Annotated in this window: 43 protein-coding genes and 2 pseudogenes (1 of these 45 running past the window's edge); 31 read left to right on the top strand and 14 right to left on the bottom strand. The window is 63.5% G+C overall.

What is annotated here, in order from left to right; all coding sequences use genetic code 11:
- The 4 genes from AC19YR_RS06450 to edd form a co-directional block, all read right to left on the bottom strand.
- Window positions 1-978, bottom strand: the 5' portion of a protein-coding gene (locus tag AC19YR_RS06450) for an ATP-binding protein (RefSeq protein ID WP_218192044.1). The gene continues 450 nt to the left of window position 1, outside the view; 978 of the gene's 1428 nt are visible here — the first part of the coding sequence; its start codon is at window positions 976-978; its stop codon lies beyond the left edge, outside the window.
- Between the two features lie 31 nt (window positions 979-1009).
- Window positions 1010-1741, bottom strand: a complete 732-nt coding sequence (locus AC19YR_RS06455; RefSeq protein ID WP_095106729.1) for a response regulator — start codon at window positions 1739-1741, stop codon at window positions 1010-1012.
- A gap of 147 nt (window positions 1742-1888) precedes the next feature.
- Entirely contained in the window at window positions 1889-2842 is a 954-nt protein-coding gene (locus AC19YR_RS06460) for a glucokinase (protein WP_500597615.1), read from the bottom strand.
- Window positions 2839-4665: a phosphogluconate dehydratase gene (gene edd / locus AC19YR_RS06465; RefSeq protein WP_095106723.1), complete on the bottom strand. Its 1827-nt coding sequence runs from the start codon at window positions 4663-4665 to the stop codon at window positions 2839-2841. The genes AC19YR_RS06460 and edd overlap by 4 nt, the downstream gene beginning before the upstream one ends.
- 224 nt (window positions 4666-4889) lie before the next feature.
- On the opposite strand from edd, the gene gap reads away from it, so the two are divergent.
- The 7 genes from gap to AC19YR_RS06500 all read left to right on the top strand — a co-directional run bounded on the left by gap (window position 4890) and on the right by AC19YR_RS06500 (window position 12241).
- Entirely contained in the window at window positions 4890-5891 is a 1002-nt protein-coding gene (gene gap, locus AC19YR_RS06470) for a type I glyceraldehyde-3-phosphate dehydrogenase (protein ID WP_095106719.1), read from the top strand.
- Window positions 5892-5908: 17 nt separating this feature from the next.
- Window positions 5909-6373, top strand: a complete 465-nt coding sequence (locus tag AC19YR_RS06475) for a methylglyoxal synthase (RefSeq protein ID WP_500597617.1) — start codon at window positions 5909-5911, stop codon at window positions 6371-6373.
- 298 nt (window positions 6374-6671) lie between these two features.
- On the top strand, window positions 6672-7187 hold the full coding sequence (locus tag AC19YR_RS06480; RefSeq protein ID WP_095106715.1) for an RNA polymerase sigma factor: 516 nt from the start codon (window positions 6672-6674) through the stop codon (window positions 7185-7187).
- A 125-nt stretch (window positions 7188-7312) separates the two neighbouring features.
- A complete protein-coding gene (locus tag AC19YR_RS06485; RefSeq protein WP_500597620.1) occupies window positions 7313-8269 on the top strand; it encodes a FecR family protein in 957 nt (318 codons plus the stop codon).
- A gap of 121 nt (window positions 8270-8390) precedes the next feature.
- A complete protein-coding gene (locus AC19YR_RS06490; protein WP_500597622.1) occupies window positions 8391-10952 on the top strand; it encodes a TonB-dependent receptor in 2562 nt (853 codons plus the stop codon).
- 166 nt (window positions 10953-11118) lie between these two features.
- The gene (locus AC19YR_RS06495) at window positions 11119-11727 is read left to right on the top strand and encodes a biliverdin-producing heme oxygenase (protein ID WP_500597623.1); all 609 of its coding nucleotides are present in this window, start codon (window positions 11119-11121) and stop codon (window positions 11725-11727) included.
- Between the two features lie 127 nt (window positions 11728-11854).
- The gene (locus AC19YR_RS06500) at window positions 11855-12241 is read left to right on the top strand and encodes a YbaN family protein (protein ID WP_095106707.1); all 387 of its coding nucleotides are present in this window, start codon (window positions 11855-11857) and stop codon (window positions 12239-12241) included.
- A 125-nt stretch (window positions 12242-12366) separates the two neighbouring features.
- Here AC19YR_RS06500 and arcD (AC19YR_RS06505) read toward each other — a convergent pair whose 3' ends face one another.
- Window positions 12367-13794, bottom strand: coding sequence for an arginine-ornithine antiporter (arcD, locus tag AC19YR_RS06505; protein ID WP_095106705.1), 1428 nt, complete (start codon window positions 13792-13794; stop codon window positions 12367-12369).
- Between the two features lie 442 nt (window positions 13795-14236).
- On the opposite strand from arcD (AC19YR_RS06505), the gene arcD (AC19YR_RS06510) reads away from it, so the two are divergent.
- From arcD (AC19YR_RS06510) to AC19YR_RS06565, 12 genes are all read left to right on the top strand, one after another.
- A complete protein-coding gene (arcD, locus tag AC19YR_RS06510; protein ID WP_095106703.1) occupies window positions 14237-15664 on the top strand; it encodes an arginine-ornithine antiporter in 1428 nt (475 codons plus the stop codon).
- Between the two features lie 33 nt (window positions 15665-15697).
- Complete coding sequence (gene arcA, locus AC19YR_RS06515; protein ID WP_095106701.1) at window positions 15698-16954, top strand: arginine deiminase; 1257 nt, start codon at window positions 15698-15700, stop codon at window positions 16952-16954.
- 82 nt (window positions 16955-17036) lie between these two features.
- Complete coding sequence (locus AC19YR_RS06520) at window positions 17037-18047, top strand: ornithine carbamoyltransferase (protein WP_095106699.1); 1011 nt, start codon at window positions 17037-17039, stop codon at window positions 18045-18047.
- 160 nt (window positions 18048-18207) lie between these two features.
- Complete coding sequence (gene arcC / locus AC19YR_RS06525; protein WP_095106698.1) at window positions 18208-19137, top strand: carbamate kinase; 930 nt, start codon at window positions 18208-18210, stop codon at window positions 19135-19137.
- Window positions 19138-19193: 56 nt separating this feature from the next.
- A complete protein-coding gene (locus tag AC19YR_RS06530; protein ID WP_095106697.1) occupies window positions 19194-19568 on the top strand; it encodes a DUF5064 family protein in 375 nt (124 codons plus the stop codon).
- Window positions 19569-19734: 166 nt separating this feature from the next.
- On the top strand, window positions 19735-21243 hold the full coding sequence (gcsR, locus tag AC19YR_RS06535) for a transcriptional regulator GcsR (RefSeq protein WP_500597625.1): 1509 nt from the start codon (window positions 19735-19737) through the stop codon (window positions 21241-21243).
- 322 nt (window positions 21244-21565) lie between these two features.
- Window positions 21566-21949, top strand: coding sequence for a glycine cleavage system protein GcvH (gene gcvH, locus AC19YR_RS06540; RefSeq protein WP_095106694.1), 384 nt, complete (start codon window positions 21566-21568; stop codon window positions 21947-21949).
- 11 nt (window positions 21950-21960) lie between these two features.
- On the top strand, window positions 21961-24813 hold the full coding sequence (gcvP, locus tag AC19YR_RS06545) for an aminomethyl-transferring glycine dehydrogenase (RefSeq protein ID WP_500597627.1): 2853 nt from the start codon (window positions 21961-21963) through the stop codon (window positions 24811-24813).
- 103 nt (window positions 24814-24916) lie between these two features.
- The gene (locus AC19YR_RS06550; RefSeq protein WP_095106691.1) at window positions 24917-26293 is read left to right on the top strand and encodes an L-serine ammonia-lyase; all 1377 of its coding nucleotides are present in this window, start codon (window positions 24917-24919) and stop codon (window positions 26291-26293) included.
- Between the two features lie 40 nt (window positions 26294-26333).
- Complete coding sequence (gene gcvT, locus AC19YR_RS06555) at window positions 26334-27458, top strand: glycine cleavage system aminomethyltransferase GcvT (RefSeq protein ID WP_500597629.1); 1125 nt, start codon at window positions 26334-26336, stop codon at window positions 27456-27458.
- A gap of 398 nt (window positions 27459-27856) precedes the next feature.
- Window positions 27857-28069, top strand: coding sequence for a cold-shock protein (locus AC19YR_RS06560; protein ID WP_003175786.1), 213 nt, complete (start codon window positions 27857-27859; stop codon window positions 28067-28069).
- Between the two features lie 96 nt (window positions 28070-28165).
- The gene (locus tag AC19YR_RS06565) at window positions 28166-28654 is read left to right on the top strand and encodes an RDD family protein (RefSeq protein ID WP_095106688.1); all 489 of its coding nucleotides are present in this window, start codon (window positions 28166-28168) and stop codon (window positions 28652-28654) included.
- Between the two features lie 59 nt (window positions 28655-28713).
- Here AC19YR_RS06565 and nadA read toward each other — a convergent pair whose 3' ends face one another.
- Window positions 28714-29772 (bottom strand): quinolinate synthase NadA, encoded by a 1059-nt coding sequence (gene nadA, locus AC19YR_RS06570; RefSeq protein WP_095106686.1) that lies wholly within the window; start codon window positions 29770-29772, stop codon window positions 28714-28716.
- 249 nt (window positions 29773-30021) lie between these two features.
- Between nadA and alkB the strand changes: the two genes are divergently transcribed.
- The 3 genes from alkB (at window position 30022) to AC19YR_RS06585 (ending at window position 34986) form a co-directional block, all read left to right on the top strand.
- A complete protein-coding gene (gene alkB / locus AC19YR_RS06575; RefSeq protein WP_500597631.1) occupies window positions 30022-30693 on the top strand; it encodes a DNA oxidative demethylase AlkB in 672 nt (223 codons plus the stop codon).
- A gap of 4 nt (window positions 30694-30697) precedes the next feature.
- A complete protein-coding gene (locus AC19YR_RS06580; RefSeq protein ID WP_500597633.1) occupies window positions 30698-31309 on the top strand; it encodes a DNA-3-methyladenine glycosylase family protein in 612 nt (203 codons plus the stop codon).
- A 161-nt stretch (window positions 31310-31470) separates the two neighbouring features.
- The gene (locus tag AC19YR_RS06585) at window positions 31471-34986 is read left to right on the top strand and encodes a hypothetical protein (protein ID WP_500597635.1); all 3516 of its coding nucleotides are present in this window, start codon (window positions 31471-31473) and stop codon (window positions 34984-34986) included.
- Here AC19YR_RS06585 and AC19YR_RS06590 read toward each other — a convergent pair.
- The 3 genes from AC19YR_RS06590 to AC19YR_RS06600 are packed head-to-tail and all read right to left on the bottom strand — an operon-like array spanning window position 34983 to window position 40290.
- Complete coding sequence (locus AC19YR_RS06590; RefSeq protein WP_500597636.1) at window positions 34983-37808, bottom strand: AAA family ATPase; 2826 nt, start codon at window positions 37806-37808, stop codon at window positions 34983-34985. The genes AC19YR_RS06585 and AC19YR_RS06590 overlap by 4 nt on opposite strands.
- The gene (locus tag AC19YR_RS06595; RefSeq protein ID WP_095106678.1) at window positions 37805-39385 is read right to left on the bottom strand and encodes a hypothetical protein; all 1581 of its coding nucleotides are present in this window, start codon (window positions 39383-39385) and stop codon (window positions 37805-37807) included. Before AC19YR_RS06595 ends, AC19YR_RS06590 begins: the two co-directional genes overlap by 4 nt.
- Window positions 39382-40290: a helix-turn-helix transcriptional regulator gene (locus tag AC19YR_RS06600; RefSeq protein ID WP_500597638.1), complete on the bottom strand. Its 909-nt coding sequence runs from the start codon at window positions 40288-40290 to the stop codon at window positions 39382-39384. Before AC19YR_RS06600 ends, AC19YR_RS06595 begins: the two co-directional genes overlap by 4 nt.
- 425 nt (window positions 40291-40715) lie before the next feature.
- Between AC19YR_RS06600 and AC19YR_RS06605 the strand changes: the two genes are divergently transcribed.
- The 3 genes from AC19YR_RS06605 (at window position 40716) to AC19YR_RS06615 (ending at window position 44688) form a co-directional block, all read left to right on the top strand.
- Window positions 40716-41216, top strand: coding sequence for a sigma-70 family RNA polymerase sigma factor (locus AC19YR_RS06605; RefSeq protein WP_095106674.1), 501 nt, complete (start codon window positions 40716-40718; stop codon window positions 41214-41216).
- Window positions 41216-42154 carry a FecR domain-containing protein gene (locus tag AC19YR_RS06610; protein ID WP_500597641.1) on the top strand — a complete coding sequence of 313 codons (939 nt, stop codon included), beginning with the start codon at window positions 41216-41218 and terminating at the stop codon, window positions 42152-42154. Before AC19YR_RS06605 ends, AC19YR_RS06610 begins: the two co-directional genes overlap by 1 nt.
- 101 nt (window positions 42155-42255) lie before the next feature.
- On the top strand, window positions 42256-44688 hold the full coding sequence (locus AC19YR_RS06615; RefSeq protein WP_500597642.1) for a TonB-dependent siderophore receptor: 2433 nt from the start codon (window positions 42256-42258) through the stop codon (window positions 44686-44688).
- On the opposite strand, the gene AC19YR_RS06620 is transcribed toward AC19YR_RS06615, so the two are convergent.
- Window positions 44682-45266, bottom strand: a complete 585-nt coding sequence (locus AC19YR_RS06620; protein ID WP_500597643.1) for a TetR/AcrR family transcriptional regulator — start codon at window positions 45264-45266, stop codon at window positions 44682-44684. The two genes, AC19YR_RS06615 and AC19YR_RS06620, sit on opposite strands and share 7 nt — an antisense overlap.
- Before the next feature lie 134 nt (window positions 45267-45400).
- Between AC19YR_RS06620 and AC19YR_RS06625 the strand changes: the two genes are divergently transcribed.
- Window positions 45401-46198: a crotonase/enoyl-CoA hydratase family protein gene (locus tag AC19YR_RS06625; RefSeq protein ID WP_500597644.1), complete on the top strand. Its 798-nt coding sequence runs from the start codon at window positions 45401-45403 to the stop codon at window positions 46196-46198.
- 34 nt (window positions 46199-46232) lie between these two features.
- Window positions 46233-47141, top strand: a complete 909-nt coding sequence (locus tag AC19YR_RS06630; protein WP_500597646.1) for an alpha/beta hydrolase family protein — start codon at window positions 46233-46235, stop codon at window positions 47139-47141.
- Here AC19YR_RS06630 and AC19YR_RS06635 read toward each other — a convergent pair.
- On the bottom strand, window positions 47131-48114 hold the full coding sequence (locus AC19YR_RS06635; protein WP_500597648.1) for a hypothetical protein: 984 nt from the start codon (window positions 48112-48114) through the stop codon (window positions 47131-47133). The genes AC19YR_RS06630 and AC19YR_RS06635 overlap by 11 nt on opposite strands.
- 167 nt (window positions 48115-48281) lie before the next feature.
- On the opposite strand from AC19YR_RS06635, the gene AC19YR_RS06640 reads away from it, so the two are divergent.
- Entirely contained in the window at window positions 48282-48662 is a 381-nt protein-coding gene (locus AC19YR_RS06640; protein WP_095106663.1) for a RidA family protein, read from the top strand.
- Here AC19YR_RS06640 and AC19YR_RS06645 read toward each other — a convergent pair.
- The 3 genes and pseudogenes from AC19YR_RS06645 to AC19YR_RS06655 all read right to left on the bottom strand — a co-directional run.
- Complete coding sequence (locus tag AC19YR_RS06645; RefSeq protein WP_500597658.1) at window positions 48637-49032, bottom strand: acyl carrier protein; 396 nt, start codon at window positions 49030-49032, stop codon at window positions 48637-48639. The genes AC19YR_RS06640 and AC19YR_RS06645 overlap by 26 nt on opposite strands.
- A gap of 127 nt (window positions 49033-49159) precedes the next feature.
- On the bottom strand, window positions 49160-49759 hold the full coding sequence (locus AC19YR_RS06650) for an AMP-binding protein (protein WP_500597649.1): 600 nt from the start codon (window positions 49757-49759) through the stop codon (window positions 49160-49162).
- Window positions 49760-50156: 397 nt separating this feature from the next.
- Window positions 50157-50366, bottom strand: a pseudogene (locus AC19YR_RS06655) (ATP-binding protein); the annotation flags it as partial.
- 73 nt (window positions 50367-50439) lie between these two features.
- On the opposite strand from AC19YR_RS06655, the gene AC19YR_RS06660 reads away from it, so the two are divergent.
- From AC19YR_RS06660 to AC19YR_RS06670, 3 genes and pseudogenes are all read left to right on the top strand, one after another.
- Window positions 50440-50943, top strand: coding sequence for a ClbS/DfsB family four-helix bundle protein (locus AC19YR_RS06660; protein WP_500597650.1), 504 nt, complete (start codon window positions 50440-50442; stop codon window positions 50941-50943).
- Between the two features lie 263 nt (window positions 50944-51206).
- Window positions 51207-52178: a hypothetical protein gene (locus tag AC19YR_RS06665; protein ID WP_500597651.1), complete on the top strand. Its 972-nt coding sequence runs from the start codon at window positions 51207-51209 to the stop codon at window positions 52176-52178.
- Window positions 52179-52302: 124 nt separating this feature from the next.
- Window positions 52303-53027, top strand: a pseudogene (locus tag AC19YR_RS06670) (hypothetical protein); the annotation flags it as partial.

A 53027-nucleotide genomic window follows, 5' to 3' on the forward strand; every position in this document is an offset into this window, starting at 1 on the left:
GGTGTCCTTGACGCACTGCAAGGCGCCCTTGACCAAAAGCTCCAGCTCATCCAGGTCGCGGCCGAACTTGGCTTGCAGTTGCTCGTCTTCGAGCAGCTCCACCCGCAGGCGCAGGCGCGTGATGGGGGTGCGCAGGTCATGGGAAATGGCGCTGAACAACTGGCTGCGTTCGGTCAGGTAGCGGCTGATGCGTTCGCGCATCGCATTGAAAGCGCGGCTGACCTCCACCACCTCGCTGCCACCGCCCTCCACCACCGGTTCCACTTCGGCGCCCAGGGACATGTCCCGCGCGGTGCGCGCCAGGCGCTTGAGGGGGCGGCTCTGCCAGTGCACCAGCAGGCCGATGAACAACAGCAAAAAACCGCTGGTGAGCAGGATGAACCACACCTGCTGGGACGGCAGGCCCTGTTCTTCGAGGCTGGTGTAGGGCTCGGGCAGCAAAGAGGCGATGTACAGCCACTCCCCCGGTGCCAACTGGATCTGCGTCACCAGCACCGGCGGGTTCACCGGTTCCAGGGTCAGCGCGTAGTGGGCCCAGGAACGCGGCAATTCATCGAGCTTGAGGCCACCGTTGAAAATACGCAGGTCGTTGGGGCTGACGAATTGCACGGACATATCGGTGTCGTTGCCCAGGGATTGGCGCAGCACCGCGTCCACTGCCGCAAGCACTGCGCGCTTGCGCGGCGTGGCGGGCAGCACCTGCATGTCCAAGGGTTTGTCGTTGAGGGTCACGACAAACCGCGTGCCACCCATGCTGCGCAACTGGTCCAGCACCAACGGTCGGTAGGCCACCGGCAACGAGCGGAAATAGCTGACGCTAGCGGTCATCGAATGGGCCAGGCTGCGGGCGCTGGTGACCAGGCCTTCGAGCTGGGTGGCGCGCAGTTGCGACACCCAGATCACACTCGACAACCCCTGGGCGAACAGCACCGCCAGCAGGGTCAGCAGGAGCATGCGCCCCAGCAGCGAACGCGGCACCGGCAGGCGCCTGGCCAAGCGGGCCAACCCCTCAGAGGCCATTGCCGGGCACCACGTTAGCCGCCAATTGGTAGCCGCTGCCGCGCACGGTGCGGATCAGCCGGGGCGGTTTGTCGGTGTCGCGCAGGCGCTGGCGCAAGCGGCTGACGGCCATGTCGACGATGCGGTCCAGGGGCATCAGCTCGCGGCCCCGGGTGGCATTGCCGATGGTGTCGCGGTCGAGGATCTGCTGCGGGTGGTCGAGAAACAGCTTGAGCAGGGCGAAGTCGGCGCCGGAGAGCAGCACTTCTTCGCCGTCGGCGTGAAACAGGCGATGGCTGACCATGTCCAGGCGCCAGTCGTCGAAGCGCAGCACCTCGCCGCCGGGGCGTTCCTGGCCGAACTGGGCGCGGCGCAGCAGGGCCTTGATCCGCGCCTGCAACTCGCGGGGGCTGAAGGGTTTGCCCAGGTAGTCGTCGGCGCCCAGCTCCAGGCCGATCACCCGGTCGGCTTCGTCGGAACTGGCGGTGAGCATGATGATCGGCACCTGGGCCTGGCGCGGGTGCTGGCGTACCCAGCGGCACAGGCTGAAACCGTCTTCGTCGGGCAGCATCACGTCGAGGATCACCAGGTCGCAACTGGCCTCGTTCAAGGCCTGGCGAAACCCGGCACCGTCCGCCGTGGTGCGCACCTGGAACCCGGCGCGGGTCAGGTAGGTGTCGAGCAGTTCGCGGATTTCCTGGTCGTCATCGACCAGCAGGATGGATTTGTTGATGAGGGTCACTGAGTGGTCCTTCTTATTGTTATTGCCAACGCTGTGGGAGCGGGCCGGGCCGCGCTCCGCTTGCCCGCGATAGCGGTGGTTCAGCCACCGACCCTATCGACTGACAAACGGCCATCGCGAGCCGGCTCGCTCCCACAAGCGCCACGCCTACACCGTTTGTTGCAACGCCACACCCGCGCCCATCAACCCCGGGTAGGGCGCGGTCACCAGCCATACCGGGATGCCGGTGAAATAGTCACTCATGCAGCCTTTGTCGGCGAAGCAACGGGCAAAGCCGCTGCGCAGGAAGAACTCGGCAAAGCGCGGGATCACGCCGCCGACGATGTACACCCCGCCGCGCGCGCCGCTGGTGAGCACGTTGTTGCCCGCCACGCGGCCGAGCCAGCAGCAGAATTGTTCGAGGGTTTGCAGGGCCACCGGGTCGCCGGCCAGGGCCGCGGCGGTGACCGCTTCGGGGGTCTCGAACTGCGGGACGTGGCCGTCCACGGCGCAGATCGCCCGGTACACCCGGGGCAAGCCGCTGCCACTCAACGCGGTCTCGGCGCTGACGTGGCCGATTTGTTCGTGGATGTGCTGCCACAGGCGCGTCTCGCGCACGCTGCTCAATGGCAGGTCGACATGCCCGCCCTCTCCCGGCAGCGCCGCCCAGCGCCCGCCGCCCAGGTCGAGCAAGGTGCCCACCCCCAGGCCGGTGCCGGGGCCGATCACCACCGCCGGGCGCAGCGCTTCGGGCGTACCGGGGCAGACCACGCGGCAGTCTTCGGGCTGCAAGCGGGTCATGCCCAGGGCCATCGCCGAAAAGTCATTGACCAGCAGCAGTTGCGCCACCTGCAAGGTGTCGCAGAACGCCCGGCGGCTCAGGCGCCAGTGGTTGTTGGTGAAGCGAAACTCATCGCCGCCCACCGGCCCGGCCACTGCCAGGCACACGGCGCCGAGGCTGCCGGGGGCCAGGCCGAGGCTGTGCAGGTAGGCGCCGATGGCCGCTTCAGGGCTCAAGAAATCTGCCGTGGCCAGCACCTGCACCGAGGCCAGTTGGCCGTCCTGCCACAGGGCGAAACGCGCGTTGGTGCCGCCGATATCACCGACCAGCGCGCGCTTCATTCAAGGCGCTCCAGGGCCGAGGTGAAGGTGCTGGCGCCCTGCTCCGCCGAGCTGAACGCCTGGCGCATAAAGGCAAAAAGTTCGCGGCCGCTGCCCACGTTGTTGCCCAACAGGCCGGTGGCCGGTTCGCGGGCGGCAAACTCGGCGGCATCGACCTTCAGCTCCAGGGTGCCGAGTTGGCCATCGACGCGGATGATGTCGCCGTCGCGCACCCGGGCCAGCGCCCCGCCCACCTGGGCTTCGGGGCTGACGTGGATGGCCGCGGGGATTTTCCCCGAGGCACCGGACATGCGCCCGTCGGTCACCAGCGCCACCTTGAAGCCACGGTCCTGCAACACACCCAGGAACGGCGTCATTTTGTGCAGCTCCGGCATACCGTTGGAGCGCGGGCCCTGGAAGCGCATCACCGCGACGAAGTCTTTCTCCAGCAACCCGGCCTTGAAGGCATCGGCCAGGTCCTGCTGGTCCTGAAACACCACGGCCGGGGCTTCGACCACTTGGTGTTCCAGGGCCACGGCCGAGACTTTCATCACGCCACGGCCGAGGTTGCCTTCCATCACCCGCAAGCCGCCCTCGGGGGAGAACGCACGGGCCACGGGGCGCAGGATGTGTTCGTCGAGGCTGGCCAGCGGGCCTTCGCGCCACACCAGTTCGCCGTTGTCGAGGAAGGGTTCCAGGGTGTAGCGGCTCAGGCCATGGCCCATCACGGTGTTGACGTTTTCGTGGAGCAGGCCGGCGCCGAGCAGTTCGCGGATCAGGAACGACATGCCGCCCGCGGCCTGGAAGTGGTTAATGTCGGCCTTGCCGTTGGGGTAGACGTGGGACAGGGTCGGCACCACTTCGGAGAGGTCGGCCATGTCCTGCCAGGTCAACTGGATGCCCGCCGCCATGGCGATGGCCGGCATGTGCAGGGTGTGGTTGGTGGAGCCGCCGGTGGCGTGCAGGGCGACGATGGAATTGACCAACGAGCGCTCATCGACGATTTCGCCAATGGGCAGGAACTGGCCGTTCTGCCGGGTCAGGCGCGTCACCTGGTGCGCCGCCTCGCGGGTCAGGGCATCGCGCAGCGGCGTGTTGGGGTTGATAAAGGACGCGCCGGGCAAGTGCAGGCCCATCACTTCCATCAGCAACTGGTTGGTGTTGGCGGTGCCGTAGAAGGTGCAGGTGCCGGGGCTGTGGTAAGACTTCATCTCCGACTCCAGCAGCTCTTCGCGGCTGGCCTTGCCCTCGGCGTAGCGTTGGCGTACGTCGGCTTTTTCCTTGTTGGAAATGCCCGAAACCATCGGCCCGCCGGGGACGAAAATCGTCGGCAAGTGGCCAAAGCGCAGAGCACCGATCATCAGGCCTGGCACGATCTTGTCGCAGATGCCCAGCATCAGTGCCGCATCGAACATGTTGTGGGACAGCGCCACAGCGGTGGACAACGCGATCACTTCGCGGCTGAGCAGGCTCAGTTCCATGCCCGGCTCGCCCTGGGTCACGCCGTCGCACATGGCGGGCGTGCCGCCGGCGAACTGGCCCACCGAACCGATCTCGCGCAGGGCCTGCTTGATCTGCTGGGGAAAGGTTTCGTAGGGCTGGTGGGCCGAGAGCATGTCGTTATAAGACGACACGATGGCCACGTTGGCGGCGTTCATCAGGCGCAGGCTGTTTTTGTCCTCGGTGCCGCAACCGGCCACGCCGTGGGCGAAGTTCGCGCATTGCAGCTTGCCGCGCACCGGCCCGTCGCTGGCGGCACCGCGGATCAGGGCCAGGTAAGCCTGGCGAGTGGCGCGACTGCGGGCGATAAGCCGTTCGGTGACCTCAAGAACGCGGGGATGCATGTGTAGAACTCCAGGCTAACGGATGTGGCGACCTGTGTGTCTATGCTGGGCAATAACACCGCGCGGCGTGGCCGGGCGCGGCATTGGTTGACCATTGGGACCAGTTGATTCAGGTCACTCGTTGTAGATAAAACAAAATATTGCCACTAAAAAGGCTTGTTTTCTATTTTTTTGCGAATAATCTTGTAATTCCAACAACAAATTTCAGAGCAGGTGCCCTTCCCATGACTTTACGCATCGCCATCAACGGTTTTGGCCGCATCGGCCGCAACGTCCTGCGCGCACTGTATACCCAAGGTTATCGCCAAGACCTGCAGATCGTCGCCATCAACGATCTGGGAGACAGCGCTATCAACGCGCACCTGCTCAAGTACGACACCGTCCACGGCACCTTCGATGCCGAAGTTGCCCACGACCAGGAAAGCCTCACCGTCAACGGCGACCGCATCGCCGTCAGCGCCATCCGCGACCCGGCCAACCTGCCCTGGGCCGCCGAGAAAATCGACGTGGTGTTCGAGTGCACCGGGCTGTTCACCGACCGCGCCAAGGCGGCCGCCCATCTTAGCGCCGGCGCGCGCAAAGTGATTATCTCGGCCCCGGCCAAGGGCGCCGATGCCACGGTGGTGTACGGGGTCAACCACGACATCCTGCGCCAATCGCACCAGATCATCTCCAGCGCCTCCTGCACCACCAACTGCCTGGCCCCGGTGGCCCAGGTGCTGCACCGCGAACTGGGCATCGAAAGCGGCCTGATGACCACCATCCACGCCTACACCAACGACCAGAACCTCACCGACGTCTACCACAGCGACCCGTACCGCGCCCGCTCCGCCACCCAGAACATGATCCCCAGCAAAACCGGCGCCGCCGAAGCCGTGGGCCTGGTGCTGCCGGAGCTGGCGGGCAAACTCACCGGCATGGCCGTGCGGGTGCCGGTCATCAACGTGTCGCTGGTGGACCTCACCGTGCAGCTCAAGCGCGAAACCAGCCGCGAGGAAGTCAACGCCCTGTTCCAGGCCGCCAGCCTGCATTCCAAGGTGCTGGGCTACAACACCCTGCCGCTGGTTTCCAGCGACTTCAACCACAACCCGCTGTCGTCGATCTTCGACGCCAACCACACCAAGGTCAGCGGCAAGCTGCTCAAGGTACTGGCCTGGTATGACAACGAATGGGGCTTCTCCAACCGCATGCTCGATAACTGCCTGGCGCTGTGCCACGCCGAATAGGCCGGGAGCTGCACCCTATGATCGGCATCGGTTTCACCCACGCCACCCTGGCCGCGCGCAAGCGCATCGCCCTGGTGGCCCACGACCACTGCAAGGTGTTTTTGCTCGGCTGGGCGCAGCGCCAACGCGAACGCCTGGCGCGCCATGAACTGGTGGCCACCGGCACCACCGGCCTGCTGCTGAGCAAGCACCTGGACCTGCCCGTGGAAAGCATGATTAGCGGCCCCCTGGGCGGCGACCAACAACTGGGCGCGCGCATCGCCGAGCAACGGGTAGACATGCTCATCTTCTTCTGGGACCCCTTCGAGCCCCAGCCCCACGACCCGGACATCAAGGCCCTGCTGCGGGTCGCCGCCGTGTGGAACATCCCCGTGGCCTGTAACGAATCCAGCGCCGACTACCTGCTCAGTAGCCCGTTGATGGACCAGGCCCACGACTACCGCGTTCCGGATTACCCGGCGTACCTGCAACAGCGCACCTGAGGCGCCGGGCACCACGCCTGCCCTGTGGGAGTGGGCCGGGTTGGCGGTAATGCCGTGGCTGTATTGGCTCCATCGCGGGCAGCGCCCGCTCCCACAATTGAGCGGTGGTGTGGATGGGATTTTCATCTTTCCTAGGTGGGAGCGAGCCTGCTCGCGATGGCGGCACGCAGTGGTTGTGACGAAGGGTAGGGGTAAGACAGTTGATCCCACAGGGGGCGTGGCGGCAGACCACAGTTCACCCTTGCCAATTTCGCTTTTGATAAGCATTATCATTCGCAAATTTTCACTGGGTAGCGCTGTGAGTCAGTCTCGTTTCAACCAGGTGTTCCTCACCCAGCGGGTTTCGCTGCTGCGCACACTGGAGCGCATGGTCAACAACCACAGCACCGCCGAGGACCTGCTCCAGGAAACCTACCTGCGGGTCACCCGTGCCCTGGGCGAGCGGGCCATCGATCACTTGGAGCCCTTTGTGTTCCAGACTGCCCGTAACCTGGCGCTCGATCACTTGCGGGCGCGGCGCATTCAGTCGCGCACCCTGCTCGAAGACGTGCCACAAGCGGTGCTGCAAAGTGTCGCCGCGCCCCTGAGCAGCGCCGAGGATGGCGCCCATGCCCAGCAACTGCTCGAGCGCCTGAACGTGAGCCTCAACCAACTGAGCCTGCGCCAACAACAGATCTTCATCCTCAGCCGCCTGCACGGCCACAGTTACCAGCAGATCGCCGAACACCTGGGCGTGTCCCTGAGCACGGTGCAAAAGGAACTCAAGCTCATCATGGCCATTTGCGTCGGCGTGGCGGATCGCTTGAACCACTGATCCTTACCCCCTGGCTGAGGGGGCACGGCCGCCCTCTGTGCCCGCCAATACATTTTGTTACCCTAGGCGCCGTTGCCTCGCTTCAGCCAAAAACCAGCCGTGCGCAGACACTGCCAAGGACCCCCGTGATGGACACCAACCAATCGCCCCCCGCGCCGGACACTGCCAGCGCAAGCGCCATGGACCAGGCCCTGGACTGGCTGATCGTGATGCAAAGCCCCAGCGCGGCACAAACCCGCCAGTTCCACGCCTGGCTCGCCGTCCCCGCCAACGCCCAGGCCTTCGCCCGCGCGCAGGCAATCTGGGACGGCCCGCAGGTGGCGCACTGCGCGCAAACCTTAAGCGCCAAACAAAAAGTCACCGGCCTGCGGCGCCTGCGCCCGCACTGGAAACCCCTGGCCACCGCCGCCGTGTTGCTGGTCGGCCTGCTCAGTTTCAGCAACCTGCCCCTGCGCCTGCAGGCCGATCACCTGACCGTAGTCGGCGAGCGCCAGCGCGTGCAATTGGCGGACGGTTCCCAGGTGCTGCTCAACACCAATTCGGCGTTCTCCAGCACCATCGACGAGCGTCAGCGCGTCGCCCGCCTCTATCAGGGCGAAGCCTTTTTCGAGATCGCCGCCAACCGAGCCCAACCCCTGGAAATCAGTGCCGGCCCGGTGCGCGCCAGCGTGCGCGACACTGCGTTCGCCGTGCGTTACCTGGACGGCGAAGCCCAGGTGCGGGTGCAGCGCGGCGACGTTGACCTGCGCAACGACTACAACGACGCGCGCATCCGCCTCAGTGCCGGGCAAAGCATCCGTATCGGCCCCAAGGGCTTCGACGCCCCCGCCATGCTCGACCAGGACAAAGACCTGGCCTGGGTCCAAGGCCGGTTGGTGTTCGAGAACTGCCCGATGAGCCAGGTGTTGGCCGAACTGCGCCGCTATTACCCCGGTTTTATCGTCAACAACAACCCGCGGCTGGCCGACGTCGCCGTGACCGGCAACTACCGCCTCGACCAGCCCCTGGATGTGGTGCGTTCCCTGGCCCACATCACCTCTGCGCGCCTGCGCGAGTTCCCGGCGCTGGTCATCATCAACTGATCGGCAATTATTTTTACGCGATCGCGCGCGGTGATACGTCTCGTTATAGCCAATGCAATTGATTCGCATTTTGCGTGTGAATTTGCCACCTATAAGATTCGTGCGACACGGAGCGCTTTCGATGTCCTCTTCACCTTCACGCCTACACAACTGCACCCTGTCCCTGCTCACCGCCGCCCTCCTGCTGGCCGGCGCCCAGGCCACCCCCGTGCTGGCCGCCACTGCGGCGCAACCGCCGGCGCGCAACCTGGGCGACTACAGCTTCGCCATCGCCCAGCAACCGCTGGTCTCGGCCCTTAACGCCTTCACTGCGGTCACCGGGTGGCAAGTCGGCCTGCCGGCGGAACTGGGCGCCGGCGTCGCCTCCCCCGGCGTGCGCGGTTCCCTGCCCCCGGAAAAGGCCCTGGAACGCCTGCTGGCTGGCACCAACCTGGCGTACCGCAAACTAGGCAACAACAGCATCGTCCTGGAGCGGCGCACCGGCAGCACCCTGACCCTGCAACAGATGACCATCAGCGCCACCCGCCAGGAACAGAGCATCGACAGCGTGCCCAGCACCGTCACTGTGCATGAGCGCCAGGACCTGGACCGCCAGAACGTCAATACCATCAAGGAACTGGTGCGCTACGAGCCGGGCGTCTCGGTGGGCGGTGCGGGCCAGCGCGGCGGCATCAGCGGCTACAACATCCGTGGCATCGACGGCGACCGCGTCCTGACCCAGGTGGACGGGGTCGAAGTGCCGGACGGTTTCTTCAACGGCCCCTACGCCAAGACCCAACGCAACTACGTCGACCCGGAAATCGTCAAGCGCGTGGAGATCCTGCGCGGCCCGGCCTCGGTGCTGCACGGCAGCAGCGCCATTGGCGGTGTGGTCAGCTACTTCACCCTCGACCCGGACGACATCATCAAGCCCGGCAAAGATGTCGGCGCCCGCCTCAAGACCGGCTACAGCTCGGCCGACGAGAGCTGGCTCAAATCCGGCACCGTGGCCGGGCGCGCCGAGCAGTTCGACGCCCTGCTGCACTTCAGCCAGCGCGACGGCCACGAGACTGACTCCTACGGCACGAACAACGGCACCGGCCTGGACCGCACCGCCGCCAACCCCGAAGACGCCCGCACCACCAACGTGCTGGCCAAGCTGGGCTGGAACTACGCCGATGACGCACGCCTGGGCCTGACCTACGAAAAATACAAGGACGACCGCGACACCAACCAAAAGAGCGCGGTCGGCGGGCCGTTCGACAAAGGCAACGGGCAGAACATGTACCGCTCACGTGTGGGCAACGACACCGTCAGCCGCGAGCGTTTCGGCCTGGAGAACAGCTTCGCCCTCGACAGCCTGGTGGCCGACCACGTCAAGTGGAGCCTCAACTATCAGGTCGCCAAGACCGGCCAGACCACCCTGGAACATTACGTGCCCTTCGTGCGGGACGTGATGCGCGAGCGCGAAACCCGCTACGAGCAAAAGCAGTGGGTGATCGACGCCCAGGCCGACAAGGCCTTCAGCCTGGGTGAAACCGACCACCTGCTGACCTACGGCGCCACCCTCAAGCAGGAAAAAGTCACCGGTTCGCGGCGCGGCTCGGGCACCTGCCTCAAGGCCGGCATGCGCTGCACCGGGCCGGGTGCCGACAGCCCCGCCGATCGCCTGAAAAAGGCCAGCGACTTCCCGGACCCAACCATCAACAGCTATGCCCTGTTCGCCCAGGACGAAATCACCTGGAACCGCTGGAGCTTCCTGCCCGGCCTGCGCTATGACTACACCCAGCTCAAACCGCACCTGACCCAGGCCTTCATCGACACCGTCAATGCCGACGGCAAAGGCACTGTCAATGGCGACAACAAGACCTGGGAACGCCTGTCGCCCAAGTTCGGCCTGACCTACGCCCTGAGCGACCAATACACCTGGTACGGCCAGTACGCCGAAGGCTTCCGCACCCCCTCGGCCAAAGCCTTGTACGGGCGCTTCCAGAACACCGCCGAAGGCTATGTGGTCGAGCCCAACCCGGACCTGGAACCGGAAAAAAGCCGTGGCCTGGAAACCGGCCTGCGCGGGCGCTTCGACGCCGGCACCTTCGACGTGGCGGTGTTCTATAACAAGTACCGCGACTTCATCAACGAAGACGCGATCAAGCCCGGCTACACCGAGCAGACCTTCAAGGCCAACAACATCAAGCACGCCACCATCAAGGGCATCGAAGCCAAGGGCCGCCTGCAACTGGACACCTTCGGCGCGCCGCAGGGCCTCTACACCCAGGGTTCGGTGACCTACCTGTACGGGCGCAACAACGACAACGGCCAACCGCTCAACAGCATCAACCCGCTGACCGGTGTCTTCGGCCTGGGCTACGACCAGGACAACTACGGCGCCGTGCTCAACTGGACGGTGGTACGGGCAAAAAACCGCGTGGACGACGAGTCGTTCAAATCCCCGGACGGCATCAACCAGCAGTTCAAGACCCCGGGCTTCGGCATCCTCGACCTGAGCGGGTTCTACAAGGTCACCGACGACCTCACCGTCAGCGCCGGCCTGTACAACCTCACCGACAAGAAATACTGGCTGTGGGATGACGTGCGCGGCTTCGACGCCAGTGGCGAAGCCGAGGTACTGGCCCCGGCCAACCTCGATCGCCTGAGCCAACCGGGCCGCAACTTCGCCATCAACCTGGCGTGGGATATCTGATTACCTGACGGCCTGTAGGGGGGAGCCTGCTTTCACAGGCAATGCCACAGGATGTGGCATTGCGCCTCCTGCCTGTTTTTTTACCGGCCACAGTGAGGATTTTTTACTGTGTTCCGTCTTCTGGTACGTCTAGTTAGATAGTGCATCTCATTCTCAAGGATTCCCCATGACTGCCCCGCACAATGCCTCGCGTCCCACCCTGCGTTCCCAGCGCCTGAACCAGATCACCCACGAGCCCCATTCCAAGCTCGATGCCCTGGTCAAGGCCCACGCACCGTTCGAGACCCCGGCCAATTTCGCCCGTTTCGTCGTTGCTCAGTACCTGTTCCAGTCCGAACTGGTGGCGCTGTACAACGACCCGCAACTGATCGCCATCGTCCCGGACCTGGCCGCCCGCTGCCGCGCCGAAGAGGCCAAGGCCGACCTCGCCGACCTCAACACCGACGTGCCCGCCCCCGTGGCCGGTGCCGTGCACAACCCAAGCAAGGCCGAAGCCCTGGGCTGGATCTTCGTTTCCGAAGGTTCCAAGCTCGGCGCCGCGTTCCTTATCAAGCGCGCCGTGGCCCTGGGCATGAGCGAAACCTTCGGCGCCCGCCACCTGGGCGAGCCGGCCGGTGGCCGTGCCGAGGGCTGGAAGAGCTTCACCCACATCCTCGATGAGCTGGAGCTGAGCCCGGAAGAAGAAGCCCTGGCCGACAAAGGTGCGCTGGCCGCCTTCAACCGTTTCACCGTGCTGCTGGAACAGGCTTACGCCAGCGCCCCTGAACTGGCCTGATGCCCACTGTGGTAACGGGCCCGCCCGCGATAGCGACTCATCTGCCAGCCGCCCTGTTGGCTGGGCCACCGCCATCGCGGGCACGCCGGCGCCCACAGGGGAATCAGGACGCACCCTGCGCTTATTTATGACCCCACCCACCTCAAAACTCGCCCGCCTCCTGTTCGGGGTACTGGCCTATGTCAGCCTGGGCATCGGCCTACTCGCCATTGTCGTGCCCGGCCTGCCGACCACCGAGTTCATCCTGCTGGCAGCCTGGGCCGCGACCAAAAGCTCGCCGCGTCTAAGTGCCTGGCTGGAAAACCATCGCCTGTTCGGCCCGATCCTGAGCAACTGGCGCAACGGTAGGATCGTCGCGCGCCGGGCCAAGGTCAGCGCCACCCTGAGCATGCTGCTGTGCGCGGTATTGATGCTGGTGATGCTCGACCACGGCTGGCCGATCTACCTGGCCATCGCGGGCATGGGCCTGGGCAACCTGTGGATCTGGTCGCGGCCTGAATCGGTGGCGTGTTGAGTCAGATAGGCAGCTATCGCGAGCAGGCTCGCTCCCACAAGGGAAAAATGAACATTGCACCCGCACCACCGTTCAACTCTGGGAGCGGGCCCTGCCCGCGATGCCCCCCACCCGGCACCACTGCCTCACAACGACAACACGCCGCTATAAAGCCCATACGCCGCCAACCCCGCCCCGGCCAGCACGCAGGCAAAAATCCCCTTCTCTACCGTGGTAAACAGCGGCTCGCCCTGTTCGCGCTTGGCCTTGGCGAACAGGATCACCCCAGGGGCATACAGCAGGGCTGAGAGCAGCAGGTACTTCACCCCACCGGCGTACAACAGCCACACCGCGTAGCTCAAGGCCACGCCACCGACGAACAGGTCCTTGAGGCGCTGGCCCGAGGCTTCTTCGTAGGTTTCGCCGCGCCCGCTGAGCAGCACCGCGTAGGCCGCCGACCACAGGTAGGGCACCAGGATCATCGACGACGCCAAGTAGATCAGGCTGGTGTAGGTGCCCGCCGAGACCAGGGTAATCACCAGGAAAATCTGGATCATCGCGTTGGTCAGCCACAACGCGTTGGCCGGTACGTGGTTGGCGTTTTCCTTTTTCAGGAACGCCGGCATGGTGTTGTCGCGGGCGGTGGCGAAGAGAATCTCGGCGCACAACAGCGCCCAGGACAACAGCGCGCCCAGCAGCGACACCGCCAGGCCAATGCTTATAAGCAGCGCCCCCCAGGGCCCGACGATGTGTTCCAGCACCGCCGCCAGGGACGGGTTTTGCAGGTTGGCCAGTTCCGGCTGGCTCATGATCCCCAACGACAGCACGTTGACCAGCACCAGCAGCGCCAGCACCCCGACAAAACCGATGACCGTGGCGCGGCCCACGTCCGAGCGTTTTTCGGCGCGGGCCGAGTACACGCTGGCACCTTCGATGCCGATGAACACGAACACCGTGACCAGCATCATGTTGCGCACCTGGTCCATCACGCTGCCGAAATTGGGGTTGCTGGTGCCCCAGATGTCACGGGTGAAAATCTCGGCCTTGAACGCCACGGCGGCGATCACGATGAACATCACCAGGGGCACGATCTTGGCCACGGTGGTCAGTTGGTTGATGAACGCCGCCTCCTTGATCCCCCGCAGCACCAGAAAATGCACGGCCCACAGCAGCACCGAGGCGCAGCCGATGGCGATCGGCGTGTTGCCCTGGCCGAACACCGGAAAGAAGTAGCCCAGGGTGCTGAACAGCAAAACGAAGTAGCCGACGTTGCCCATCCAGGCACTGATCCAGTAGCCCCAGGCCGAGGAAAAGCCCATGTAATCGCCAAAACCGGCCTTGGCATAGGCGTAAACCCCGGAGTCAAGTTCAGGCTTGCGGTTGGCCAGGGTCTGGAATACGAAGGCCAGGGTGAGCATGCCCACGGCAGTGATCGCCCAGCCGATCAGCACCGCCCCGGCGTCCGCCCGGGCCGCCATGTTCTGGGGCAATGAAAAGATCCCGCCGCCAATCATCGAACCCACTACCAGTGCAATCAGCGCACTGAGTCGAAGCTTTTGTGCCGGTTGGGACATCCTGACCTCTGTCTGAAAATGGCTGAAGGCGAAAATACCTTAGCAGCCTTCATGAACTAAATATCGTCACACTAATAGCGTTTATTAGATAACGCCGACTGCCACCGCTTATTTAGAACAAAAGGGTCTATGAATTGTTCTACAGTTTTCAAAAATGTGGGCTACTCGCGATAAATGACGGACAAAAGAAAAAGCCTCTGGAAAAGTTTGCACATTAGGAAAAAGGGTCTAAGTTCAACTCGCACGGCAATAGGATCCATTCCTGTTTTATCGTTGCCGAGGCCTCTGCAAAAGGCTTCTCGGGTACGCGATGGTATACCCGCAAAAGCACCTAACTCCCTAATTCACAATGGAATGTACCAATGCACTGATCTAAGTCAGTTGTTTGAAATAGCGCTGGATCTACGCTGTAGCCTCTCTTCTCCCGCATTGGAGTCATGCAATGTCAGAATCTCCCGGAAAACTTCGATTAGGCGCCTTAGTGGCACTTGTAGTCGGCTCGATGATTGGCGGCGGGATCTTTTCACTGCCCCAGAACATGGCCGCCAGTGCCGATGTGGGCGCAGTACTAATTGGCTGGGTTATTACCGCCATCGGTATGTTGACCCTGGCCTTCGTGTTCCAGACCCTGGCCAACCGCAAACCCGACCTCGATGGCGGCGTATACGCCTACGCCAAGGCCGGTTTTGGCGACTACATGGGCTTCTCCTCGGCTTGGGGCTACTGGATCAGCGCATGGCTGGGCAACGTCGGCTACTTCGTCCTCTTGTTCAGCACCCTGGGCTACTTCTTCCCGATATTTGGCGAGGGCAACACCCCGGCGGCGGTCATCGGCGCTTCGGTATTGCTGTGGGCCGTGCACTTTCTGGTGCTGCGCGGCATCCGCGAGGCGGCGTTCATCAACCTGGTGACCACCGTCGCCAAGATCGTGCCGCTGGTGCTGTTCGTGTTGATCGCGGTGTTCGCGTTCAAGCTGGAAATCTTCACCGCTGACATCTGGGGCGTGAAAAACCCGGACCTGGGCAGCGTGATGAACCAGGTGCGCAACATGATGCTGGTCACCGTGTGGGTGTTCATCGGCATCGAAGGCGCGAGCATCTTCTCATCGCGGGCGGAAAAACGTTCGGACGTGGGCAAGGCCACTGTGATCGGCTTCATCACCGTGCTGCTGTTCCTGATGCTGGTGAACGTGCTGTCGCTGGGCATCATGACCCAACCGGAGCTGGCCAAGCTGCAGAACCCGTCGATGGCCGCCGTGCTGGAGCACGTGGTCGGGCATTGGGGTGCGGTACTGATTAGCGTGGGCCTGATCGTCTCGCTGCTCGGTGCACTGCTGTCCTGGGTGCTGTTGTGTGCAGAGATCATGTTCTCCGCCGCCAAAGACCACACCATGCCGGAGTTCCTGCGCCGCGAGAACGCCAACCACGTGCCGGCCAACGCCCTGTGGCTGACCAACGCCATGGTGCAGATCTTCCTGGTCATCACCCTGTTCTCGGCCAGTACCTACCTGTCGCTGATCTACCTCGCCACTTCGATGATCCTGGTGCCTTACCTGTGGTCGGCGGCCTATGCGGTGTTGCTGGCGGTACGCGGCGAGACCTATGAAAAAGCCCTGGCCGAGCGCAAGAAAGACCTGATTATCGGCTCCATCGCCCTGATCTACGCGGTCTGGCTGCTGTATGCCGGCGGCGTGAAATACCTGCTGCTCTCCGCCCTGCTGTATGCCCCTGGCGTGATCCTGTTCGCCAAGGCCAAGCATGAGCTGGGCAAACCGATTTTCACCTCTGTCGAGAAGCTGATTTTCGCCGCAGTGGTCATTGGCGCCCTGGTGGCGGCCTATGGGCTCTACGACGGCTTCCTGACTTTGTAAGTAAGTAATCTCTTGTTAACTGGAGGATCTGTAATGACCACGGAAAAAGTTAAGTACGGCGTACATTCCGAAGCCGGCAAACTGCGCAAAGTCATGGTGTGTTCCCCAGGTTTGGCCCACCAACGCCTGACCCCCAACAACTGCGACGAACTGCTGTTCGACGACGTGCTGTGGGTGGCCCAGGCCAAGCGCGACCACTTCGATTTCGTCACCAAGATGCGTGAACGCGATATCGACGTGCTGGAAATGCACAACCTATTGACCGACATCGTCGCCATCCCCGAAGCCCTGGACTGGATCCTGGAGCGCAAGATCACCGCCAACCAGGTTGGCCTGGGCCTGGTCAACGAAGTCAGCTCCTGGCTGCGCAGCCTGGAGCCGCGCAAAGTCGCCGAGTTCCTGATCGGCGGCGTATCGGCCGATGACCTGCCCAACAGCTTCGGTGGCAAAACCATCGAGATGTTCCGCGACTTCCTCGGCCACACCAGCTTCATCCTGCCGCCGCTGCCCAACACCCAGTTCACCCGCGACACCACGTGCTGGATCTACGGCGGGGTGACCCTCAACCCGATGTACTGGCCGGCCCGCCGCCAGGAAACCCTGCTGGCCAGCGCCATCTACAAGTTCCACCCGGAATTCACCAACGCCGACTTCCAGATCTGGTACGGCGACCCGGACCAGGAACACGGCAACGCCACGCTCGAAGGCGGCGACGTGATGCCCATTGGCAACGGCGTGGTCCTGATCGGCATGGGCGAGCGCTCTTCGCGCCAGGCCATCGGCCAACTGGCGCTGAACCTGTTCAAGAACAAAGCCGTGGAACGGGTGATCGTCGCCGGCCTGCCAAAATCGCGCGCCGCGATGCACCTGGACACCGTGTTCAGCTTCTGCGACCGCGACCTGGTCACCATCTTCCCCGAAGTGGTCAGCCAGATCGTCGCCTTCAGCCTGCGCCCCGATGAAAGCAAACCCGGTGGCATCGACGTGCGACGTGAAGACGCAAGCTTCCTCGACACCGTGGCCCAAGCCCTGAACCTCAAGGCCCTGCGCGTGGTCGAGACCGGTGGCAACAGCTTCGCCGCCGAACGCGAACAGTGGGATGACGGCAACAACGTGGTGGCCCTGGAGCCAGGCGTGGTGATCGGCTATGACCGCAACACCTACACCAACACCCTGCTGCGCAAAGCGGGCGTAGAAGTCATCACCATCAGCGCCGGCGAACTGGGCCGTGGCCGTGGCGGCGGCCACTGCATGACCTGCCCGATCATCCGCGACCCGATTGACTATTAATTAACCACTGACTCTGCCTGCTTGCCGCTGCCCCCACGAAGGGCCTCGGCAAGTGGATGACCTAAACCCAAGGAGAATCCTCATGGCGTTCAACATTCATAACCGCAACCTGCTGAGCCTGGAACACCACACCCCTCGCGAGTTGCGCTACCTGCTGGACCTGTCCCGCGACCTCAAACGCGCCAAGTACACCGGCACCGAGCAACAACACCTCAAAGGCAACAACATCGCGCTGATCTTCGAGAAAACCTCGACCCGCACCCGATGTGCCTTCGAAGTGGCCGCCTATGACCAAGGCGCCAACGTCACCTACATCGACCCGAACTCCTCGCAGATCGGCCACAAAGAAAGCATGAAGGACACCGCCCGCGTACTGGGGCGCATGTACGACGCCATCGAATACCGTGGCTTCAAGCAAGAAATCGTCGAAGAACTGGCCAAGTTCGCCGGCGTTCCCGTGTTCAACGGCCTGACCGACGAATACCACCCCACCCAAATGATCGCCGACGTGCTGACCATGCGGGAGCACGCCGACAAGCCGATCCACGACATCAGCTACGCCTACCTGGGCGACGCCCGCAACAACATGGGCAACTCGCTGCTGCTGGTGGGTTCCAAACTGGGCATGGACGTGCGCATCTGCGCGCCAAAAGCCCTGTGGCCGGCCGAAGACCTGGTGGAACGCTGCAAAAAATACGCAGAAGAAAGCGGTGCCCGCATCACCCTGACTGAAGACCCGAAAGCCGCGGTCAAGGGCGTGGACTTCATCCACACCGACGTCTGGGTCTCCATGGGCGAGCCTGTTGAAGCCTGGGCCGAGCGCATCGAGCAACTGCTGCCCTACCAGGTCAACGCTGATCTGATGAAAGCCACCGGCAACCCACGCACCAAGTTCATGCACTGCCTGCCGGCCTTCCACAACAGCGACACCAAAATCGGCAAGCAGATCGCCGAACAGTACCCGCACCTGGCCAACGGCATCGAAGTCACCGACGACGTGTTCGAATCGCCCGCCTGCATCGCCTTCGAGCAAGCGGAAAACCGCATGCACACCATCAAGGCGATCCTGGTTTCGACGTTGGCTGATCTGTAAACGGCTCGTTCGGCCCACCCTGGCGCAACACCGCCAGGGTGGGAGCGAGCCCGCTCGCGATGGGGCCATGCCAGCCTTAATCCCGGTTGAATGCTCCCGCCCTATCGCGAGCAGGCTCACTCCCACACCAGCCTCGCTCCTACCTACAAGGACAACTCCCATGCGTATCGTCGTAGCCCTGGGCGGCAACGCCCTCTTGCGTCGTGGTGAACCCATGACCGCAGACAATCAACGCGCCAACATCCGCATCGCCACCGAACAAATCGCCAAGATCCACCCCGGCAACCAACTGGTAATTGCCCACGGCAACGGCCCACAAGTGGGCCTGCTGTCGTTGCAGGCTGCGGCTTACACCCAGGTTTCGCCCTACCCGCTGGACGTGCTCGGCGCCGAGACCGAAGGCATGATCGGTTACATCATCGAACAGGAACTGGGCAACCTGTTGGACTTTGAAGTGCCGTTCGCCACCCTGCTCACCCAGGTGGAAGTCGACGCCAAAGACCCGGCCTTCCAGAACCCGACCAAGCCCATCGGCCCGGTCTACAGCAAGGCCGAAGCCGAGGCCCTGGCCGCGGAAAAAGGCTGGGCCATCGCCCCCGACGGCGACAAGTTCCGCCGCGTGGTGGCCAGCCCAAAACCCAAGCGCATCTTCGAGATCCGCCCGATCAAGTGGCTGCTGGACAAGGGCAGCATCGTCATCTGCGCGGGCGGCGGCGGCATTCCGACCATGTATGGTGAAGACGGCAAGCTCAAAGGCATCGAAGCGGTGATCGACAAAGACCTGTGCTCGGCCCTGCTGGCCGAACAGCTCGAAGGTGACCTGCTGGTGATCGCCACCGACGTCAACGCCGCGTTCATCGACTTTGGCAAGCCAACGCAAAAAGCCATCGCCCAGGCCCACCCCGACGAGATCGAAAAACTCGGCTTCGCCGCCGGCTCCATGGGGCCCAAGGTGCAAGCGGCCTGCGACTTCGCGCGCAACACTGGCAAAGTCGCGGTGATCGGTTCACTGTCGGACATCGAAGCCATCGTCCAGGGCACCGCCGGCACCCGCATCAGCACGGCCACCCCGGGCATCACCTATAAATGAGTAACACCGGGCCGGCCCATCGCCGGCCCATCCCAGCCTTGTCAGGAGAGACGCCAATGGCCACGTTCGAGCCAGGTCATCTGCATATCCATCGTGCACCGCTGCAACCCGGCGATTTCGGCTACGACATCAAGATTGACTACGAAGTCGTCCAAAGCCCCAAGGATGGCGCCTCGATGCAGTTCACCATGCACGGCAACATCATCGGCAAGGACCGCGTCAGCCGCGACTTCAAGGAGCAATTCACCCTGCCCCGGGATCTGGCGTACAACTTCGCCAGCGAAGCCTTCCACATCGCCGAAAAATACGGCGTGCCCCACGAAGCCGACATCCGCTCGATGCACAACTACTACGACCGCATGTTCAGCGACGTGCAGGCACAGCTACGGGTAAAACCCGGCGACCCGGTAAAGCCTGAACATCTGGAATAAAGCCTGTGTGGGAGCGGTCTACCCCTGATGCATCAGGTGCCTGAACCACCGCCATCGCGAGCAGGCTCGCTCCCACAGTCAGTGATCGCACTCTTGGGGTTTCACCTCCCGCCCCAGCCCAAGGCATACTGGCCGCCTCCCGCCAGCCAGAAACCTCAGCCGCCCCATGCGTATCCACGTCAGCTTCATCGACCGCGTCGGTATCACCCAGGAAGTCCTGGCCCTGCTCGGCGGGCGTAATCTCAACCTGGATGCGGTGGAAATGGTGCCACCCAACGTCTACATCGACGCCCCCACCCTCAGCCCCCAGGTGCTGGATGAGCTGCGCGAGGCGCTGTTCAACGTGCGCGGCGTGCAAGCGGTGACGGTGGTCGACATCCTCCCTGGCCAGCGCCGGCATTTGCAGCTAGACGCCCTCCTCGCCGCCATGACCGACCCGGTGCTGGCCCTGGACAGCGCTGGCGTGGTGCTGCTGGCCAACCCGGCGCTGATCGCCCTGTATGGCCGCGAGCCGGCGGGGCAAAGCGTGGCGCAATTGTTCGACGACGCCAGCCTGCTCGCCAGCCTGCTGGAACAGGGCTTTCGCCTGCCGCTGCGCGAAATCACCCTCAACGGCCAGACCCTGCTGCTGGAGGCCACGCCCATCACCGACGCCGGCGCCCTGCTGACCCTGTACCCGCCCAACCGCATCGGCGAACGGCTCTCGGCCCTGCACCACGACCACGCCGAAGGCTTCGATGCGCTGCTGGGCGACTCCCCGGCGATCCGCACCCTCAAGGCCCGTGCCCAGCGGGTCGCGGCCCTCGATGCACCGCTGCTGATCCAGGGCGAAACCGGCACCGGCAAGGAACTGGTGGCCCGCGCCTGCCATGCCATCAGCACCCGCCACGGCTCGCCGTTTTTGGCCCTCAACTGCGCCGCGCTGCCGGAGAACCTGGCCGAGAGCGAACTGTTCGGCTACGCCCCCGGCGCCTTCACCGGCGCCCAGCGCGGCGGCAAACCGGGGCTGATGGAGCTGGCCAACCAGGGCACGGTGTTCCTCGACGAAATCGGCGAAATGTCGCCGTACCTGCAAGCCAAGCTGCTGCGCTTTCTCAATGACGGCAGCTTCCGCCGCGTGGGCGGCGACCGCGAGGTCAAGGTCAATGTGCGCATCCTCAGCGCCACCCACCGCGACCTGGAAAAAATGGTCAGCGAAGGCACCTTCCGCGAAGACCTGTTCTACCGCCTCAACGTACTCAACATCGAAGTGCCGCCCCTGCGCGAGCGCGGCCAGGACATCCTCCTGCTGGCGCGCTACTTCATGCAGCAGGCCTGCGCGCAGATCCAGCGCCCGGTGTGCCGCCTCGCCCCGGGCACCTACCCGGCGCTGTTGGGCAACCGCTGGCCGGGCAACGTGCGGCAACTGCAAAACGTGATCTTCCGCGCCGCCGCCATCTGCGAAAGCAGCCTGGTGGACATCGGCGACCTGGACATCGCCGGCACCTCCGTGGCGCGCCAGGGCGACAGCGAGGTCGATAGCCTGGAGCAGGCCATGGAAGCCTTCGAGCGCAACCTGCTGGAGAAGCTCTATGTCAGCTACCCTTCCACCCGGCAACTGGCCAACCGCTTGCAAACCTCCCACACCGCCATCGCCCATCGGCTGCGCAAGTATGGAATTGCCGCAAAGGGCTGATACGCGCCCGCTTGCTAAAGGGCGCAGCCAAAAACGACCTCCGCCGTACTGAAAACGCTACAGCGGAACGATATCGATACACGCCGCTTCCGTAGCCGTATCCCAAGGCTTTGATCCTCATAAACTTTTTTCTTTCCCAACAGCTGTAGCGGTTTCGCTACAGCCCTGGCTTCTCGCTTATCGCCAGCGATCTCCAACCTGTTGTTTTATAAGGCAATAAAACTATTGGCCGCATTCTTGCTATGGGCTTTACCCATCGGCTCGGCCCTGCACGAGCATTCAATCGGCGTCCACCAGACGATTCTGGCCCTAAGGAGTTTCCATGAGCGAGTTGCGGTTTACTGAAGATCACGAATGGCTGCGTACCGAAACCGACGGCAGCGTGACCGTTGGCATCACGCCGTTCGCCCAGGACGCGCTAGGGGACGTGGTCTACGTACAATTGCCCGAGCTGCAGCACTACGACAAAGGCGCCGAAGCCTCCACCGTCGAATCGGTCAAGGCAGCCAGCGGCGTGTACATGCCCCTGAGCGGCGAAGTGGTTGCAGTGAACGCGGCCCTGGAGGCCAACCCAGAGCTGGTCAACGAGGCCCCACAAGGCGCAGGCTGGTTCTTCCGCTTTATCCCGGCCAACGCGGGCGAGGTCGGCCAGTTGCTCGACCAGGACGCCTACGACCGCTTGATTAAAGCCAACGCCCAAGCCTGAGGAGCGCCGCCATGACTGAAGTCAACCTGAGCACCGCCAACGAATTCATCGCGCGCCACATCGGCCCGCGCCAGGGCGACGAGCAAGCCATGCTCAACAGCCTGGGCTTCGATTCCCTGGAGGCCCTGAGCGCCAGCGTGATCCCCGACAGCATCAAGGGCACCAGCGTGCTCGACCTGCCGGCCGGGCAGAGCGAAGCCGATGCCCTGGCCGCGATCAAGGCCATCGCCGCCAAGAACCAACTGTTCAAGACCTACATCGGCCAGGGCTATTACAACTGCCACACGCCGTCGCCTATCCTGCGCAACCTCCTGGAAAACCCGGCCTGGTACACCGCCTACACGCCTTATCAGCCGGAAATCTCCCAGGGCCGCCTCGAAGCGCTGCTCAACTTCCAGACCCTTATCAGCGACCTCAGCGGCCTGCCGATCGCCAACGCCTCGCTGCTGGACGAAGCCACCGCCGCCGCCGAAGCCATGACCTTCTGCAAGCGCCTGAGCAAGAACAAAAACAGCCACGCGTTTTTCGCCTCCCACCATTGCCACCCGCAGACCCTCGACGTGTTGCGCACCCGCGCCGAGCCGCTGGGCATCGACGTGGTGGTCGGCGACGAGCGCGAATTGACCGACGTCAGCGCCTTCTTCGGCGCCTTGCTGCAATACCCGGCCAGCAACGGCGACCTGTTCGACTACCGCGCACTGACCGAACGCCTGCACGCCGCCAACGCCCTGGTGGCGGTGGCCGCCGACCTGCTGGCCCTGACCCTGCTGACCCCGCCGGGCGAATTCGGCGCCGACGTGGCCATCGGCAGCGCCCAGCGTTTTGGCGTGCCACTGGGCTTTGGTGGCCCGCACGCGGCGTACTTCGCCACCAAGGACGCCTTCAAGCGCGACATGCCGGGCCGGCTGGTGGGGGTCTCCGTGGACCGCTTCGGCAAACCGGCCCTGCGCCTGGCCATGCAAACCCGCGAGCAACATATCCGCCGCGAGAAAGCCACCAGCAACATCTGCACCGCCCAGGTGCTGCTGGCCAACATCGCCAGCATGTACGCGGTGTACCACGGCCCCCAAGGCTTGACCCAGATCGCCCAACGCATCCATCACCTGACCGCGATCCTGGCCCAAGGCCTGAGCGACCTGGGCGTGGCCGTGGAGCAAAGCGCCTTCTTCGACACCCTGAGCCTACACACCGGCACCCGCACCGCTGCCCTGCACGAACAGGCCCGCGCCATGCGTATCAACCTGCGGGTGATCGACGGCGAACGCCTGGGCCTGTCGCTGGATGAAACCACCGGCCAGGCTGACGTCGAGACCCTATGGCGCCTGTTCGCCGGCGACCAGCCGCTGCCGGGCTTCGCCACCCTCGCCGCCAGCGTGGCCAGCCGCATTCCCGGCGAGTTGCTGCGCCAGTCGCCGATCCTCAGCCACCCGGTGTTCAACCGCTACCACTCGGAAACCGAGCTGATGCGCTACCTGCGCAAACTCGCCGACAAGGACCTGGCCCTGGACCGCACCATGATCCCGCTGGGGTCGTGCACCATGAAACTCAACGCCGCCAGCGAAATGATCCCGGTGACCTGGGCCGAATTCGGCGCCCTGCACCCCTTCGCCCCCGCCGACCAGAGTGCCGGCTACCAGCAACTGACCGATGAACTGGAAACCATGCTCTGCGCGGCCACCGGTTACGACGCCATCTCGTTGCAACCCAACGCCGGCTCCCAAGGCGAATACGCCGGGCTGTTGGCGATCCGCGCCTACCACCAGAGCCGTGGCGAAGCGCGCCGCGACATCTGCCTGATCCCGTCCTCGGCCCACGGCACCAACCCGGCTACCGCCAACATGGCCGGTATGCGCGTGGTGGTCACCGCGTGCGACGAGCGCGGCAACGTGGATATCGAAGACCTGCGAGCCAAGGCCATCGAGCACCGCGAACACCTCGCCGCGCTGATGATTACCTACCCCTCCACCCACGGCGTGTTCGAGGAAGGCATCCGCGAAATCTGCGGCATCATCCACGACCACGGCGGCCAGGTGTACATCGACGGCGCCAACATGAACGCCATGGTCGGCCTCTGCGCCCCGGGCAAGTTCGGCGGCGACGTATCGCACCTGAACCTGCACAAGACCTTCTGCATCCCCCACGGCGGTGGCGGCCCGGGCGTCGGCCCAATTGGCGTCAAGGCCCACCTCACGCCGTTCTTGCCGGGCCACGCGGCCATGGCACGCAAGGAAGGCGCGGTGTGCGCGGCGCCGTTCGGCAGCGCCAGCATCCTGCCGATCACCTGGATGTACATCCGCATGATGGGCGGCGAAGGCCTCAAGCGCGCTTCGCAACTGGCGATCCTCAACGCCAACTACATTTCCCGGCGCCTGGAGGAGCACTACCCGGTGCTCTACACCGGCAGCAATGGCCTGGTGGCCCACGAATGCATCCTCGACCTGCGCCCGCTCAAGGACAGCAGCGGCATCAGCGTCGATGACGTGGCCAAGCGCCTGATCGACTTCGGTTTCCACGCCCCGACCATGTCGTTCCCGGTGGCCGGCACCTTGATGATCGAGCCCACCGAAAGCGAATCCAAACAAGAGCTGGACCGCTTCTGCGACGCCATGATCCGCATCCGCGAAGAAATCCGCGCGGTGGAAAACGGCACCCTGGACAAGGACGACAACCCCCTGAAAAACGCCCCCCACACCGCCGCGGAAATCGTCGGCGAGTGGAGTCACCCCTACAGCCGCGAACAAGCGGTGTACCCGGTGGCGTCCCTGGTGGAAGGCAAATACTGGCCACCGGTGGGGCGTGTCGATAACGTCTTCGGCGACCGCAACCTGGTGTGCGCCTGCCCCTCCATAGAAAATTACGCGTAAGGCAGCCGTAAGCGACAGGCCCCAAGCTGCACGTTAAGAGCCCACCCGCTCTGACTTGCCGCTTGAAGCCTGCCGCTAACCACTGCTCCCCCAGGAGCCCCCCATGTCCTTAAGCGTGTTCGACTTATTCAAGATTGGCATCGGCCCTTCCAGCTCCCACACCGTCGGCCCGATGCGGGCGGCGGCGCGGTTTGCCGAAGGGCTGCGCCGCGATGGCCTGCTGGCGGCCACCGCGTGCGTCAAAGTCGAGTTGTACGGCTCCCTCGGGGCCACCGGTAAAGGCCACGGCAGCGACAAGGCCGTGTTGCTGGGCCTGGAAGGCGAGCACCCGGACAGCGTCGACACCAACACCGTCGCCGCACGCCTGCACGACATCCGTGCCAGCGCCCGCCTCAACCTGCTCGGCGAACACAGCATCGCGTTCAACGAGAAAGAACACCTGGCCATGATCCGCAAGCCCTTGGCCTTCCACCCCAACGGCATGATCTTTCGCGCCTTCGACAGCGCCGGCCTGCAAATCCGCAGCCGCGAGTATTACTCCGTGGGCGGCGGTTTCGTGGTCGATGAAGGCGCCGCCGGGGCCGACCGCATCGTCGAAGACACCACGCCCCTGACCTTCCCCTTCAAAAGCGCCAAGGACCTGCTCGGCCACTGCGCCACCTATGGCCTGCCCATCAGCCAGGTGATGCTGGCCAACGAAAGCGCCTGGCGCCCGGAGGCCGAGACCCGCGCCGGGTTGCTCAACATCTGGCAAGTGATGCAGGACTGCGTCGCCGCGGGGTGCAGCAACGAAGGCATCCTGCCCGGCGGGCTCAAGGTCAAGCGCCGCGCCGCCGCGCTGCATCGGCAGTTGTGCCAGAACCCGGAGTCGTCCCTGCGCGACCCGCTGTCGGTGCTCGACTGGGTCAACCTTTACGCCCTGGCGGTCAACGAAGAAAACGCCAACGGCGGGCGCGTGGTCACCGCGCCCACCAATGGCGCGGCGGGCATCATCCCCGCCGTGCTGCATTACTACATGCGCTTTATCCCCGGCGCCAACGACGACGGGGTGGTGCGCTTTCTGCTCACCGCCGCCGCCATCGGCATCCTCTACAAGGAAAACGCCTCCATCTCCGGCGCCGAAGTGGGCTGCCAGGGCGAGGTCGGCGTGGCCTGCTCCATGGCGGCCGGGGCCTTGTGCGAAGTGCTCGGCGGCAGCGTCCAGCAAGTGGAGAACGCCGCCGAGATCGGCATGGAACACAACCTGGGCCTGACCTGCGACCCCATCGGCGGCCTCGTCCAGGTGCCGTGCATCGAACGCAACGCCATGGGTTCGGTCAAGGCCATCAACGCCGTACGCATGGCGTTGCGCGGCGACGGCCAGCACTTCGTCTCCCTGGATAAAGTCATCCGCACCATGCGCCAGACCGGCGCCGACATGAAAAGCAAATACAAGGAGACCGCCCGTGGCGGTCTGGCCGTGAACATCATCGAGTGCTGAGGGCCGCCACGCCCATCCGCGCATTTTTCAGGAGCTGCACATGTCCACCCAAACCCTGTTGAAAACCCCGCTGCACACCCTGCACCTGGAACTCGGCGCCCGCATGGTGCCGTTCGCCGGCTACGACATGCCGGTGCAATACCCTCTGGGCGTGATGAAAGAACACCAGCACACCCGCGAACAGGCCGGGTTGTTCGATGTGTCCCACATGGGCCAGATCCGCCTCACCGGCGCCAATGCCGCCAGAGCCCTGGAAACCCTGGTGCCGGTGGACATCCTCGACCTGCCGGTGGGCATGCAGCGCTATGCCATGTTCACCAACGAAAACGGCGGCATCCTCGACGACCTGATGGTGGCCAACCTGGGCAATGACGAGTTGTTCCTGGTGGTCAACGCCGCCTGCAAGGACCAGGACCTGGCGCACCTGCGCCAGCACATCGGCGAGCAATGCCAGATCGAGGCACTGTTCGAGGAACGCGCCCTGCTCGCCCTGCAAGGCCCGGCAGCGGTCAAGGTGTTGGCGCGCCTGGCCCCTGAGGTGAACAGCATGACCTTCATGCAGTTCGCCAGCCTCAAGTTGCTGGGCGTGGACTGCTACGTCAGCCGCTCGGGTTACACCGGTGAAGACGGCTTCGAGATTTCCGTACCCGCCGCGAACGCCCAGGCCCTGGCCCGCGCCCTGCTGGCCGAGCCGCAAGTCGAAGCCATCGGCCTTGGCGCCCGCGACTCCCTGCGCCTGGAAGCCGGCCTGTGCCTCTACGGCCATGACATGAACGCCCAAACCACGCCCATCGAAGCGGGCCTGTTGTGGGCCATCTCCAAGGCCCGCCGCGCCGACGGGCCGCGTGCCGGTGGTTTCCCCGGCGCGGAGGCCATCTTCGCCCAGCAGCGCGACGGCGTGAGCCGCAAGCGCGTGGGCTTCCTGCCCCAGGAACGCACACCGGTGCGCGAAGGCGCCGAGATCGTCAACCAGGCGGGCGACAGCATCGGCACCGTGTGCAGCGGCGGCTTCGGCCCGACCCTCGGTGGGCCGCTGGCCATGGGCTACGTGGACAGCGCCTACCTGGCGCTCGATACCGTCGTTTGGGCGATTGTGCGAGGCAAGCAAGTACCTATGGTGGTAAGCAAGATGCCCTTTGTTCCACAACGCTACTACCGTGGTTGATTGACTGTTTCTATAAGTAACGCGGTTGCGTAACAGTGCACTAATCTGTAACGCAACCGCCATAAAACAGTGCACACAAGCGCTCACTATTTCGATAGTGAACTTTGCTTATAACCTACGAAAACAATTGAACAGCACTATCGAATAAACCCACCACACTCATTGACCTGGCTCAAAGCCCAGCAAAAACGGGCTCCTTGAGGGGGTTGTCTTTTCTCCATTAGTTGGCGTAGAGTTCGCGAACTGTGTTTGCATGGGTCGCTTAGAACCGTGACCTGGGCAGTAGCCATAAGTTTGCTACAACCCGTTCGACGTCTCTTACTTTCCTGCAACCAGCCCCAGTGCTCTTTCCTGCGAAAGAGGCTGCCATCAATTTATTGCTTCAAAGGAAATAAGAAATGTCCCAACGTCAGAGCGGCACCGTCAAGTGGTTTAACGACGAGAAAGGTTTTGGTTTTATCACTCCAGAAAGCGGTCCGGATCTGTTCGTACATTTCCGCGCCATTCAGGGCAACGGCTTCAAGAGCCTGAAAGAAGGCCAAAAAGTCACTTTCGTCGCCGTGCAGGGCCAAAAAGGCATGCAGGCTGATGAAGTACAAGCCGAAGCCTGATTCACCGCTTCGACAAAAAGCCTCTGATGCTGACATCAGAGGCTTTTTTATGGGCGTAAAGCCGTAAAATGGCTTCTTTTTTGGCCAGAGGCTGTCATGTCGAAACACCCGCTCACGCCCCAGGGCGACTTCCCCGTCGCCACCCTCGGCCGTCGCCTGGCTGCCATGTTCTACGACTTCCTGCTGTGCACCGCCCTGCTGATCTGCACCGCCGGCCTGTACAAGATGGTGCAAATGGCCATTATCGGCGAAGAACGCATGCGCACCCTGACCGAGTCCGGCGCCCTGGACGGTGACCCTTTGCTGTCCACCGTGCTGCTGTTCGTGCTGTTTGGCTTCTTCGCCAAGTTCTGGACCTGGTCCGGCCAGACCCTGGGCATGCAGGTGTGGTGCGTGCGTGTGCAAAACCCCGACGGCACTGCCATCAGCCTGTGGCAGGCGCTGCTGCGCTTTGTGGTGTCGATTGCATCGCTGCTGTGCCTGGGCCTGGGTTTTTTCTGGGTGCTGGTGGACAAGCAAAAACGCAGTTGGCACGACATCTATTCCGACACCTGCGTGGTGCGGGTGCCCAAGAAGAAAAAGTAAAGCGCCTACACGAAAACGCCCCGAACCAGTCGGGGCGTTTTTTTATCCGGCTTAAACCCTCAGGCGTTGCCCGACAGTTTGAGCCGCGCGGCGGCGGTGAAGTCGAGCATGCGCTTGAGCGGGCGAATGGCCTGGGGCACCAGCGCCGGGTCGACGAAAATCTCCCCCGAGCCTTCGCGCAAGCATTGCAGGGTGCGCTCCAGGGTGTTCATCGCCATCCACGGGCAGTGGGCGCAACTGCGGCAGGCCGCGCCGTTGCCGGCGGTGGGCGCTTCGATAAAGACCTTGTCCGGGCATAGCTGCTGCATCTTGTAGAAGATGCCGCGGTCGGTGGCCACGATCAGGGTCTTGTTCGGCAGGCTCTGGGCGGCAGCGATCAACTGGCTGGTGGAGCCCACGGCGTCGGCCAATTCGATCACCGAGGTCGGCGACTCCGGGTGTACCAGGACAGCGGCGTCCGGGTACAGGGCCTTCATGTCTTCGAGCTGCTTGGACTTGAACTCTTCATGGACGATGCACGCACCGTCCCAGAGCAGCATGTCGGCGCCGGTCTTGCGCTGGATGTAGGTGCCCAGGTGTTTATCCGGGCCCCAGATGATGGTTTCGCCGTTGTCCATCAGGCTTTCGACGATTTCCAGGGCGCAACTGGACGTCACCACCCAGTCGGCACGCGCCTTGACCGCCGCCGACGTGTTGGCATAAACCACCACCGTGCGCTCGGGGTGCTGGTCGCAAAAAGCGGAAAATTCTTCCACCGGGCAGCCCAGGTCCAGGGAGCAAGTCGCCTCCAGGGTAGGCATCAGCACGCGTTTTTCCGGGTTGAGGATTTTCGCGGTCTCGCCCATGAACTTAACCCCGGCCACGACCACGGTCTTGGCCGGGTGGGCGTTGCCGAAGCGGGCCATCTCCAGGGAGTCGGACACGCAGCCGCCGGTTTCCTCGGCCAGGGCCTGGATCACGGGGTCGCAATAAAAGTGCGCCACCAGCACCGCGTCCTGAGCCTTGAGCTCGGCGGCGATGGCGGCACGGTAATCGGCCTCTTGCGCGGCGGTCAGCGGTTTGGGCTGCTTGGCGTCGAGGTGGGCTTGTACCAGAAGGCGTTCGGAAATGTGCGTCATGATCGCAAGACCTGCAGGCGCTTTCGCGCGAAAGTCGAGTATACACCCGGCTCCGGACCCTTTCGGATACCGCCGGGAGAATGGAAAGTCATCAGGTGGACAGCGTTGAAGCTGCGCAAGGCTACAGAATAACCGGCCGATTCAAAAGCCCTGCCATAGACCGCAAGAGTCGCAGTGATGCGCGTGGCGCGCTGGGTATAGACTGCCCCACAACCCGCTTGCTACCGGGTCAATTGAGTGAGATCTGCCATGCCAGCCCCCAACGGCCCACACACACCGGACCTGTTCGCCCACCACACGCCCGAGCCCAGCGCCCTGCAGATCGGCGCCCAGGCCTGGGTGTTGCGCGGGTTTGCGCTGCCTTGGGTGGATCAGTTGCTGCCGGCGTTACAGGCGATTCAGGCCGTTTCGCCCTTTCGTCATATGGTCACTGTGCGCGGCTTTACCTTGTCGGTGGCCTTGACCAATTGCGGCAGCCTGGGCTGGACCAGCGACCACCGCGGCTACCGCTATAGCCCACTGGACCCGCTGCGCGAGGCGCCATGGCCGGCGATGCCAGAGGCCTTCAGCGAACTGGCCACAGCCGCCGCGTTGGCCGCAGGCTTTGCCGATTTCGCCGCCGATGCCTGCCTGATTAACCACTACCTGCCCGGCTCGCGTTTGTCGCTGCACCAGGACCGCAACGAGCGCAGTTTCGAGCACCCGATTGTCTCGGTGTCCCTGGGCCTGCCCGCGGTGTTCCAGTTCGGCGGTTTCGAGCGCAGCGACAAGGCCCTGCGCATCCCCCTGCTGCACGGCGATGTGGCGGTGTGGGGCGGCGCCGACCGTTTGCGCTACCACGGCGTGCTGCCCCTCAAGGCCGGCGAGCACCCGTTGCTGGGCGCACGGCGCATCAACCTGACGATGCGCAAGGCCGGTTGAGGCCATGAACGCAGACACCTTGTACCGCGCCAGCCAATTTCTCAGTGCGCTGGATGCCGATTGGGCCGCCCATATCGCCCGCGTCGGCCCGTGCCTGCATGCCGCCAAACCTACCCGCGACCCTTACGAAGCGCTGGTGCGGGCTATCGCTTATCAGCAACTGCACGCCCGCGCCGCCGAGGCGATTCTCGGGCGCCTGCTGGCGCTGTACCCCGGGCAGGCGTTCCCCAGCCCCGCGCAACTGCTGGCCACCGCCCCTGAGGCCCTGCGCGCCTGCGGCTTTTCAGCGCGTAAGTTGCAGACGCTGCACGGCATCGCCGCCGCCACCGAAAGTGGCCTGGTGCCTGGCTACGCAGAAGCCATGGCAATGGACGACGAAGCGCTGATCGCGCGTTTGGTGAGCCTGCGCGGCGTCGGCCGCTGGACCGTAGAGATGCTCCTGATCTACACCCTCGAACGCCTGGACATCCTGCCCGCCGACGACTTCGGCGTATGCGAAGGCTATCGCCGCCTCAAGGGCCTGGCGGCCCGCCCCACCGCCCGGCAGATGAGCGCGCTCGCCCAGGCCTGGAGCCCGCACCGTACCGTGGCCGCATGGTACCTGTGGCGCGTCTGAGCCCAGCGGCTTACTCCCTCCCAGGCGCTGTGCCTGCCGTTCCATCCGAGACCCGCTACACACCGCGCTGAACCGGCATCTATGTGCGGCGCCGCCAACCGAACAGGATCAAGCCTGCCTGAGCGCTTCACCGTGGAGCGCTCGCCGACGGAGCGCCCTGCATGAATCAATCTCCCCCCCTCGACACTGACGAGCACAACCCGCTGTCCTGGCCCCTGGAGTCCGGCGTCGGGCTGCAACTGCCGGGGGTACAAGACCCGCGCCTGATTACCCACCTGTACAACGAACTGTGGGCCATGGCCAACACCGGCACCCAAGGCCTGGGCGAACCGGGTAAGCGTGCAGTGCCGCAGCACTCGACCCTGGGCCATTGGCTGAGCGTGTACCGCAAGGCCATCAACGCCCCGGCCTTCCTCAATTGGGCCAAGCGCCACGCGCTCAAGCTCGACAGCCTGGTGCTACACAGCACTTCATTGCAGGCCAGCACCCCAACAGGCCCGGTCACCTTTACCCTGGACGATGACAGCGGCTGGCGGGCGCTGGCCAACCCCATCCTCAGCGTGGCCCACAGCATTGATGTGGCGAACCTGGGGCTGGCGTATATCGACGAAGCAGAACCGGCGCTGCCCCTGGCGTCGATCCTGGCGTTTCACGGCTACCCCCTGCCGCACAACCGCCCGCAAGCCCGGCAAATGCTTGAGGAGTTGGGCAGCCTACAGGCCTTTCCCCTGTTTACCGAACAGGGCCGCTCCCTCTCGGCAATCCACAATGAGCTGGAGCAGCAATACAGCGACTTCCAACACTTGGCCGAGGTGCTTGCCGCTCACCGTGACCAGGCCTCGCGCGAAAACCGTGTCATCGACCTCGCGGTCCTGAACCAGCAGCGGGTGATTCTGGGGTCCGGTTCCTGGCTGGCGCGGACCATGGACACAGCTTCCAGGCAGCTCAAGCAGTTAATCCGCGACTATCATGCCCACGCCCTCGACTCCGGCCAGCCCATACCGCCATCGCGCCGCTACTACGCCCGTGCCCAGGAGGGGCTTTTCCCCGTTGCGCCAGCCAATACCAGGCCTAGCCTGCCGGCGGGCACCCTGATCGACGCGGGCCTGGGCGCGCCGTGGCACACCTTGAACCAGCTTCTGGTCCAACTCGACATCGAGGTGCACACCAACCGCACCTTCAGCCTCCAGGCCTTGCTGCACGCCTACGATCTCACCCCGGCCACCAACGCCCATGAACTCGACGCGCTGATTTACCGCCTGCGCCAACGCCAGCCGCCCGCGTTCGTGCCGGTCAGCGAGTGTGCTTTTTCCGCTTCCGACCTGCGCAGCCATCAGCGCCACATCGGTGCCCACAACGACTACTACAGCCTGACCCAAGCCCTACTGGCCACCGACAAACCGCTGAGCGAAATGGACGATTGGCCCGTCATCGAGGTCGACCCGCATACCTATCGCCCCTTCCTGGCGGCCGCCGCGCAGCACTTGCGCGAATTGACGCAACACCCACGTTTTCAGGAGATCGCCAGCGCCCATCAATTGTCGCCCGACAGCCCGATCCGGCTAAGCGCTGACCGCCGCATCACTGCCCGCACACGAAGTGGCCTGCGCGTACAACTACAGGACGCGGTACAGGCCGTGGAGGGGCTGCATGACCTGACGCAGGCGCTGTTTGAACGGGCAAGCAAGACGGGCGGGGAGATCAGCAGCGATGCGAGCGCCACCTTCAAGCAACTGATGGCCCTCTACCGCCTCGGCGGGCTACACCCCGCCAGCCGGGCGGCAGTGGGCACGCGGCTGCTGCGCATCAAGCTGCGCAACCCACCCCTGCTGGGCAGCTACTGGCGGGCCCTGCAGGAAGCCCTTAGCACCGTGCAACGGCTGACGGCCACCGAGCGCCAGAACATCCTGGGCATCATCGCCACCACGGTGCCCGAGCCCCACCCCAACCTGCTGCACTACTTGAGCCAGGCCCAGGTGGAGGACAAATTCGTGCCTGGCATCCGTGCCGAAGGGGATTATCTGCTGGCGCGGATACTCAACAGCCCCCGGGCGCAGCACCTGGCCGAACGCCTGGGCACGGCCACGACCTGGCCGCCAGGCGATGACACGCCTCTGTTCGCCCGCGCGCACCGCAACGCGAGAACCCTGACGGCCCTGCTCTTGAGCCTGGACCCCGACTTTTCCGTGCTCAGCAACCAGGTAGCGGGATTCGACCTGATGGACAGCGACAACTGGGGCAAGCGCTCCGGCGCGGTCTACCAGAGCCTGGATGAGCACCTGGCGCAAAGCGGCATAGGCTGGCTACAACGCCCACTGGCCATGCACCTGTTGCTCGCAGGCACGGCGCCTGAGCTGTTGCTGCGGGGCATCGAGAGTTCGGCACCGCACATGAGTTCGCAGATCTGGCTGATCGTCAGGCAGCACGTGTTGTACCTGGAGCACTTGCGGCTGGGCTCATCCCATGAAGCGACCTACCTGGACATCATTGCCCTAAGCCATCTCCCCATCAGTGCGACCCGCCGCGTCTTTCTCGATTCAGATGCCGCGGTGCAGTTCATCCTCGATTGGGCGGTGGTCAATGGCATCCTCGAACGCAAAGCCCATTTCCCGCCCAAGGACTACCGGGCCGCGATCAAAGCCCTGAACCTCCAGCGCCAAGCGCTGATAGCGGCGCTGCAAAGCCTGGAAGAACCTGTCGTGACCCTGCACCAGAGCGCCCTGGCCGACCTGCTGCGGGTCTACCCCAACAACACCGCCCTGGAACAGCGCCTCCTGGCCAGGCGCCCCGGCGACACCCCCTCGGCCGATGCCCGGTTGTATTCGCTGGTGGAGCTGCACAGCGCCGCGCAACTCAAGCACCGCGCCCAACAGTGGCACTGCCCCAGTGGGCAGATCGATTACCCGAGCCTGTCCCGCGAGTTTGCTCGGCTCAACGACGCCCAGAGCCTGTATGCCGCTGCGTTCGATAGCCAGGTCATGAAAATCAAACAGGCGTACATCGAGATCCTCTGCTACGAACTGTCCCAACTGTCACGGGCTCAACGCGAAGCCTTGGAATACGGGCACCTGAGCTTTTTCACCCTGGCTACGCCAACGGCCGCCGCGACAGCGCCGAGGGCGCACTACGGCCTCCTGCTGCACTGTGTCTACCAGGGCGCCGTACAGATTTTCGAGGTGTTTGCCACCCAGTTTTTGATCGTCGCCCGTCAGGACCTGAGCGAAGACCACCACAACGCCTTCACCTCTACCGAACCGGATGCGGTGATTCAGCTCCCGTTCGACCTGAGCGCCCATTTAAGCGGCACGGTGCCCATCGCCGATGCGGTATCCCGGGTGCGCCTGCGGCCCCTGGCACAACAGTTGCCCGCTGTGCCGGCGCCCCAGGATCAACCGCTGCCGCTCGTCCCCAACACCCTCAATTCCCCGCGCACCGACGAGATTGCCAGCCTCATCGTTGACCGACACCTGATGAGCGCCAGCCAGGCGTTGAGCGACGCCCTCAACGTGCCCCTCACCTTGGCGCAAGTCACGCAAGGGCCCGACCCGTGGGCGCAGTTTCTCGCGAGCCTGGCGCCGCTCAAGCCACCGCTACAGGAAAAACCCGAGATCAGCGACCTGCTGGCAGACTTCCCCGCGCCCCAGGTGCCACCCGAGGAGCCTGGCCAGTCGGCCTAGGGTTTGCCCGAGTCGAAGAACGCGCCAAAGAAGCCGCCGGCCTTGAGCTTCACCGTGCCGACCTGGCCTTCGGCATGGCCCTTGAGCAGGTCGGCCAGGGTGGCTGGTTTGGCCTTGGCCTTGCCGGCCGCCACGCTGTGCAAGGCCGCCAGCACCGCGCTGTTGACCGAAGCACCGACCCCAGGGATCAACGAGCCCATGGCGCCCATCACCGCGCCAGTACCTGCCACCTGTTCGGCGGCTTCGACACCTTGCTCGTTCAATTGCACCGCCACCTCGGCCAGCAGGTTGGGGTTGTCGGCCAACTGGCGTTTCAACGGCTCGTTATCGCCCTGCGCGAAAGCCATTTGCCATCTCGGCGGCAGGGCCGGGTTGCGCGCCAGGTTGAACATAATCGTCGACAGTTCATCGCTTTGCTCGAAGGCCACCAGCACTTTCACCGCCTCGGGGCACAGGTTGGGGTTCTTCGACAGCGCCTGGTAGACCGTCTGAAAGCGCCAACTACGAAACGGTAGCGACTCATAGGTCTGGTGGAAGAACGGCGAGGTGGAGTCCGGTTTCAGTGCCTCCAGCACCTCGCTGGCGTGTTCCGGCAACGCCGATAACAGCAGCGACAACTGCGCGTGTTTGCCGATGCACGGGTTCTGCGCCAAGGCCTCGAAGTGCCGGCCGTCTCCCACGAGAATGGCCTGGGCGTGCTCCGAGAGGTTCTCCAGCACCAGCAAGCTATCGACCATGTCTTCGACGGGGTGGTTGGCAATGCGCTTGTGGTGGGCCGGGTCCAGCACCGGGTTGGCGATCAGCGCTTGCATTTGCAGGCCGGTATTGACCGTTTTGACCTCCCACAGGCTGTCGAGCAACTGGCCTTGCAAGGGCGGTGACAGCCAACTGCTCTGGCAAATAGCCAGGCGCGTGGAGTGCTGCTTGCTCTGGATAAACAGCGCCAGGCGCACGTTGTCGGTGAGGTGGGTGCAGGCCAGCAGCGCGGCTTCCTGGATGTGCTCGCCGCTGCCGTTCCACTTGCCCAGCTCACTGGCCAGCAGGTCCATGGGCGCGCGCGGGTGCAGGCAACTGAGGTGGTAGGCCTCGAGGTCAAAATCCGCCGCGCGCTTGTCCTTGCTCAGGCACGCGGCCAGCAGGCGTTCGGTGCAGTTGGGGTTGCGGTACACGCTCAGGCGCACTTGCGGGTCGTGGTCGCGGCTGAGTTTTTCCAGCAGGTCGTCGGGGCATTCCAGGTGGCACGCCACCTCGTTGCGGCGCACCGGGTTGGGGCTGTCGGTGAGTTGGATCATCTGGGCAATGCTCAAGCCGTCGATGCGCGAGGCGGGTTTGAGCTTGAGTTTCTCGAAGAGGATTTCGTACTTGCCGACCTGCTCGCGCAGGGTTTCGCGCAGCGGCACGGTGGCGCGGATCGCCCGTTCGACGTCTTCGTGGGCCAGGGCATGGCCGTCGAGGAAGGCACTTTCGCGGGCCTCGCCCACGGCGTTCTGGATGTCCGCCCCGGAGTAGTCGCGGCATAGCGCGGCCAGGGTCTGTTGCTGGGCTTCGGTGAAGCCCGCCCAGTCCTCGCCCAGGTGAATGGCGAGGATCGCCGAGCGTTCCTGAGCGTTGGGGAAGCCGACGTAAAACACTTCGTCGAAACGCCCCTTGCGCAGCAGCTCGGCGGGCAGCGCGCTGATGTTGTTGGCGGTGGCGATGACGAACACCGCCCCGGTTTTTTCCTGCATCCAGGTCAGGAAGTAGCCGAACAGGCGTGACGACACCTCGCTGCCTTCGCCACTGCCGATGCCGACGAAGGCTTTTTCCAGTTCATCGATCCACAGGATGCAGGGGCTGACGCTTTCGGCCATGGTCAGGGCGCGGCGCATGTTGTGCTCGCTTTCGCCGACGTACTTGCCCAGCAGCGAGCCGATGTCCAGGCGCAGCAGCGGCAACTGGAACAGGTTGGCGGCAGCCTTGGCGGTGAGGGATTTGCCGCAGCCCGGCATGCCCGCAATCAACACGCCCTTGGGCGCGGTGACGCCGGCCTGCCCGGCCTCGTCGAGGCGGCGGAAGATTTCGGCGCGGCGCTTGAGCCAATGCTTGAGGTTTTCCAGGCCACCGATGTGGTGGGCGGTTTCGCCGACCTTAATCATCTCCAACACACCGCTTTTGGCGATGATCTGCTCTTTTTCGTGGTGGATCAGGCTCAATGCCCCGTCGTCGAGTTGCGGGTGCAACGGCTGCACCATCGCGAGCACCTGGCGGATTTCCTCTTCGCTCAAGCCGCTGCACGTGGCCACCAGGCGCGGCAGCAACGCCCGGGGAATGCTCAGGGGCAGCTCGCTGGCGCAGCGTTGTACCAGGGCGAGGATGTCTTCGCGCCCCGGCAATGGCAGCGCCAGCAAGGTCATTTGCGCTTCGACCTGGGGCGGCACGAACAGGCTCTCGCCCACCAGCACCACGGCGCAGCGGCCACGGTGATGGCGCTGGATGCGGTTGAGCAACTGTTTGAGGCGCGCAATGGCCAGGGGCTGGTTTTCCAGGGCCAGGCGCGCGTCTTTGATGACGATCAGTTTGTCGCCCAGGTCTTCATCGGCCAGCATCGGCAGGCAATGGGCCAGGTCGGTCTGGGCGTCTGCGGTGCGCGGCTGCTTGGTGGTGAAATTGACCCAGCCATAGGCCAGGTTCCACTCCATCAGGTGCAGGCCTGCCTCCTCGCCCAGGCGCATCAGGATGCGGTCAACCCGCGCCTCCTCGCCCGAGTGGATGTAGAACCCCGGGTAACCGGCCGCCAGGTGAGCGTGGAGCTTGACTTGCAACGCGGTGAAGGCGGCGCTCATGCGAACAACCCCTTGGCCAAGTTGCCCAGGCCCTTGGCCAGGTTGCGCGCGCCTTCGGCCAGGCTGGCCGAGACGCTGTTGACCACCGCCACGGCGGTCTTGACCAGGTGTTTACCGGCGTTGAACGCGCGCTCGCCGATAACGCCACCGGCCATGCCGCCCAGCACGCCGCCGACAAACCCGCCGACCACGATACCCGGCGGGCCGAACACGGTGCCAATGCTCGCGCCCATGGCCCCGCCCTTGGAGGCCGCGGCCAGGGAACACAGGGTGGAGACGGTGGTTTGCCCCATCAACTCCACCGCTTCGCCGCCGCTCAATTGGCCCTTGGCCAGTTTGTGCAGAATTTTCGCGTTGGCCACGGCGATGCAGGCGATGTTGGCGATGCGCCCGGCCGGGGTGCGCTTGAGCACCGGGCCCAGCAGGCCGTTTTTCGCCGCCACCACCAGGGCGCCAGACACCGCCACCTGGGTCGCCACTTGCAGGGTGCTGTCCAGGGAGCTGTCGAAGAACGCCTTGAGGTCGGCGCTGGCCGCCGGGTTCTCGCGGCCCTTGAAGCGGTTCCACGCACGGCGCGCCAGAATCCGCACGCCTTGCAGGCTGGCGGCGATACCGGCGCCGATCAACGCCTGTTTGCCAAGGTTCTTCGCAATGTTGATGCGGTTGGTGTCGTTCCAGTCGTATTGCCGCGCTTCGGCTTCTTCGCGGGCTTTGCGCTGCCATTCGCCGGCCTGCTCTTTGCTCAGGGGCTCGGACTGCACGCCGTCGATTTCGATGGTTTCGGTGCTGTCGGGCACGTCCTTGGCCTGGCCTTCGGGCACCAGGCGCTTCTGCTCGCCGTACTCGCCGCGCTTGAACAGGCGTTCGGTGGCCTCGGCGTCGGCGCCGTACTTGGACTGGTACTCGTGGACCACGTTGCCCTGGCCGTCGACGATCTGGATATCGACCGAATTCAGCTCATTGGAGTTGACCACCCGGGCGCGGTACTCGCTGCCCTTGGTCACCGCGTCAATGTTGAACGTATCGACGTGGTGCTGCTCGGCGATGTAGCCGTCGAGGTTGGGCGAAAAACTGATATCGCCGTTGTTGTTGGTAATCATCACCCGCGCGCCCGCGGTGGCCTCGGCCAGGGCGACGTCGATGGCCGTGGCGTAGCGGCCGACGCCCACGTTGCCGGCAACACCGGCGGCTTTTTCCAGCTCGCGGGCGACCCAGCTCGCCTCGCTCTGGCCGCGGGCCAGGTGTTCGTGCAACGAGCGCGACGCGGCGTAGCCATGGGTGACCGACTCGATCACTTCCTTGGCGCTGGCCTGGCGTTGGGCGGGGCTCTGCCACAGGTGCGGGTGTTTGCTGAATTCTTCGTCCAGCCAGTCTTCCAGCGGCCGCTCGGCCTGCTGCTCGCGCGATTGCACGAACTGCGCCACCAGGGCCGTGGTGGCGACGGCGTTTTCTTCGCCACCAAAGACGTTCTGCTCCACGGCGTCGGCCTGGTGTTCCTGGTACTGCTCGCTGGACAACAGCTCAGGGTCCAGCGGCGTCAGTGCGTTAGCGTCGGGACCGTTTACCTGTTGATTCATGGCTGGCTTCCTGTAGGGGGCGGTGGGGCGTGCTGCAAGTAGTGTTCGAGTTCGTTGCGCAATTGCGCGGCGAGCCACGCGGGCTCAAGCACGCGCACATGGGGCATCCAATAGCGAATGATCGGCAGAATCTGGTTGGCGTGGCCGACCGCGCTGCTGAGGGTCAGCGTGCCGTCGGCGGCGTGGTCCAGCACCTGTTGGGCGGGCACCACGGCGCGGCGTAAAAAGTAATAGGCGATGGCGGGGGCGACGCTCAGGCGCACCTGGACCTTGGTGGTGCTGAACCAAATGTCGTCGTCTTCTTCGATCTGCCGCGCGATGGTCAGGCACGGCGTGAACGTCTCGCGGCCCACCCGCAGCAGGCTGATGCGGCCCAGGCTGAACGCCTTCAACTGGCCGTTTTCGGTGGCGGCCAAATACCAGATGCCCTTGTTGTTGACCAGGCGATAGGGCTCAAGCTCACGGGGCTTTTCGCCGTACAGCAGGTGGCAGCGCTGGTGCTGGGCGATGGCCTGGGTCAGTTGCTGGAACTGGCGGTCGCGGGGGCGCACGTCTTCGTGGTGATGGCCCTTGACCAGAAACTGGCTCGGCGCCTGCGGGTCGATCAGCGAGCGCAAAAAGCGGTGGCCACTGTCGGGGAACAACCCCTTGACCCCGGTGAGCCTGGCAAACACCTCCAGGTCCCGGGGGTCGAGCGCACCCTGGGACGCCGTGCTCAGGCGATAACGCCCGTCTGCCAGACGCTCGACACTGCCGCCCAGGCGATTGAGGTCGCGGTAAATGGTGCGCTCGCTGACCCCGAAACGGTCCGCCAGGTCATAGCGGCACACCGGTTCGCCCTGATTCAACTGCACAAGGATCTGCGCCAGGCGATTGGCCAGGGTGTCGTGGGGCGGGGAAGGCATGGGAATGTCCAGATCCGTTGGAAGATGACGCGAGCTTACGCAGACGCACTGACAGGTGATGTCAGTACAATTTCATTTGCGCATCAATGTGCCATCAATTTTCGTGGAATCAAGCACTTCCTCTGATGACTCGCTAGCGCCCCCTTCCCAGTGGGAGCCACTGTCCGCTCCCTGCCATTCGTCACGGCCACTCAGTGCCGCCATCGCGAGCAGGCTCGCTCCCACAGAGGAAAAATGAAAATCCTACCCACACCACCGTTCAACTGTGGGAGCAGGCCCGCCCGCGATAGCCATCTTGAAGCTGCCATCGCCGGCAAGCCTGGCTCCCATGACCGCAGTCATAGCCATTTGACACCTGGCACTTGTCAGGCTCGGTGGTTTTCGCAAACAATAATAAATAATCATTCTCAATAACGACCCTGCCCATGCCCACCTCCACGTCTCCTGTGCTGCACCAGCTCTACCGCGACCACAACGGTTGGCTGAACGGTTGGCTACGGGCGCGGTTGGGTAATTCCAGCGATGCGGCGGACCTGGCGCAGGACACCTTCGTGCGGGTGCTGATGGCCCGTAATGCCGAGGCCATTCGTGAGCCGCGCACCTATCTGAGTGCCATCGCCCGGGCGTTACTGATTGATAAATTCCGCCGCCGTGCCGTGGAGCAGGCTTACCTAGAAACCCTGGCGCTACGCCCCGATGCCGTGGACATCTCCCCCGAAACCCGCCTGCAAATCCTCGAAACCCTGGCCGCCGTGGACGCCATGCTCGATGACCTGGGCGAGCGCACCCGGCGGATTTTCCTCGCCGTGCAGCTCGAAGGCCTGAGCTACGTGGCCACTGCCCAGCGCCTGGGCGTGTCGGTGACCACGGTAAAAAAACACATGATTAACGCCATGGCCCATTGCCTGTTGCTGGTGGAAGACTGATGGCCGCCGCCCTCGACCGCCAGGTCCTCAAGGCTGCCGCCACCTGGTACGTACAACTGAGCGCCGCGCCGCCCAGCGAGCAGGAGCGCCAGGCCTGGCGCGCCTGGTTGGCCGAAAACGCGGCCCACACCCAGGCCTGGGCGCGGGTCGAGAAACTGCAACGGCAACTGGGCGCCCTGCCCCAGGACGTGGCCTTGCCCACCCTGGCCGGTGCCCGCGCCAAACGCCGGGCGGTGGTCAAGGTGCTGGGCGTGCTGCTGGCGGCCGGCGCCACCGGTTGGGGGGCCCTGGCCCTGGAGCCGTTGCCGGCGCGGCTGGCCCAGTACCGCACCGCCAAAGGCCAGCGCCGCCACGTGGCACTGGCCGACGGCAGCCAAGTGGACCTCGACACCCACAGCGCGGTGGACGTGGACTACAGCGCCCACCTGCGCCAGGTCCACTTGCACCACGGCCAGATCCTCATCCAGACCGCCGCCGACCCCGCCGGCCGGCCCTTTGTCGTCCACACCCGCCACGGCAGCGTGCGCGCCCTGGGCACGCGGTTTTGCGTGCGCAGCGAAGCCGGGCACACCCAGGTGCAGGTGCTGGAGCACGCGGTGGAACTGCGCCCGCGCCACGCCCCCCACCAGGTGCTGCGCCTGGACGCCGGCCAGCAAGGCAGCTTCGACCTGGCCCCGCCCAGCGCCCTGCCCGCCGGCAGCGACGCCTGGGCCCGGGGCATGCTGATGGCGGTGGATTGGCGCCTGGGCGAGTTGCTCAGCGAAATCGCCCGCTACCGCCCCGGCGTGTTGCAGTGCAGCGACGCGGTGGCGGGGCTGCGCCTGTCCGGCGCGTTTCGCCTGGACGACAGCGACACCCTGCTGGAAAACCTGGCCACTTCCCTGCCGGTGCGGGTACGTTTTTTGACCCGTTATTGGGTGCGGGTGGAGCCCGCATGAAAAACCCTGGCGCGGGGGTTGCCGATTTTCATTCTCATCCGGCCATGCACTGAAGCGGCAATAAACGCCGCATATGTGCTCTCCCACCCAAGGACATTTCCATGCCTCGTTTCTCTCTGCGAGCGGCCCGCCCCCTGGCCAGCGCTGTACACCTGGCGCTGCTGGGCCTGAGCGCCGCGCCACTGGCCGGGCTGCCGACCCTGGCCGTCGCCCAGGCCCAGGTGGCGCACTACAGCATCGGCGCCGGTGCCCTGGCCGACGCCCTCAGCCAGTTTGCCGCCACGGCCGGGGTCACCCTGTCGTTTGCCAGCGAGCAGACCCAGCACCTGCAAACCCCGGGCCTGCAAGGCAACTATTCGGTCGAAGAGGGCCTTGAGCGGCTGCTCGCCGGCAGCGGCCTGCACGCCGAGCGCCGCAGCAATGGCGGCTATGTGCTGATCCCGGCCAAGGCGGCGGGCGATACCGCACTGCAACTGAGCGCCCTGACCATTTCCGGCAAGGCACCGGGGGCCACCACCGAAGGCAGTGGCTCGTACACCAGCGACTCCTCCAGCAGCTCGACGCGCCTGAACCTGGCCCTCAAGGAAACCCCGCAGTCGGTCACGGTGCTCACCCGCCAGCGCCTGGAAGACCAGAAACTGGACAACCTCACCGACGCCATGGACGCCACCACCGGCATCACGGTGATCCGCGAAAGCCTGGGGGCCGACAGCACGGTGTACATGTCCCGCGGTTTCCCGATCCGCAACTTTGAAATCGACGGTGTGCCCACCGCCGCGAACATGGACAACTACACCCAGAACACCGCGATGTACGACCGCGTCGAAGTGGTGCGCGGTGCCACCGGGCTCATCAGCGGCCTGGGCAACCCGTCGGCCACCATCAACCTGATCCGCAAGCGCCCCACCGCCGCGCCCCAGGTGATCCTCGCCGCCGAGGCCGGCAATTGGGACCGCTACGGCTTGAGCGTGGACGTGGGCGGTGCGCTGAACGACAGCGGCACCCTGCGCGCACGCCTGGTGGCCGACCAGAAAGAGCAGCATGCCTGGGTCGACCGTTTCAGCCAGGAACTGTCCACCCTGTACGGCATCACCGAGCTGGACCTGAGCGACACCACCCTGTTGACCCTGGGCCTGAGCCAGCAGACCACCCACACCAACGCGCCCATGCGCACGGGGTTCCCGCTGTTCACCACCACCGGTGGGCGCACCGACATCAAGCGCTCGTTCAACACCTCGCCCGACTGGAGCTACTACGATCGCCAGCAGAGCACCCTGTTCACCTCGGTGGAACACCACTTCGACAGCGGCTGGAGCGGCAAGCTCGAATACAGCCACGCGCGCAACGACTACGACACGGTGGTCAGCTACATGTCCGGCAACATCGACCCGCAAACCGGCGCCGGCGCCGTCATCATGCCCACCCGCTGGCAGGCCACACCCGAACAGGACAGCGTTGACGCCTACCTCACCGGCGGCTTCCCACTGCTGGGCCGCGAGCACGAATTGATCGCCGGCGTGACCCTGTCGCGCCTGGAAGAACGCGGCACGCCCAACTACGGCGGCTGGCAGCGCCCAAGCTCGGGCTACAACGGCAGCATCCCCGACATCTACCACTGGAACGGCAGTACACCCAAACCGCAGTTCAAGCAGATCGGCGAAAGCGACCTCACCGAAACCCAGTACGGCGCCTACCTGACCTCGCGCTGGCACCTGACCGACGCCGCCAGCCTGATCCTCGGCGCCCGCGTAGTGGACTGGGAACGCGACAGCAAAAGCCGCCTCAACACCGGCGTGCGCAGTGAAACCCAACGAAGCGAAACCGGCGTGTTCATCCCCTACGCTGGCTTCGTCTACGACCTGGACGACACCTGGACCGCATACGCCAGCTACACCCAGATCTTCAATCCGCAGTCGGCTTCGGTGCGCGACGTCAGCGGCACGCCCCTGGACCCGCAAGAAGGCACCGGCTACGAGTTGGGCCTCAAGGCCGGGTTCTATGAAGGACGCCTGAACACCAGCCTGGCACTGTTCCGTGTCGAGCAGGACAACCTGGCGGTGGCCGATGGCAACAAACTGGCGCCCAATGGCTTCCAGGCCTACAAGGCCGAAAACGGCACCACCAGCGAAGGGGTGGAACTGGAGATCAACGGCGAGCTGAGCGAAGGCTGGCAACTGAGCGGGGGCTACTCCTACAGCGTCAGCTTCAGCGACGACGACCGGCGCATCGTCACCGAAATCCCGCGCAACAGCGTCAAGCTGTTCAGTACCTATCGCCTGCCCGGCGCGCTGGACAAGCTCACCCTGGGCGGCGGCGTGAACTGGCAGAGCGAAACCGGCTACGACCTGAGCTACGCCACCAGCCAGAGCAGCTATGCGCTGGTCAGCGCCATGGCCAAGTACCAGCTCACCCCGGCGCTCAGCGCTTCGCTGAACGTCAACAACCTGTTCGACAAGGAATACCTGACCACCACCGCGGCAGGCCTGTACGGTGCGCCGCGTAACTTCATGACGACGTTGAGGTATGCCTACTGAATTTGGCTGGGAGGTGCGCCGGGCCCCAGCAGCGCCAACGCCCGCTCGGTCACCGCCTCTATATAGGCCGGGTCGTCATAGACCCGCGCCAACAAAATGGCCCCCTCATAATCGGCCACCCAGCGCCGCGCCACGACCAAGGCTTGCACTTCGCCCAACTGCTCGCCCAACAAATGGGCAAAAGCCTTGGCCCAGTCATCGAAAAAAGCGCGGATCGGTGCCATCAACTCCGGCTTGCCGTAGCTGGCATCGACCGCGATCACCCCCATCAGGCACCCAATCGCATCGTCCTGGAACATACCCATTGCCCGGCGCCCCATTTTCGTCAGGCGTTCGTGGGCCGTGAGGGCCTCGTCATAGGCCAACGCAAACAGCAGCGTGTTGGCGCGCTGGTGCGTCCACTCCAGGACGTCGCGCAGCAGGAACTCTTTGTTCGAGTAGTGATGGTAGAACGACGCCTTGGTAAAGCCGCACGCGCCGGCCAGCGCATCCATGGTGGTGCCGTGGTAGCCCAGGCGCTTGAACGTACAGGCACAGCGTTGCAGCAGTTCGTCACGGGGGATTTTCAAGGGGCGCACGGGGGGTTCCTACTGGCGATCACTGGCGGTGATTCTATGGCATACGCCTACCCGCCTCAATTTGACGATTACCAAACGTTCGTTTAATTTCTTGTTACCGAACGAATGGTCAGTAACCTTGAGGAGCGTGATAAATGAGCCAGGACAACAGTGGCGCAGGCCGGGTAACCCGCGAGCAACGGGGCGATCTGTTTTTTATCGGGTTGGATCGGGCCGGCAAACGCAATGCGTTTGACAGTGCCCTGCTGACAGACCTGTCCCTGGCGCTGGGGGAGTACGAGCGCCAGGACGAGGCGCGGTGCGCGGTGCTGTTCGCCCACGGCGAGCACTTCACTGCGGGGCTGGATTTGATGGAGCTGACCCCCAAGTTGGCCAGCGGCGGCTTCCACTACCCGCAAGAAGGCATCGACCCCTGGGGCGTGTCCGGCCCCCGGCGCACCAAACCGGTGGTGGTGGCGGTGCAAGGGACGTGCTGGACGGCGGGGATCGAGTTGATGCTCAACGCCGATATCGTCGTTGCCGACACCACGGCGCGCTTCGCTCACCTGGAAGTGCTGCGCGGGATTTCCCCGGCCGGCGGCTCGACCGTGCGCTTCACCCGCGCCGCCGGGTGGGCCGACGCCATGCGCTACCTGCTCACCGGGGAAACCTTCGACGCGCAGCAGGCCCGGGGCATGCGCCTGCTCACCGAAGTGGTCGAACCCGGCCAAACCCTGCCGCGGGCTATCGAGTATGCGCAACGCATCGCCAAAGCTGCACCGCTGGCCGTTCGGGCGACGTTGCAGTCGGCCTTCCTCGCGCAAGCGGCGTGCGATGAAGCGGCATTCAGCCAGCTCAACGCGGCGCTGCTGGCGCAGATCAAAAGCCAGGACGCCCGCGAAGGGGTGATGGCCATGCTGCAAAAGCGCGAACCGGTATTCACCGGCCGCTGAGCCAACCCCTCCCGGCACTGAACGGAACCCGACCATGCCCACGACGCCGATCCATACCGACACCTTCACCCTGCTCGCCAGCGACGGCTATCGCCTGGGCGCCGTGCGCTACAGGGCCGCGGGCACTGCCAAAGGCAACCTGATCGTGGCCGGGGCCACCGGGGTGCAGCAGCGCTTCTACCGGCGTTTCGCCGAACACGCGGCGGGCCTGGGCTTTAATGTGCTGACCCTGGATTACCGCGGCATCGGCCAATCACGCCCGGCGTCCCTCAAGGGCTTTGCCATGTCGTACCTGGACTGGGCCTACCAAGACCTGGCCGCGGCCGTGGACCTGCTGCGCGAGGAACCGCTGCCGCTGTACTGGGTCGGCCATTCGTTCGGCGGCCACGCCATCGGCCTGCTGCCCAACCACGACGCGCTCACGGCCTGCTACAGCCTGGGCAGCGGCGCGGGTTGGAGCGGTTGGATGGCCCCGGCCGAGGCGTGGAAAACCCGCTTGCTGTGGACCTTCGTGCTGCCGGCACTGGTGGCCGCCAAGGGCTATATGGCCTGGAGTGTGCTGGGCATGGGCGACGACTTGCCGCTGGGGGTGTATCAGGACTGGAAGCGCTGGTGCGCCTTCCCCCACTACTACTTTGACGACCCGCAAATGGCCCACGTCGTGCCGCTCTACGCCAGCGTGCGCACGCCGTGCGTTTTCGCCACCTCGGTGGACGACCCCTGGGCGCCGCCGCGCTCGTGCGATGCGTTCGTCAAAGCCTATGGCCAGGTCCCGCTGACCCGCCTCGACCTGCAACCGCGCCCTGGCAGCCCAGCCATCGGGCACATGGGCTACTTTCGCGCCGACGCCCAGCCCTTGTGGGACGACATCCTGGCCTGGCTGCAACGCGCGGGCACCACCGCCGCCGCACGCGAAGCCGCGCCAACCCCGGTCAGTGCTTGACCGAAATCACCCCGTACTGGCCTTGCTGGTCGGCGTACACCACCTTGCCGGCGCGGTCCTTGATGGTCAGACCCAGGATCAGGGTCTGCTGGCTGTTCTGCGCTTCGATGGCGAAGTGCTCGGGCAGGTCGATGTGCAGGCCTTGCTTGTCGATCGTCCCGGCGTCGCCCAGGTTGAACATCTTGTAGAGCTTGCCCTGGTTGTCGGTGGTGATCTTCAGGTCGGTGCTTTTGAAGCAGGCGATCACGTTCATGTTCTGCCCGCCCATGCCGCACGTCAGGGTGGCGACGAAAGGGTAGTTGCGCGCGTTGTAGTCCTTGTCGACGCTGGCCAGGGTCGAGGGCAGGTCGGCATTGAGCATGTTGTAGAAGTTGTAGTAACCCTGGACCACTTGCTGGTCCTTGCGGTTGGCGCAGAGTTTTTTCAGGTACTCGGCGTCCTGGGTCACTTGCTGGTTGATGCCCACGCCCATGCTGTTGATTTCTTCGCGGGTGGGCACGTAGCCGGTGGCGTAGACGGGCCGCGCAACGATCAACAGCGCGGCGATGCCCGCCGGGTAAACAAAGGTCACCGCCGCGCCACAGGAGGTGTCGTCGGCGACGAAGGCCGGGTTCTGCGTGGCTTGGCGGGCGTAGGCGCGAAAGCCGCCGATGGTTTTCAGGTTCAGGGCGTCGCTGGCGTAAGGCGGGATGTCGGCGCCGCCGCTTTCCTTGACGATCCCGGCGAACACCCCGGACAACGCGCTGTACATCGCGAAGTTGTCATTGGGCGCGCCCTGGCGCACCGAGCCCACCGAGGCCCAGGTGGCGGACTCGAACAACTTGTCGAGAAAGCGGTTGTACTGCTTGAGGCTGCTGCCGTCCGTAACCTGGGCGCCGAAAGAGCCGTAGGTGTCGTTGTCGTCCGCCAGGGCCACACCCGCGTGGCAGGCCAACGCCAGAACGATTGCCGGTATTGCGCGATGCATTGCCATTTCCAGATCCTGTGTGACCGCTCGTCGGTAATGCCATCATTATGGCATTAGCGGAATCCCGCAGGGTAGGCCAGTAGCAAGCAGGCGAGCCCGCTTGCTACGACGCGAGGAGGGTGGGCTTTATGTAAACTGGCCGCCGACTTTCCCCAGCCAACACGAGAGCCCCCATGGCCAACCACGACCTCACTTTCCTGCCCGACCCCGACCCGCAATCCATCTCCTCGGACGTTGCCGGTTTCGCCGGTTTGCTGGTGTCTACCCAAATCCCCACGCGCGCCGATGGCAGCCTCGAACTGGGCGGCATCGTCGAGCAAAGCGAATGCACCTTGCAGGCCCTCAAGCTGGCGTTGGAAAACGCCGGCAGCTCCATGGACCGCGTCCTACACCTGACCATCTACCTCACCGACATGGCCGACCGCGCCGCGTTCAACCAGGTCTACCAGCGCTTCTTCGCCAAGCCCTGGCCGGTGCGCGCCGCGGTGGGCGTGGCGGCGCTGGCGGTCGAAGGCATGCGCGTGGAAGTCACCGCGATGGCGGCCAAGGGCTGACACGTTCAGGGCACGCGTTGGCGTGCCCGCACTCTCCCGCGCCCTCAGGGCCGCAAGTGCTGCAGATAGCGGGCCAGCACGGGCCCCTCGAACCGCGACTCGACAATAGCGCTGCCCGCCAGCATGGCCGCCGTCTGGCTGCGATCCCAGTGGTAGTTGTGCTGGTACAGCTCAATAGACGCGAACCCGCCGCCAGCGCCTTGAATACCAGGTGCTGGTAGATATCCCCCACCGTCACGGGCACCCGAAAATGGCGTGACGCCTGAGTCGCTAGCGCCGCCGCCCGCAGGGAATGCCCGCCCACCTCGAAAAAATGCGCATCCGGGTCAACGTCACCGTGGCCCAGCAGCTCAAACCAGATCTGTGCCAGCGGCCGCTGGCCGGGCCCGCTGAAACGGCTGAGCTCGAGGCTGGCGGTGGCGCAAACCGGCGATCAGGCGCTGTGGGTGCGTGCTTTTATTGCGCGGTACAAAAAAGGCCACGAGGCGGTTCTCGGCTTACGTGCCCACGCCCTCCACCACCACCATTAAGGTACCCCGGCTACTGGCATCAATCTCCAGGTCACGGTTGTGCAGGCGGATCAACCCCAAAACCGAGTGATGCTCGATCACCACGCCCTTGGGGTTGCCCGTCGTACCGGACGTAAAAATCACGTACATGGCGTCCGTGGGGCTGACGTCGACAGGGCGAAAAGGCACTGCCGTGGGCGACGCCAGGATGCCTGCGACGGTCTCGACCCGGCACGCCAGTATCGGCCAGCTATCGCTGGGGTGAGTGGATAACACCAACGCGGCATTGCATTGCCGGGCGATGTATTCCTTGCGCGCCAAGGGCAGTTGCCGGTCCAGCGGCACAAATGCCGCGCCCGTCTTGATGACCGCCAGCAAGGCCACGATCAACTCGACCGAGCGGTGCGCCTGGACTAACACCAGGTCACCCGGGCCGATGGCCAATGATTGCAGATACGCCGCCACCTGCGAGCTGAGCCGGTCCAGCGCCGCGTAAGTCAACGTCCTGTCTACCCCGACAACCGCCAGTGCCTCGGGGGTCAAGCGAGCCTGTTTCCCAAACAGGCTCACAAGGGTTTCACCGGCCATGACTGCTTCTCTTCAAGTAATCCTTGGGTCAACTCACCAACTGCAAACTCGACAACCGGGGCATAGGCTGCCACTGCTAAAAACACTTGAGACCTGTAAGAAATAACAGTTTTTTAGAATGTATTTTTATTGCCTTAGAGCGATTTTTTATAAATCGACTGGTGTTGCTTCCAATGGTTTTTCTGGCGAAACGGGATATGTGGACGTGCCCCTGCCAATCGACGCAATTGGAAAGTCAACGCCCAGCTCTCCGGCCCCACGGAAAGCATCATTGATCTTTTAAAGATCGCGCCGCTTACCCCAGGCTGGACCTGTGAAGTACAGGTCGCTGATATACAGGAAATGTATCGTCGATTATCCGCTCCCGAGTAACCACAAACTAAGCGCCAGAGCGACCTTATCCACACCCATTCTCGGTAGGTCGGCGTTGTAGCGACGCAGCAGAGCCCGGAAAACACACATCGAACGCAGTTCCGTCCTGCACATGGGAACTAACCCCTAAATCCCCGCCATGGGACTGGACGATTTCCCTGACGATAAACAGACCCAACCCGACACTGCGTACCTCATTGTCGGCCTCGGTGCCGCGGGTCATCGGCTCGAACACATTGATGTGCCGCAGGCATGAACAGCTATCTTGATGCGAAACTCAAAGCGTTGACGACAAAGGCAGAAAACCAATGACAGTGCCGCAAAACAAAGATCAGTTGCTGGACGCGATCAACTCAACCTTTGATCGGCTTATCGAAGACTTGAACAGCATCCCGGCGCAACGGGCCATGGAGCGCACCCTAGAGGGCCACGTCAAAGGCACCCGGATGAGCCTGTGCGACTTGGTCGCCTACCTGGTGGGCTGGAATGAGTTGGTTCTCAAATGGATAGACAGGAGCGCCGCCGGGCAACCCATCGACTATCCCGACACAGGTTTCAAAGGTAACGAACTCGGTCAGCTCGCCCAAAAGTTCTACCGAGACTATGAGGGCATCGCTTATGGGCACCTGCTCGAACGTCTGTGCGTGGCAAAGGGGCGAATCGTTTCGTTCATACAAAACCAAAGCAATGCTGATCTCTACGAACACCCCTGGTATGACCGCTGGACACTGGGGCGCATGATCCAATTCAACACGTCTTCACCCTACGCCAACGCGCGTAAACGCCTACGTCGCTGGTTGAACAACTTCTAACATTGAGTGGCCCACATATTGTTTTGATTTGCCGACAGCAAAATCCCACGAAGATGTAGGAGCCCTCTTTTCTTTGCACTTGGACTGGTTATCCGTAAATATTCCTCACAATATTGTTCGCCTGACGGAGCTCTCCACGCCCATGCGGATTGGCTCAATATTTCTTTGTGTACCGCGAAGCTGAGCACCTTACGACTCCACAGCACAAAACACCTGTAAAAGAGATATGGATTTCTCCACAGCAACTTTAAAGGGACTTGAAAATGCAACTGACACCACAGTTCATAAGAGAACAACTTCACCAAGAACGCGTTATTACACGCAATGTAGAGTATGTTTGCGACCACATCGAAAGCTGGTGGAAAAATCATGACCTGTGCCTGTCAAACCATGCACTGAAACTACAGTTAATCTCACTTCTCAGCCTGACATTGCGGGGAGACGACAGGTATTACTTCGATAATGTCGGAAAACATGGTATCTCCGCCGTTTGCTTTACTGGCATATTCCACACCGACGACTATTACCTGGCGCTCATTACTCACGAAGCACTGTGCGAGCTTTTTCATCTTCGAGATATCAAGTACCCCTATGAAAATCACAAGGCCCTGTTTCTGAAGCCTGGAGCCGAAAAATACCGCGACTGGGGAAACGGATACGGTGAGATTACGCCCCACTCCGATGATCTATACGAAACGCAACCAACTGACCTTCTTGCCCTTACGGTCTGCCGCGACAAAACCCGCACCCCCACACAGTGCTTTCTTGCAAAAAACGTTACTGACCATCTCGATAATTCAGAACTACACCAACTTGCGCAAATGACGGCCGTCTTCCGCTCGGGAAAGAACGTGAGATTGTCGAAAAATCTTGAGCGAAAACTAATTCAATACGACCCAACCTACGGCATTCAACTGCATCTTGATTTTCGCATCGATACTGAGGTCGGAGAACGTATGATAGCAACCAACCCTCGCGACGCGGGTTTGATTAAAAATATAAGACAGGGCATTCCCTCGTGGACGCCAGTTTATTCAGCCGCCACCACCGGCACGTTTTTTATTCTGGCGAACCACAAAGCACTGCACGCCCGCCCCATTATAAACTTGAACATTGGCGTCGCCGCCAATCAAGCACAAACAACCAAATTCCGGGAAACCCCAAGACTTCTATTCCGAAGTAAAGGGCCGAGGCACAACCTATCTCTCGAGCAAGACTATGGCAATTACCTTTGAAACCTTCAGAACTGAAAAACAGAACCTTGAACGCCGCAATATATATATAACGGCCAAACGATCCAGCCAGCGAAAACGCCAACTGCAATGGCATAAAAATCCTTAACTCGCTCAAGGCAATTCAATGAAAGGCGCCTTCCTTGTCAGACTTATCATCGCAACGTCCCTGTACACGATTATGGGGCGGGCCACAGTGTGGTTTGATCCTATTTCCAACGCGATACTCGTCTTTGGCAGCCGCTTTTTTTTAGTCTTCTCGCCATTTTTTTTCTCGCGGTTGCAAGCCAATGCCATCCCAGCTGCGACCTTGCTAGCCGCCCTGGGCAGCGCATTAATTTTGCTCCCCAACCAGGTTTTTTTTGTGATCGGAGCGACGTGCCTGGCGATTGGGGTTAGCGTCGCGGGATATTTAATTAGAGCCTATGCATCTGAAAACATAGGTGCAGCCGCGCAAAACAAGATAGCAATAAACTGCGGGGTAATTCTTGCAGGTATAACGCTTTCACTGCCCATACAAAACAACACCACTATCGCACTGATAAGTTTCGTCTTTCTACTAATTGCCTCATATGTTGCCCGGCACATCGTTGCGTCACGAACACACATAGAACTACCTGCCGGAAAGAATGTATCCAGGCCCATTCGCCTGGCTTGGGTGCTGCTAGGCCTGACCATGGGCATCAAACTGTATGCGCCATTCACATTACTACCTCAGTACATCGGGCGGTCTCAAGGAGCAAGTGCAACGCCTGATGTAAGGTGTTGCCATGTCTACCCAATACAACCACCTGAGTACCCAGGAGCGCGTCACCATTATGGTGATGCTATTTCAACGGCAACCACTGCGAG

This window comes from Pseudomonas sp. MF08817, from assembly GCF_059862705.1.

Bases quoted from the DNA above. Each gene is read 5' to 3' on its own strand.
- AC19YR_RS06460 (WP_500597615.1), bottom strand. From the start codon at position 2,842: ATGAAGCGCGCGCTGGTCGGTGATATCGGCGGCACCAACGCGCGTTTC.
- edd (WP_095106723.1), bottom strand. From the start codon at position 4,665: ATGCATCCCCGCGTTCTTGAGGTCACCGAACGGCTTATCGCCCGCAGT.
- gap (WP_095106719.1), top strand. From the start codon at position 4,890: ATGACTTTACGCATCGCCATCAACGGTTTTGGCCGCATCGGCCGCAAC.
- AC19YR_RS06475 (WP_500597617.1), top strand. From the start codon at position 5,909: ATGATCGGCATCGGTTTCACCCACGCCACCCTGGCCGCGCGCAAGCGC.
- AC19YR_RS06490 (WP_500597622.1), top strand. From the start codon at position 8,391: ATGTCCTCTTCACCTTCACGCCTACACAACTGCACCCTGTCCCTGCTC.
- AC19YR_RS06495 (WP_500597623.1), top strand. From the start codon at position 11,119: ATGACTGCCCCGCACAATGCCTCGCGTCCCACCCTGCGTTCCCAGCGC.
- AC19YR_RS06500 (WP_095106707.1), top strand. From the start codon at position 11,855: ATGACCCCACCCACCTCAAAACTCGCCCGCCTCCTGTTCGGGGTACTG.
- arcD (WP_095106705.1), bottom strand. From the start codon at position 13,794: ATGTCCCAACCGGCACAAAAGCTTCGACTCAGTGCGCTGATTGCACTG.
- arcD (WP_095106703.1), top strand. From the start codon at position 14,237: ATGTCAGAATCTCCCGGAAAACTTCGATTAGGCGCCTTAGTGGCACTT.
- arcA (WP_095106701.1), top strand. From the start codon at position 15,698: ATGACCACGGAAAAAGTTAAGTACGGCGTACATTCCGAAGCCGGCAAA.
- AC19YR_RS06520 (WP_095106699.1), top strand. From the start codon at position 17,037: ATGGCGTTCAACATTCATAACCGCAACCTGCTGAGCCTGGAACACCAC.
- arcC (WP_095106698.1), top strand. From the start codon at position 18,208: ATGCGTATCGTCGTAGCCCTGGGCGGCAACGCCCTCTTGCGTCGTGGT.
- AC19YR_RS06530 (WP_095106697.1), top strand. From the start codon at position 19,194: ATGGCCACGTTCGAGCCAGGTCATCTGCATATCCATCGTGCACCGCTG.
- gcsR (WP_500597625.1), top strand. From the start codon at position 19,735: ATGCGTATCCACGTCAGCTTCATCGACCGCGTCGGTATCACCCAGGAA.
- gcvH (WP_095106694.1), top strand. From the start codon at position 21,566: ATGAGCGAGTTGCGGTTTACTGAAGATCACGAATGGCTGCGTACCGAA.
- gcvP (WP_500597627.1), top strand. From the start codon at position 21,961: ATGACTGAAGTCAACCTGAGCACCGCCAACGAATTCATCGCGCGCCAC.
- AC19YR_RS06550 (WP_095106691.1), top strand. From the start codon at position 24,917: ATGTCCTTAAGCGTGTTCGACTTATTCAAGATTGGCATCGGCCCTTCC.
- gcvT (WP_500597629.1), top strand. From the start codon at position 26,334: ATGTCCACCCAAACCCTGTTGAAAACCCCGCTGCACACCCTGCACCTG.
- AC19YR_RS06560 (WP_003175786.1), top strand. From the start codon at position 27,857: ATGTCCCAACGTCAGAGCGGCACCGTCAAGTGGTTTAACGACGAGAAA.
- AC19YR_RS06565 (WP_095106688.1), top strand. From the start codon at position 28,166: ATGTCGAAACACCCGCTCACGCCCCAGGGCGACTTCCCCGTCGCCACC.
- nadA (WP_095106686.1), bottom strand. From the start codon at position 29,772: ATGACGCACATTTCCGAACGCCTTCTGGTACAAGCCCACCTCGACGCC.
- alkB (WP_500597631.1), top strand. From the start codon at position 30,022: ATGCCAGCCCCCAACGGCCCACACACACCGGACCTGTTCGCCCACCAC.
- AC19YR_RS06580 (WP_500597633.1), top strand. From the start codon at position 30,698: ATGAACGCAGACACCTTGTACCGCGCCAGCCAATTTCTCAGTGCGCTG.
- AC19YR_RS06585 (WP_500597635.1), top strand. From the start codon at position 31,471: ATGAATCAATCTCCCCCCCTCGACACTGACGAGCACAACCCGCTGTCC.
- AC19YR_RS06590 (WP_500597636.1), bottom strand. From the start codon at position 37,808: ATGAGCGCCGCCTTCACCGCGTTGCAAGTCAAGCTCCACGCTCACCTG.
- AC19YR_RS06595 (WP_095106678.1), bottom strand. From the start codon at position 39,385: ATGAATCAACAGGTAAACGGTCCCGACGCTAACGCACTGACGCCGCTG.
- AC19YR_RS06600 (WP_500597638.1), bottom strand. From the start codon at position 40,290: ATGCCTTCCCCGCCCCACGACACCCTGGCCAATCGCCTGGCGCAGATC.
- AC19YR_RS06605 (WP_095106674.1), top strand. From the start codon at position 40,716: ATGCCCACCTCCACGTCTCCTGTGCTGCACCAGCTCTACCGCGACCAC.
- AC19YR_RS06610 (WP_500597641.1), top strand. From the start codon at position 41,216: ATGGCCGCCGCCCTCGACCGCCAGGTCCTCAAGGCTGCCGCCACCTGG.
- AC19YR_RS06615 (WP_500597642.1), top strand. From the start codon at position 42,256: ATGCCTCGTTTCTCTCTGCGAGCGGCCCGCCCCCTGGCCAGCGCTGTA.
- AC19YR_RS06625 (WP_500597644.1), top strand. From the start codon at position 45,401: ATGAGCCAGGACAACAGTGGCGCAGGCCGGGTAACCCGCGAGCAACGG.
- AC19YR_RS06630 (WP_500597646.1), top strand. From the start codon at position 46,233: ATGCCCACGACGCCGATCCATACCGACACCTTCACCCTGCTCGCCAGC.
- AC19YR_RS06635 (WP_500597648.1), bottom strand. From the start codon at position 48,114: ATGGCAATGCATCGCGCAATACCGGCAATCGTTCTGGCGTTGGCCTGC.
- AC19YR_RS06640 (WP_095106663.1), top strand. From the start codon at position 48,282: ATGGCCAACCACGACCTCACTTTCCTGCCCGACCCCGACCCGCAATCC.
- AC19YR_RS06650 (WP_500597649.1), bottom strand. From the start codon at position 49,759: ATGGCCGGTGAAACCCTTGTGAGCCTGTTTGGGAAACAGGCTCGCTTG.
- AC19YR_RS06660 (WP_500597650.1), top strand. From the start codon at position 50,440: ATGACAGTGCCGCAAAACAAAGATCAGTTGCTGGACGCGATCAACTCA.
- AC19YR_RS06665 (WP_500597651.1), top strand. From the start codon at position 51,207: ATGCAACTGACACCACAGTTCATAAGAGAACAACTTCACCAAGAACGC.